A 54,710-nucleotide genomic window follows, 5' to 3' on the forward strand; every position below is an offset into this window, starting at 1 on the left:
ATTCACTGTCCAAGTAATCGTGGAATCAGTGTCCAAGTGGCCGTGGAATGAGTGTCCAAGTCAGCGTGGAATCAGTGTCCACGTGTTCGTGGAATGGGTGTCCAAGTGCGCGCGGAATACGCAATCACCAATGTAAAAATCACCAGCGGACAGTAAGCGGGCGATTTCCCGCCGATGGCCCGTCCGTGCCGATTACGTGATGCCTCAGCGCACCCTCACTACCTTGTTCTTACGACCGATCGATGGCGTTCCCTTGAATGGAGGGCAATGCTGGTGCAGGAGCGCCTCAAAGCGTTGGTAGTCCGAAACCAAAAAGGCGCCGAATACTAGGCGTGCGCCCTTCAATTCAGCGATGTTAGGTAGGCCGATGTTACCGTTCTTGTGGACTTGAACGTGGGCCTTGATTCGGCTCACTGGTGAGATGTCCTTGCCCCAGTAAACGGGGTACCAGTCGGGAAAGCCTGGCACTTGGGCTAGCCCGGTCTTGGGCGCTGCGGGCATGTGGGCCCAGATCCCGTACACGGCAGCAGCGGATTGCTGAATCGGAAACTCGCAGCCAAACTCTATAGCTCCGTACAGGCAGTCGTGAACTTGAAGTCCGTGCTCTGAGGCAAACGATTTCAAAAATTTCGGAACGAGCGCGACTTCCGGCATATGACACCTAATGTTTGGCTAATGGTCGGGCTCTAGCTCGTCTCAGAGAGCGATTTGAACCAGTTTTTATACGTACGGCGCTCATATATTAATCAAGAGGCGGTAGATTTTTATCACACCTTTGAGCGTTCGAATGCGCTAGCACTTTACCCACAGATGTAACAACAAATGCAATAGGTATATTATCCCACCATTCTCTAATAATTTTTAAGTTTGACCGCTTATCCCATTCCTCCAAAAATAAATTTACGTTAGCCTGCCTAATAACTTCATCTTTGGCGTACAGCTCGTACACGAAGTGGATAGCTTGATTCTGTTCTTTAAGAAGGTCTTGCTGAATGGAAATCCAATTTCCGCTCTGAAAAACTTGAATCGTTAACGACAATTCATCAATACCTTCTTTTCCGCGAACGGGAAGTCTAAGATAGCCACTATTAAGGCTATGCTCGACTAATATATTGACTGGTAATTTTTGGGCACTTAGTATATCAATGGCCTTTTTATGATTTTCTGAGTTCTTCTCAATGCCCACATCAACGTAGCCTGGCAATTGCTCGGGATAATACTGCTCTATCTTTTTTAATGTACCGAAGCCATTCAATCGTACTGCATCCAATATATCCAAATGATCAAGCCAGTCCTGCCCGACCGGAAGGCCTCTATATAATAGCTTTCCAAATAAATCATTCAGAACATCCAGCCCTTGATGGATATCCCCGCTTAAGGGAAGGAAGCTGTCCAGCGCATGCCTTAAAGTCAAACCTAGCAGGGCATCATCAGAAATTTTATCTACAATCTCTACTGCAAGGCTAATGCCTGCACGTGCGATTCGATCTTCACCCTTTTGAAATCTATGTATTAATAGTTCAGACAAAAGATCATAGTCTACTGTTCGCTCAGTAGAAGCTGCGGATTTTTGGGCTTCAACTAGAAGTAACTGAAAGCCAGGATCTGCAAATGCCTCCAATGCGCCTTCAACTTGAGCAATTTTAGGGATCAGCTTGTTTTCGAACTCTGCGACTCTATAATTTGCAATTTTGAGAGCTTCTTGGCTATAGTCACTTCTCAATTGCAAATTCATTTCCTGACAAATTTCTCTCGCACGCTTTTCATCAATCCCAACATGCAACACCATTTGCTGAGCTTGAATATTAGTAGAACCGTCTCCGCCTTTTTGGCCTTGGCTATTTATCATCTTTATTGCCGCCCACTTTAAAGCTTCCACCAATTTGAATATTTGTTGAGTTGTCGCCACTTTTTTGGGTCTGCTTGTTTCGCTTGACGGAAACTAACCAGCCAACTAATGCCATTGGTATGGCAATGGCGACTCCGCTAAAGAGCCACTCTTTATTCGTCAATATCCATTCCATATGAATGATCTCTGGCTATGCTGCACATGTATAAATAGACACCAAGAGGTGCGTAATATCTTTTGCTTGCGGCCGTAACGGTTTTAAACAGCACTATCGGTAATGAGACTGGAGTTACGCACCAACCTGAAAAGCACTTTGCCAGCATCTGGCAGGATTGTACATTAGCTTTCAAGTAAGGAGCTAGACAAGGGGACTGCTTTCGTGCCGGATTCACTGGAAGGGTTGCCAGACAAAGGGGGGAGTTTGTTCCAACATTCTTGGAATCCTCTAAATCGCTGCTTCTGGCAGATTGCTGCGCGTAGTCACTGGCAGCTATGGGTCGACACTTTCCGGTCAAGGGCATGCAGCGTGCTGGTCAAACCCAATGCAAACGACTGGTCTGTGTGAGTGCTAACGCGTGGTCAAGTGGAGCTCAACTTCCCAGCCCTACACGCCAACTGACCCAAATGCCCTTTCAGCCTTTGCTCGCTGCAAGCTCAGCGGCCTGGATGCACTCTGTTGCTGCTGCAACGTATTTCTGGTGGTATTCAACAAGCTGTGCAGTGTTGCTGCCAATCAAGCCCTGCCAAGAAAATGCCGCGTTCGACGAGGCATCGCCACAGCTCTTGAACCGCGCAAACATCACCCGATAGCGCTCGCCTTCATCCTCAAGCCTGTTCAGCGCAATTGCCTGATTGCGGATCGCCCTTCCATCCATGGACCCGGATTTTGCCTGGGCATGCCCTTCGTCGACCGTTTTGCTCAAGCGCTGCATAAACTGCATTGCTTCATCTGGAGTGATTTTTGCCGCAGCCTCTTGGGCTTCAGTGTACTTGCGCCCACGCTCAGCGGCCTCGGCGCTTAGAGGTGCATCCGGCGCCAGGTCAATGACTCTGAGTTTGTCTTCGGCATTCGCAGTCAAAGCCAGCCCAAGACAGAAAAACACACCAAAAGTCCGTTTCATCAGTTATCCCTATGCAAATGATGTCCTGATGATATCACGCGACATCCGCTCTCTATGTGAGCTGGCATAGCGGGATTTTTCCCTACAACGGCCTTGCCATTCATCGGATCCATAATTACTGTATATAAATACAGTAATACAGGGAGGACCCCATGGCTATGTCAAAATCACAGACCCAAAACGTACCGAGCTCAGTCGAAATGCTCGGAGCCCGACTTCAGAAAACCATCAATTCACCAGGCGCTCAGAAGAACCGCTCTGCAGTTCTCTATAAGGCCCCCGAAGAGATGCAGGAGGACTGGGATCAAATCATTGAGGCTATCAATGACACGGACGGGGTCCATGTGATTTTTCATGATGATGGCGGTGCAGAGGTCCATTGGGAGGTACCTCAGCAAGATTGAGCAGCTTGAATTAGCAAACGCTATTGCCAATGAATTTAGCTTTTGCTAATTTTGCATCACATCTCTCACCAAGAGTACTTGTGATGCAAACGACACAGCACGATAAACGCTGCCCGGTGTTCATACACCCGGCAGCGACCAACCCCCGCACCATCGAAGCCATCCAGCGCGCTACAGGCTTGGTTGTCATCATCAGCACCAAGCGCCGCGCCGCTCTGACTGCGACCACTACCCCGTGGGGAGGTGACGCAGCATGAAGCAGATCCTGATCGGCCTCACCGGCCACGCACGCACCGGCAAGACCACAGCTGCCAATCACCTGGACAGCCAGCATGGGTTCGAAACCTATGCCTTCGCCACTCCGCTCAAGGAAGGCATCGCCGCAATGTTCGGCCTTAACGCCGAGGACCTTGAAGGGGACGAGAAAGAGCAACTGATCCCTTGGGTGGGACGCTCACCACGGCAGCTGATGCAACTGCTCGGCACCGAGTGGGGTCGCGACATGATCAGCGCAAGCATCTGGGTCGATATCGCCGAACAGAATCTGGATGCGCTGGCCGAGCTGGTGCCCTATGCACCTGGCTTCGTGATCAGCGATGTCCGGTTCGAGAACGAAGCCGACTTCATCCGCAAGCGCGGCGGGCTGGTCGTCCACATGAAGCGCAGCGATGCCCCTGACGTGAATGCGCATGTCAGCGAGCTGGGTGTGGCGGTTCAGCCACAAGACCTGGTGATCGACAACGACGGCGAGCTTGCGGATCTGTTCGGCCAGCTCGATCAACTGGTCATCGCCCAGCAAGCCGCAATCGCCTCCAAAGCCGCCTGAGGTCCGAATGAACAGGAACCTCGACTCAACCGCAGTCGTCCTGGGCCTCGGCCCCAGGGCGCTGCGCCAACAGCTTCGGGCACTGGGGATCTTGACCCAGTCAGGCGATCTGGCGAGCAAACACATCGGCCAGGGATACCTGTACGCCGACCCGCGCAGCCGCTGGAACAACGCGATCCGTACTTACACCCACTACTCCGTCGTGATGGTCACCGAACGCGGTGTGGCCTGGCTGGCAAAGCAGTTGGGTATCTCGATCAGCACGCAGGGCAAGGACGGCACAGCATGAGCGCAGCACCAAACGCAATCACCCAAGCAGTAGGGGCATTGAAGCTGATCCCCATGTACCTCAACCATCCGACCGTCATCAGCCGCGCAACGCTCATCGGAGCCAGCGCCGAGGCTCTGGTCATGCTTGAAGCCCTTCCAGCAGCAGCTACCGAACTGGCAGAGGTCTTTCGCGCAGTCGATGCCGTCGTTCATGAAGGCCAGACCGCGTATGTCACGCCGACCAAGAGCCCAAGCCACCCGTTCGGCGCTGTTATCGCTGACGACCTGGGCCGATTGGTAGCCACGGCAGTGGGCAAATCCAAGGAAGGACTCGCCGAACTGATCCGCATGCAACTGCAAGCCCTGCCCGATTCGGCGGGGACCGGGGAGGCTCGGTCGTGAGCAAAACGCTTGACCTGCTGCGTCAGGAGTTCGCGACTCCTTGCCCAACATTAACCGCAGTTCGCACCCGCTACTTCACGCACATATCCAGCGACCGCTACCTGCTCCGAAAGATTGCTGCAAAGCAGATCGCCCTGAAAGTCACCCGCCTGGGTGGCTCCAGCAAGGGCCAGCCTGTTGTGTACCTGCACGACCTGGCGGACTACCTCGACAGCATCGGCGCAAAAGTCGCGTAACACCGCCACATGGCGGCGACCAACCACTGAGAGACACAGCACATGCAAACAGAACACTTCATCGCCGTGGGCTGCCTGATCTTGGGCTTCTCGCTTCTGACCTTATTTATTCGTCGCGCACTTACCCGTGCATTCTCTGATGGCTACAACCAGGGCAAGGCTGCCGCAGCCGCCGGGCACGACCAAGCCCTTGTCGATCTGGGCGTCGTACTGGGTAGCCACTACTCCGAAAAGACCCAGCAATTTCAGGACGTGATCACTACCAAGAACCAAATCATCTCGCACCTGACCGACCAGCTTCATACGTCCGAGGCCTGTGCCCTTTCCAAAGCAGACCTGAAGGTGCTGACCAATGTAGCCACAACGCTCGACCTGGCGTGCAGAACCTGGGCACCGATTCGCGGCACCGAGCCACATCAGGCCCGAGCCAAGCAGCAGCTCCAGCAGATCAAGGACATCGGCAATCGGGTTCTGGCCGGTCTCAGCAAAGTCCAAGCAGCTCCGACGCAGGAGCTGATCAATGGCTAAGTTTTGCTATATCCCGAAGTCGTTCAATCAGGCCAATGACCTAATGATCCAGCTCATGAACACTCTTATCGGCGAGTATCAGCGCCAAGGCTATGTCCTTACTGCGCGTCAGCTCTATTACCAACTGGTAGCTCGCGACGTCATCGAGAACACGCTGCAGTCCTACAAGCGTATCGCTGGTCTGATCAACGACGCCAAGCTGGCCGGCCTGATTGACTGGGACGCCATCGAAGATCGCACCCGTGAATTCGTAATCGGCAACCACTGGGAACTCGGCAGCGACATCACTGCCGCATGCGCCTCGCAGTTCAAGATGGACATGTGGTCGAACCAAGATTATCGGGTTTTCGTCATCATCGAGAAGGAAGCGCTGGTCGGCGTTCTCTCGCGCCTGTGCCGCACATGGGACGTGCCAATTCTGGCAGCCCGTGGGTACCCCAGCGGCACTGTTCTACGCGAATTCGCAGAGCAGCATGTGATCCCCGCCAGCAATGCCGGGCAGACACCGATTGTGCTGCACCTGGGCGATCATGATCCGTCAGGCATAGACATGACCCGAGATCTAGAGGAGCGCATCGCGCTGTTCTGCAACGAGTCACGGGAACTCACGCCAGTGATGCGTATCGCACTGACCCGCGATCAGATCGACGAGATCAAGCCACCAGAGAACCCAGCGAAGACTACCGACTCGCGCTTCGACTCATACCGCAAGATGCATGGCACGTCGAGCTGGGAACTGGATGCGCTGAACCCGGCCTACCTGAACAACCTAGTCGAGCGCCATCTGCGTGCAGCCATTGATCAGGCCGCATGGGATACACGCCAAGCCGAGGTGGATCGGGTCAAGACCCAGCTTGCCGAACGACACGCCGACCAACTGGAGGTCGAAGCCAATGAGAGCTTCTGAAGAACTTCACGCCGATTACATCCAGTCGACGTATCGCCGCGAGGTCGTTCGCGTCCAGATCGGAGACGTAAGCCACTTCAAAGCAGAACACAAGTACGTGGTCGTGTACCACGACGGCGGCGAGCTGCTATTGAAAACACCGCTGATCGAGGTAGAGCGCATCTATGCAGATCGCGTGGTCAGGGCGCATCGCAACGCCCTTGTAATGCGCGAGCGCTTGCAAAGCTTCCGCAACCCCAACGACCGGCTCGGCATACTGGCAGTTGTGAACCTTTTCGGCCCAGCTCTACTGCCAGTCGACGTTTCACGCAGATACACCGCCAACGTGCGCAAAGCAGTAGAGCAAGTCATTGCCAAACGAACCCAGGCCGGAGAGACAGCATGACCACCACCCCATCAACACTTTGCATCTACCACGGCAACTGCGCGGATGGCTTCGGTGCTGCCTGGGTCATACGCCAACTCTGTCCCGATGCTGAGTTTTACGCCGCTAAGCATGGCGAGCCGGCCCCAGACGCGACTGGAAAGCATGTCGTGATCGTGGACTTTTCCTACCCCCTCGACACCTTGCAGGACATGGCCGCCACCGCCCTATCGGTTTTGGTCCTTGACCACCATAAGACAGCCCAAGACGCTCTGTCTGCCCTGCCACAAGTCACACCGGACAATCTGGAAAAGCACCGACTGGCAGCCGTATTCGATATGGAACGTTCCGGCGCCGGACTGACTTGGGACTACTTCTACCCAGGTCAGCCACGCCCTGCACTCATCAACCACATTGAGGACCGCGACCTCTGGCGATTCAAGCTGGAAGGCACCCGCGAGGTCCTGGCAAACCTGTTCAGCCATCCGCAAGACTTCGGGATCTGGGATGAGCTGATGGCTACGCCGGTCAGCACCCTGCGCTCAGAAGGTGCCGCGATTGAGCGCAGCCGACAGAGAGAACTCACCGATCTGTTGCGCACAACACGGCGCCGCTTGGTGATAGCTGGATTCGATGTACCAGCAGCCAACATACCTTTCACCCAGGCCAGCGACGCCGGCAACATCATGTGCGCAGGCGAACCTTTTGCCGCAATCTATTGGGACACTCCCACAGGCCGGTCATTCTCCCTGCGCAGTACCGACGCAGGCGAAGACGTGTCAGCCATTGCCGAGCAATACGGCGGTGGAGGACATCGCAACGCCGCCGGTTTCAGCGTGCCATACGGGCACGAACTCACACTTCCCTCTGCCTCGACCATTGGAGGGTAGTCATGAGCATCTCCTTTCTGAGCCATGAAGAAGTATGCGAGCTGACCGGCGCACGCACGAAGGCTGGTCAGATTATGAATCTCAAGCAGAACGGCATTCGTCATACGATAAAACTGAGTGGCTGGCCATGCGTCACGGCCTCTGCTGTCGTGGGTAACGAACCAGAAGCCAAGGTTGTTGAAAAGGCAGCCTGGCAACCAAGGAAAGCGGGATAGATGCCACGGCCTACCACCACTCCAAGGCTACGCAAACGCAAGCAACGCAGCGGCGCGACCTATTACTATTACGAAACAGGTCAAGACCGCAAAGAGATATGCCTTGGTAGCGATTATGCTCTTGTAATCATGGAGTATGCACGGCTTGAAAAAAGCCGTGCATCTACCGATCTGGCCAATCAAGTGCTGACATTTGAGTATGTCGCCAATCAGTACATGAAGGAGGTTGTGCCGAATAAGGCGCCGACGACACAGAAAGATAATGCAAGGGAGCTCAAACAACTTTTGCTATTTTTCAATGACCCACCAGCCCCTCTTGAATCAATCGAGCCGCATCACGTAGTGCAGTACATTCGGTATAGATCAAAAACCGCAAAAGTACGCGCCAACCGTGAAAAGGCCTTACTGAGTGCGATCTGGAATTTTGCTCGCGAATGTGGCTATACCGCACTTGCCAACCCATGCTCAGGTATCAAGGGCAACAAGGAGAGTGGGCGGAATAATTATATTGAAGACGAGATGTTCATAGCGGTTTACGAGAAAGCAGACCAACCGCTTAAAGATGCGCTCGATCTTTTCTACCTGACCGCTCAGCGAGTTGCGGACACGCTGAAAATGGATGAACGGGATATCCAGAATGGCCAACTGCTTGTGGAGCAGAATAAGACGAAGGCCAAGAGACGAATCGAAATTGTGGGACAACTGAAGGCTGTCATAGAGCGGATCATGGTAAGGAAGGCAGGCTATAAAATTCGATCAACCCGATTGGTCCTCATGGAAAATGGCCAACCTATGACAGTCAGCATGTTGCGGGGGCGGTTTGATGCAGCAAGGGTAGCTGCCGGGATTGAGAAAGGGGATTTCCAGATGAGGGATCTCCGTGCAAAAGCCGCGACGGACAAGGAAGAATCCACGGGTAGTATTCGGGCAGCACGTGACCAATTGGGGCATACAACAATAGGAATGACGGAGCAGTACATTCGTCGCCGAAAAGGGCTTAAGGTAATGCCTACAAAGTGATATTCCCCCTCGAAAAATGCTTCGCTACGATTTTTGCCCCCTTGAAAATCAAGGGCTGCAAGGGAGGTAAAAAGACCGCCTAGCGAAGCAGAAGAAACCGTAAGCAATTGAATTTAAACAGAAATCTTATGGACTTAAAATCCCTCGTTCTTTGGACGTGCCGGTTCGACCCCGGCTCGGGGCACTACAGAAAAATCAAAGGCTTGCGGTGATTTTCCTCACGTGAGCCAGCCAGCTGAATTGCCGCAATTCTCAAATCTTGCCGCAATTGCTCATCCCTCCCCCGGCGTTCTGCCAAAGCCTTCCACGCTCAGTCAACAACCTTGAATAACCGAAATAGCGACAGAACCTTCACAGGGTTTTCACATGCCAAGGCCTACTCTTACCCCGAATCCAAGTGTGTTACCTTCAGCCCGCTCCCCCATCGCGGGCTTTTCTTTGCCCGAAGATAAACACCGCACCCATGTGTTCAAGCGCTGTCACACGACGACGCCCAGTCTTTGCGGGTAAACACCTGCCCATGCTCGCGCAGCCTTATGACCTCGTCCAAATCCAGCCTCGCAATCAGCCACTGACTGCTCGTCGGACATAGCGACCCGCTCTCGGCGATCACGCCATTGGCCGGCATTCCATAGTCGGGAGGCACATACAACGCGGCACGGCCGAAATTCTCATCCAGCGACGGCGACCATGGCGCCAACCCGACGGTGGGCGATTGCAGCACCGCGATCTGGTTTTCCAGCGCCCGCGCCTGGGCGCCAATGCGCACGCGGTAAAAACCGGCTTCAGTGTCGGTGCAGCTCGGGGCCAGAATCAAATCTGCGCCGCTTTCGGCCAAATGCCGCGCCAGTAATGGAAACTCATTGTCGTAGCAAATCAGAATGCCCAGTTTCCCCAGCTCGGTGTCGAACACCCGCAAGCCACTGCCGGCGGCGATGTTCCATTGCTCACGCTCGAAGCGGGTCATGGTCAGTTTGTCCTGGCTGCCCAGGCAACCCTGCGGGCCGAACAGCCAGGCGCGATTACGGTACTGGCCGTCGTCGTCCAGCACGGCCACGCTGCCGGGTTGCAGGTAAATCTTCAGGCATCTGGCCAGGTCGTCACAGAGTTGCAGCCAACGCGGCAGCAACGGCTGGATGCCTACAATCGAGGCATGCAGGTCGCTGCGTGCGGCGGCCGGCAACTGGCCCGTCAGCACCAGACCTGCGTATTCAGGCAACAGCAGCAATTGTGCGCCCTGCCTGGCCGCTCGCTCGCACAGCTCGGTAAGGTGGGTAGCGTAAGCCTCCCAGGTTTCCAGCAGGTCGATGTGGTACTGACAGGCGGCGACCGTGATCATCAGACAAGCTCCTTCAACCAGAACGACATGGGCTTGGCCGACTCTTCGGTTTCGTCCAGGTCGCGCCAGTGATACTCGGTGTGCAGTTCAGGGTGATGGCGATACCCGCGTCGCGCCCAGAAGGTGTCCAGCGGCTGGTAACCGGCAGGGCGACGCGGGTGATCGAGCGGACGCTGTACGGCACAAAAGGCGCACCAGTCGAACCGACCCAGGCGCCGGGCATGGGCTTCGCGCTCTTCGAAAAAACGCACGCCCAGACCACGGCCGCGCCAGGCCGGCAAGACGATGGACTCGGCGCAATAGAACACCCGTTGCGTATTTCGTCCGGCCTCGACAAAGGGTCGCTGAAACGCTTCGGTCTCATCGGCCAGCGGCAACCCAGTACTGGCACCGATCACCTCTCCTTCTTCATCGCGCACCAGCACGCACAGGCTGTCGGCGCTGCGCAGGTAGGTCGACAGGTAGTGGGCTTCATAGGCCAGAGTGCCATCGTACAGATAGGGAAACTCGCGAAACACCGTGATGCGCAGATGCGCCAGTGGTTCGATAAAGGGCTCGATCTGTGCGCCCTTGAGCAATTGAATGTGCATTAATACGTTCGCCACCAAATAAGTGACGCTGACGGATATGCCAGCTGCCGGCGCAAAACTTATCATGCACGCCACCCACACAGGAATCGCCCATGACCACCACCGAACTGATCCAGGCTTATTACGCTGCCTTCAACGCCGGCGACATGCCGGCTTTTCTCGACCTGCTCGCCGAGGACGTGGTGCACGACATCAATCAGGGCGAACGCCAGACCGGCAAGGCTACCTTCGCCGCGTTCATGAACAAGATGAACCGCTGCTACCGCGAGCGCCTGAGCGATATCGTGGTCATGCAAACCGCCGATGGCCTGCGTGCAGCCGCCGAGTTTGTCGTGCATGGCGAGTACCTGGCCGACGACGAAGGCCTGCCGCCCGCCAATGGGCAAACCTATGTACTGCCGGCCGGCGCATTTTTCTATGTGATCAACGGCAAGATTGCGCGCATCAGCAACTACTACAACCTCAACGACTGGATCGAGCAGGTGGCCTGAACGCAGAAACGCAGCGCTGGCAATCGCGTACACTGCGCTTTTGCCAGCGAGACTTTTCAGCATGGACCTGCTGTTTCTCGGGACCTCTTCCGGAGCCCCGACCAAAACCCGCAACGTCAGCGCCACCGCCGTCATCGAGACGTCCGGCAAGGCCTGGTACCTGATCGATTGTGGCGAAGGCACCCAACATCAGTTGTTGCACAGCCCGCTGTCGATTCGCGACCTGCGCGCCATCTTCATTACGCATGTGCATGGCGATCATTGCTTCGGCTTGCCCGGCCTGCTGGCCAGTGCCGGGATGTCCGGGCGCAGCGAACCGCTGGAGCTGATCCTGCCAGCCGCGCTGCATGCCTGGGTGCTGCAAAGCCTGGCTGTCAGCCAGTCACACCTGCCCTTCGAACTGCATCTGCACACGCTGGAAACCCTCGGCACCTGGAGCAGCGAGGCGATGCAGGTCAGCACGGTCGAGCTGTCTCATCGTGTACCCAGCTACGGTTATGTATTTACCGAGAGCACCCCCGAGCCACGTCTGGATACCGAGCGGCTGCAGACCGATGGCATTCCTCGGGGGCCGTTGTGGGGTGAACTGGTGAAGGGACGCAGTGTTGAGCACAACGGGCAACTGATAGACGCCAGCCACTACCTTCGCCCGGCTCAACCTGGCCGCAGGATTATTGTCTGCGGCGACAATGATCAGCCTGGGTTGTTGGCCGATGTCGCCAGGGGCGCGGATGTGCTGGTGCATGAGGCGACCTTCACGGAACCTGTGATCGCAAAATCCCAGACGACTTACGGGCACAGTACAGCGGCGGCGGTGGCACAGTTCGCCGAGGCAGCGGGGGTGCCCAACCTGGTATTGATGCATTTCAGCGCGCGCTTTCAGGACAACCCGCAGCGCAGCCCGAGTATCGACGATGTGCGCGCAGAAGCCGCAGCGCGGTATAACGGGCGATTGGTTCTGGCGCAGGATCTGCAGCGCTATCACTTGTCGAAGGACGGTGCTTTGGTGTTGGTGGACAAGGAGGCAAATCCATGACCGCTCAACGCTTTCGCTCCTTGATTTGCGGCTGTCTTTTTACGCCGTTATGCATGGCAAGTCCCGTGCAGATCGATCCTCGTGGCGAAAGCCTTTATCAACAGGCTTTGCCGTACTTGCAACAAGCGGACAAAAAGCTTGAAGCGATATCGGTTACCCCATCGGCAAGCGATGAAGAAAAACGCCATGCTCAAGCCTTGGCCGCTGAAGCGGGCGTACAGCTCAAGCCGGCCATCGCTTTGCTTGAACAGGCCGCCTCGCTTGATCATCCGGTCGCCCAGCATCGTCTCGGGCTGATCTATGTAATGTTCGATAGCAACGAGGCGCTGAATGAAAAGGCGTGCCGGCTATTTGAAAAAAGCCTTGTTCAAGGCTTTGCACCACCGGCGCTGTTGATTTCATCCATGTGCCACACGATTACTCGCACACCCCGTTATCAAGCCGCATTGCTGGCCATAGAGAGCAGCATGCCGGCCTATGAAAAATACTTCCCGCAGCCCGTTCTGATGCTTGGGTGCAAGCATGAAGAGCCACCGGGCTTTGGCATGCAGTGGGGTAGCAGCCGTGATTATCAGGCGGAAATCTACCGGCTGCTGGGCGACAGTAATCGCAAGCAGCGCCTGACGTATTACCAAAAGGCACTTGATATCAATGACTGCTACAAAGTCAAAATAAGCATGAGTGCTTATAAGTAATGTCTGCCGGCCCAGTGGCCACGCGCTTTCAACGCCGCACATACAAATACCAGCGCGCGCTGAAAAACCGGGTGGCAATCGGCACAAGGCAATTGATCAAGCGCAGCCCAGAAAAAATTGAAGCAATGGCCATGATCATCCAGCGTCTGATGGGACCAGTGTTCAGGCAACGGTCCCTCTACCTGACACAGGTGAAACGACCAGACTTGTCCGCAATGGCCGGCATCCCACCACCCCAGGTCGTCCTTGATCGTGGCCACGCTGATGCCCGCCTCTTCCATTAACTCGCGCAATGCCGCCTCACCCGGCGTTTCACCCGGTTCAATGGTGCCCTTCACCAACTGCACCCCTGCCAGCGGATGACGGAACAACAGAATCCCGGCAGGCAACGTGGGTGACAGAACGACGGCGCAGGCCTTGTCAGGGTGCATGACGATTTCCTTATCAGCGAACACAGCGGGCCATCATACGCATTCAGGAAAAGTGTCTGTACTTGATCTTCAGTGCCCCCCCCCCTACCCTGCCGATTGCAACCGTAACGCGCTTCGGCGCGACAAGCCTGCTTGCAGGGCAAACGCACAGATCACGGTCGCCGGCGCAGAAAAACTGCTCAGCGTGCCGGCCGCCAACATCAAGGCAAGGCCCAAGGCGGTGGCGCCGAACCAGGCGGTCAGGCCTACCGGATTGAAGGCTGCGGCCTGTTCGAACGCCGCCACGTCATTGCGCCCGTACAGAATTTGCGCCAAAGCCACGCCGACCCACGCCACCACGAATATGCCCTGATAGGCCAGGGCCTTGAGCAGGTAGGCAAACACATCCGCCAGCATCAGGCCGTAAACGATCACGCCCACCGCCAGTGCCCACATCAGGTACGAACCACGCAGGCCAAAACGGCCGAAGAACGCCTGCATGTTCAAGGTTGCCAGGTAGTAGTTGGCGGTGTTGATGCGGGTTTGCGTGGCCCAGACAAACAACAATCCCCATAGCCCCATCAGTTGCAGAATCGCCATGACCACAGAAACTTCGCTCAACGCCCCTTCGTGGGGAATGCTGCTGACCAGATAGATGCCGGCGGCGCCGTTGAGCAGGAACGTGACGGCATAGAACGGCATGCCAAAGTTCCAGCGCCCGTGATACCCGGCGTCCTCAGGCTTGCCAAAACGTGCGTAGTCAAAGGTGAACAGCATCAATATCCAGACGCCCATGTAGGCCACGAAGCAATCCCACCAGCCAAAGGCACTGGGCGCCGCCGGGCCGAAATCCAGCCATTGTGGCTGATAGCCATAACGACTGATCGAGAGCCCCACCGCCGCCAGCAAACCGCCCAGATACACCGGCAGCAGCACGCCATTGAGTTTGTCCAGCCAGTGCTGAACGCTACCCAGTATCATCGGCACGCTGTAGAGCACCACCGCCAGTGCGGCCAGCGGATAGAGCAGTTGCGGGTACAGATGATTAAGCGCCACAGCGATGACCGATCCTTCGAACACCGCGTAGTAGATCGCCGTGGAAAAAAAGATCAAGGTCGCCAGGCTCGCCCCGGTACTGCCGAACAGCAGCCGCGAAAACAGTGCCACCGACAAGCCGCTGCGAATCGCGAAACGGCTGAGCACGCCGTTGACCAGCCCATAGCTGATCACCGACAGGACCATGCCGATCAGTGCGTTGCGCGCGCCATACGACAGCGCCAATGAAGCGCCCACCACGATGTAGAACATCGCACTGCACACCGCCCACCACGCCATCGTCAGCGACAGCCGCCCCATGCGGGCAGACTCGGGTACCGGGTGATGCGCCGGGTCTTGCCCGGTTTGACTCGATTGCGATAAAGCAGCCATATGCGTGAACTCCAGAACCAGTCAAAGGTTGAAGCGCGGGCAGCCGTCACCGCACCGAAGTACAGTGTTGGCTTAGCGTTTGGCATAACCCGCGCGATGCGGCGGGCAGAATCAGGAGGAGAACAGCTTGCTCAGGCAGGTGAGCTTTTTCTTGTAGGAACGCCGTGCTTCAAGCGCCTCTTCAAGCGTAACCGCCACAAAGCGCGCCTTCTGGTTGGGCTGCATCTGGCCGATCAGGTCCAGGTCTGCGCTGATCACCGTGCCGATCATGGCGTAGCCACCGCCAGAGACGGCATCGCGGTGCAAGACGATCGGTTCGAGGCCGGCGGGCACCTGGATCGAGCCGATCGGGTAGCAACTGTCGACGATGTTCGATGGATCGGAGCCGGCGCCGAAGGGCTGTTCACGCGGCTGAAAACTCAATGCGCTGCCGCCCTTGAACCGATAGCCGATGCGGTCCGCTTCTGAACCCACGGTCCATGGCTCGGCAAAGAACAGCTTCGCCGCCGACTCGGTCAGCCGGTGGTCGTACAGGCCCGGCACCACCCGCAGGGTGACTTCACCGCCCAACGATTGCCGTAACGCCATCGGCAGACTGGCCCCTTCACGCCCCTTGCCACTGGCGACACCTACCGGCAGCTCATCACCGGCCATCAGCCTGCGGCCCTGAAAACCACCGAGTGCGCCCAGCGCATACGTGGCGCGGCTGCCAAGCACGATGGGCACATCAATGCCACCGGCCACTGCCACATAGGTGCGCGCACCGGCTCTGGGAAAGTCAAAACGCAGCACTTGCCCGGCCTTTACCGTGAAAGCCGTGTCAGGGTGCATTTCCACGCCATCGACCCGTGGCGTCATGTGCGCACCGCAAACGGCCACCAGCGCGTCCTGCTGAAACTCCAGCTCCGGCCCGAGCAGCGTGCACTCCAGCGCGGCCAGGCCTGCCGGGTTGCCGACCAATTGATTGGCCGCACTCAAGGCGTACTGGTCCAGCGCGCCGGAAGGCGGAATGCCCAAGTGGTAATAGCCTTCGCGTCCCAGGTCCTGAACCGAAGTGGCGAGGCCGGGTTTAAGTACTTTGATCATGCCAGCACCTCCTGCAACGACTTGGGATAGCCAACAGGGTCAGCCAAAAACGCATCCAGCGAGAACTTCACCGGGCGAATACGCAAGTCAAACCGCCCGGCGTCTACCTCCGCCACCGCCTGGTCGTAGGCTTCACGCTCCATCGGTTTGAATTGCACAATGTCGCCGGGGCGGAAAAACACCATGTGTTCTTTCAGGTACTCAAGGCGTTGCTGCGGGTCGTAGATCGGTGCGGGCGTCACGCCGAACATCTGATAACCCCCCGCCCCGCGCACCGAGTAAATACAGCCGAAACAGCCGCCATGACCCAGGGTCAACTTTGGCGTATCGGTGCGTGGGCGCAGGTACTTGGGCACCTGCAACTGACGCTCGCGCTCGACCATCTGGAACATGAACGGCAGCCCGGCGACGAAGCCGACCATCGAGACAAACCAGGGCGCGCCGCTGTGCGCCGCAATAAATGCCTCGACATCGGCCAGGCCGTTGATGCGCGCGGCGTATTCCAGGTCCGTGGCATCGGGGTCTTGATGACGGTCGCGAAAGCGCATAAGGGTTTCGTGGGTCCAGGGGTCGTTGTAGAGCACTGGGATTTCGATGATCCGCGTCTGCAAGGTGCGTTCGGCGACGGCCTCGGCTTCGGCGCCTTTGACCGCGTCCAGCAAGGCTTGAGGGGCGATACGATCCGGGTCGAAGCGGATCTGGAATGACGCATTGGCCAGGCACACATCGAGCACGCCATCCAGGGCCAGCCGCTCGATGGACCGAGTGACCGCCATGCCCTTGAAGAACGCCTCCAGCGACATGGATTCACTGACTTCGGCAAACAGATGCTCATCGGCACCAAAACTGTAACGGATGGGGTTGCTCATGCTTGACCTCCGCTGCGGCGCTCGGCCAGCCAGGTTTCCAGGGTGCCGGTGTGAAAATCGGCGCTGTGCAGCCACGGCTGGCCGAGCAACTGGCCTTGCAGCGCCAGGGTGGTGGCCATGCCGGTGAGCGTGGTGTTCTGCACGGCAATTTGCGCACGGGCCAACGCCTCGGCACGATCGGCGCCGTGAACGATCAGCTTGGCCAGCAGCGAGTCATAGTAGGGCGGCACGCGGTAGCCTTGATACAGATGGGTGTCGACGCGAATGCCCTCGCCTTGCGGCCAGACCAGCTCATTGACCAGCCCTGGGCCGGGAAAGAAATCGCGCGCCGGGTCTTCGGCATTCAGGCGCATTTGCAGGGCGGCGCCGTTAAGTTGAATGTCGCTTTGCTTAAGCCCTAGTGGCTCGCCACCGGCAATGCGCAGCATTGCCTGAACCAGGTCGATGCCGGTGATCAGCTCGCTGATCGGGTGTTCCACCTGAATGCGGGTGTTCATTTCGATAAAGAAGAATTCGCCAGTAGCATCGTCGTACAGGTATTCCAGCGTGCCAGCGCCCTTGTAGCCCAACAACTCGGTCAAACGCACGGCACTGGCGCAAAGGCTGTCCCGTTGCGCCTGGCTGAGTGCTGGCGAGGGCGCTTCTTCAAAGATTTTCTGCCGCCGACGTTGCAGCGAGCATTCACGCTCAAACAAGTGCACCGCGTGCTGACCATCGCCCAGCACCTGCACTTCAATATGCCGCGCCTTGCTGATAAAGCGCTCCAGATACACCGCGCCATTGCCAAACGCCGCCTGGGCTTCGCGCTGTGAACGGGGAAACTCTTCGCTCAATTGCTCGGGGTTTTGCGCCAGGCGGATGCCCCGCCCGCCGCCACCGGCCGACGCCTTGATCAACAAAGGAAAGCCAACGGCCTCGGCGGCCTTGAGCGCCGACTCCACGTCGAACAGCTCACCGGGCGAGCCAGGTACTACCGGCACGCCCGCCGCCTGTGCGGTGCGCCGCGCTTCGGCCTTGTCGCCCATGCGGCGGATGGTCTCCGGGTCCGGCCCCACGAAAACCGCCCCGGCGGCGATCACGGCGGCGGCAAACTCGGCGTTTTCCGAGAGGAAGCCATAACCTGGGTGCACGGCGTCGGCGCCTGTGCTTTTCAGGGCGTTGAGCAGCGCCTCGATGTTGAGGTAGCTTTTGTCGGCGCGGGCCGGGCCAAGAACGTGCACCTCGTCCGCCAGCCGCGCGGCCAGAGACTCGACGTCGGCTTCACTGCACGCCACGACGGTCGGAATCCCCAGCGCTTTGGCAGCATGGATGATCCGCACTGCGATCTCGCCACGGTTGGCGATCAGTAATTTACCAATGCCTTGAGTCATGATCGCGGCCCTCACGCGGCGTCGAGTGTGGCGATGACCTGACCCGGCTCCACCGGATCACCGTCTTGGACCATAAAGGTGCCAAGGCGGCCGGCCGTGCCTGCGGTCAGTTCGGAAAACTGCTTCATGACCTCGATCAGACCGATCACCGTGTCAGCGTCGACCTGCGCGCCGACCTCGACGAAGTTCGCCGACTCCGGCGAGGCCTTACGGTAAAAGATTCCGGGCAATGGGGTGATAACGGTGTGTTCGGCCATGTCTGTTCCTCTTGAAATAGTTGTAGAAAGGCAGGCAAAAAATGAATCGGTGTGCAAACCCTGGCGTCTGTGTGCCAGTGGTTCCGGTGTGTTGTCAGCGCGGTGCGCGGACCTTGATTCCAGCGCCATCCAGTGCGCTGCGTGTGGCGGTCACCAACGCCAGGGCGCCGGGCGTATCGCTGTGCAGACAAATGGAATCGAATTCGATCGCCAGGTCTTGACCTTCCACCGTACGTACCAGGCCTTGCTGACAGGCACGCAGCACCCGCGCCGCGACATCGTGCGGATCGTAGGCGTGCACGTTGCGGGTAAAGACAATGGAGCCACTGAGGTCGTATTCGCGGTCGGCGTAAAACTCACGAATGACCGGCTGGCCCAACGCCTGGGCCACCCGGCAGATCACTGAACCGGACATGCAATACAGCAACAACTCAGGTTCCAGACGCTGGAGGCTTTCCACCAGCAAACGGGCGACCTCCTCGTCTCGGGCGAGGTGCATATAGAGCGCACCGTGAGGTTTGATGTGCTGCAACGCTACACCTTGAACCCGGGCCAGCTCGCGCAAGGCGCCTAACTGGTAAAGCATGTCGTCGACCAGTTCCTGGGCCGGGGCATTGATGTGCCGACGACCAAAACCCACCAGATCGCGAAACCCGGGGTGCGCGCCGACAGCCACGCCCAGGCGCTTGGCCTGCTCGACAGTGCGACGCATGGTGCCGGGGTCGCCAGCATGAAAGCCGGTGGCGATATTGGCCGAACTGATAAAGCCCATCAGCTCATTGTCGACGCCATCGCCGATGGTCCATGGGCCGAAGCCTTCGCCCATGTCCGAGTTGAAATCTACTGCCTGCATGACGCTGCTCCCGACGCTTGTGACTTCATGCAGGCCACGTTAGATTTCCGCAAGCCCCTTGGGAAGATCTATTAACAGAGGGGCTATCTTCTGAAAAACAGATACCCCATTGTCTGGAGTGTTCATGTCTTTGACCCTGCGACAGGTCCGCTATTTCGTCGCCACCGCCGAGATCGGGCAGATCTCTCAGGCGGCGCTGCATTTGAATATTTCCCAGTCGGCGGTGACCACGGCGATCAAGGAACTGGAGGCCCTTATCGGCACCCTGCTGTTTCAGCGCTCGGCGCAGGGCATGAGCCTGACCGATGCCGGGCGGCACTTTCTGAACCGGGCCTATGTGATATTGCGCAGCGTCGATGACGCCTTGAACAGCCCGCTACCGGACATCCGCGCCAGCGGCTTGTTGCGTCTGGCGGCCAGCTACACGGTAATCGGCTACTTTCTGCCGCACCATTTACTGCGGCTTGAACACTGGCACCCGGACGTCGCCATCGAAGTTCATGAACAGGAACGCCAAGCCATCGAACAAGGCCTGCTCGAAGGTCGATTCGACATGGCCGTGGTCCTGACTGCCAACCTGACTCACCCCGATATCGTCTCTGAAACGCTGTTCAACTCCGAGCGCCGGCTATGGCTGCCCAGCCATCATCCCTTGTGCGAACGCTCGGCGGTCAGCCTCGCCGATGTGGCCAAAGAGCCGTATATCTTGCTGACCGTCGACGAAGCCGAACAAAGCGCCATGCGTTATTGGGAACATGCGCACCAGCAACCCAATGTCAGGGTGCGCACCAGTTCGGTTGAGGCGGTGCGCAGCATGGTTGCCAATGGCAGCGGTGTGGCGATCCTCTCGGATCTGGTGCACCGTCCCTGGTCGCTGGAAGGCAAGCGCATCGAAACACTGACCATCACCGACCATGTGACACCCATGAGCGTCGGCCTGGCGTGGCACCGCGAACGTGAATTCAGTTCGGCGATGCAGGCGTTTCGTAATTATTTTCACGATGCCTTTCTGGCGCCTCAACAGCATTTCGCGCGACGTTGAAGACCGGTAAAAGTCCATCCGCTTGCCAAACTCGATACTCACTATTATCGTTCTGCACCTCGGGTACCGCTGCATACACTTTCTGGCCTGGCGTTCGGTATAAACGTCAGCCTGGGGAGTTGTCATGTCTCGTAATACCGGCTGGTCCATTGCCTTGATCGGCGTTACTGCCATATGGGGCTGGAGCTTTGTTGCCAAGCATGAAGCCCTGACCACTGTCAGTGCATCGACATTCAATGCGCTGACCTTCCTGCTTGCCGCTGCGTTGTTATTTCCTTTTGCATTCACGACACTGCCAGCATTGCGGCGCAAGGATTGGCTGGGCGGTCTTGGCGCTGGCCTGGTGCTGTTTATTGCCTTTTCGCTACAAACAACCGGCGTCGCCTATACCACACCGTCCAACGCCGGCTTCATTACCGGACTGTGCACCGTATTTACCCCGCTGATCCTGTACTTCACAGGTCACGGCCGACCGGGTTCCAGGCAAGTTCTGGGTACCGCCATTGCGCTGGTGGGCCTGGGTTTTCTGAGCCTTGAAGACTTCTCCGTGCATTACGGCGACTTGCTTGTGCTGGGCTGCGCGCTTGGCTTTGCGGTGCATATCGTAGTGCTGTCGACACTTGAAAGTTCGGCACCCTCGCAAGTATTCGCGTTTCTGCAACTGGCCACCGTCGGCGTACTGTCGCTGGCCTGGAGTTTGATGACCGGTGAGTTTTCAATTCCAGCTTCAACGACATCGCTCGTCAACATAGTTGCCATCGCACTGTTCGGAACTGCGTTGGCCTATTACGTTCAGACACGCGCACAAGCAACCGTGTCGCCGCATAAAGTGGCCCTGATCCTGATCTGTGAACCGGTGTTCAGCGGCATCTTTGGCTATTTACTGGCCGGCGACCGGTTTACCCAGGCCAAGGCGATGGGCGCTCTACTGATACTGGCAGGCTTGTTGTTGAGTGAGTGGCGTACGCGTTCAGCCGTGACCGAAGCGCCCGACCCAGCCGCGCTTGAAAATGCTGTATCAAGGAAATAATACCGGTCTGTATCTATCGCCCCGCGTGCCGCCTCGGTACGGTTCTGGCTCCTTACTCTGCGAGGCTCCCATGAACCTGAACGACATCCCCTTTGGCACCACCGACTGGTCGAAGATTGAAGCCGTTGCGCATCCGGGCGACACCGGCACGGCGTACTGGCGTACCTGCAACTTCGGCGCAATACGGGTGCGCATGGTCGAATACACGCCCGGTTATCTGGCCGACCATTGGTGCCACAAGGGGCACATTCTGCTGTGCCTGGAAGGCCAGCTCGACACCGAACTTGAGGATGGCCGGTTATTTACACTGACCGCTGGCATGAGTTATCAGGTCGCCGATAACGCCGAGGCACATCGTTCGTCCACTGCCACCGGCGCCAGACTGTTTATCGTGGACTGAATACAGCATGTCTCTGATCTCACAACGTGTGACGCTTGCCCGCATCGGTGCCAACGATAAGGTTATTTGCCGGGTAGCGTCAGGCTGGGTGGTGATGGGCGATGTGCAATTTCTACCGGGTTACTGCCTGTTATTGCCTGACCCTGTCGTGCCCAGCCTCAACGATCTGGACAACGCCGCCAGAGCCACTTACCTGCTCGACATGGCGCGCATCGGCGATGCTGTCTTGCAAGTCACAGGAGCGATCCGGATCAACTATGAGATTCTGGGTAACTCAGAGCCTGAACTGCATTGCCACCTGTTTCCTCGCTATGCCAGCGAACCTGACGAAAAACGCAAGATGCCCGCATGGTTCTACGACTGGAAAACAACGCCACCCTACGTCGAGGCTTTACATGGCGATTTGCGTAAGCGAATTGCCGAAATATTGAGTGCGTCCAGCGCCGGCTAGATCGGATTTTTTATGCGTTGAACCACGAGACGAAACATCTGTTAACTAGCATGCTCGCACGCACCGTGGTAATCAGTAGTTACGGCTTGTGACAGAGCAACGTCCATCGCCATACCCTGTTTTGAGAGCAGATGCCTGGGGCGCCATAAATCGCGACCCGGTATCGGGCGAGGTCGTAAAGAATGCATGCAGCAGAAGAAAGTCTTGAGCAGAACTCCTTTGCTCAGTTACGTCCACTGAAGATTTCAAGTGAAATCATGGCGACGGCCATCTGCTCGCTGGTTCTGGTGCTGGCCAGCGCGAGCCAGGACGTATCCGCCTGGCTTTATGCTTATATTCTGGTCGCCGCCACTGCCTGTGCGCTGACCTGGCGGGCCCGCACCACGCATCATTTATGGCTAAGCGGTTTGCTGTTGTTATGTACATGCACCGCCTGGCTGGGCTCAATTTCTACTGCCATTGGCAACCCGCTGGTGTGGTTCTTGCCCATTGGCCTGGTGTTGAGCCTGCCTGTTTCGGCCATGCACGCTCAACCCTGGCACGCCTTCAGTACCGGGGCTGCTATCTGGCTGACCTTGTTTTACGTGGTTAACCCGGACTTTGAGCGGCAACTGGACTTCGCCCTGACGCTGATCCTGATCGTGGCGAGCCTGCTGGTTGCCACACTGGTGTGCATGACGTTTTGCCGGATACGCAAGAACGTATTCGATCTGCAGCGCCAACTGCACGGCATGGCCTACACCGACACCCTGACAGGGCTGCCCAATCGACGCGCATTCATGGAGCGGCTGACCACCACACTGGCCAACAATACCGGGTCTGCGCCGCTGTTTTTCCTGATGCTCGACATCGACGACTTCAAGAAGATCAACGACAGTTTTGGCCACGATGTCGGCGACCGGGTACTGGTGGAAGTGGCCAGGATCCTCAACGATCATAGCCACGGCCATAACATTGCCCGTCTGGGCGGTGAAGAGTTTGCGGTGGTCGCCCGTGTAGCAGACGTTGCGCTGGCGCAGCAACTGGCGAGCAGTATTGTCGATGCCGTCAACTCCAGTCAGTTGCTCGGTACGCGCCTTTCCATCAGTGTCGGGCTGGCGAAACTTGAACCCGCAGAATCCATGGTCAGCCTGATGCGCCGCGCCGATCTGGCACTGTACGAGGCCAAGAGCGAGGGCAAGAACCGCTATGCCATGGCGGAGCAGGTGGTGCTGAGTGTTTGATGGGGGAAGTTGCTCAACTCAACGGCAACCTCACTTTAACCTCCAGCCCCCCGCTACGCCGATTACGCAACGTGATCGACCCGCCATGCTCAAGCACCGTCGCCCGTGCGGCCGACAAGCCCAGGCCGACGCCACCGGTGTTCTTGTTGCGTGATCCTTCGAGGCGATAGAAGGGAGCGAACACCTGCTCATGGTGCTCAATGGCAATGCCCGGCCCGCAATCGAGCACGTAAATCTCGACGTATTCACCGGCCGTTATCAATCGAACGCCGGGTTGATCCGCATATTTGATCGCGTTGTCGACCAGATTGGTCAGCGCTCTTTTAATCCCGTTAGGACGTCCGCAGTAGACAAAACGCCTGGGGCCATTGAATGAAACCTCTATGCCTGCATCCTTGAAGTCGTCAATCACCGTCAGTAACAGCTCCGCCAGATCGAATGCAGTGGCCGGTTCAAGCCGGGCCTCATCACGAAAGAAGTCCAGGGCGCTGTTGACCATTGCCTGCATCTCATCGACATCCCTGAACAACCGGGCTTGCTGCGCGGCATCTTCGATAAATTCCCCACGCAGGCGCATGCGGGTCAACGGCGCCCGAAGGTCGTGGGAAATGGCGGCCAGCATTTGCGTGCGGTCATTGAGAAAGTGCTGAATCTGAGCCTGCATGGCGTTGAACGCCAGGATGGCCTGACGAATTTCGTGTGGCCCGACCACAGGGATGGGCGGCGCGCGGAAATCCTTGCCAAAGCGCCTGGCGCCTTCGGCAAAACGCTCAAGGGGCAGCGCCAGGTGCCGGGTAGCAATCAGTGCTACGACCACCGTCGATAACAGCGCCAGCACGATAACGATCAGGTTGCGTTGCAGCGGATCCAGCCCCCATTTACGCGTCTGCACCGAATACTGCATCCAGGACCGGTCAGGTAGCTGGATCATCAACACATAGGGGCGATAGGCCTGTTGCGCGGGCCAATCGCCCGGCTCGAAAGCCTCTACCTGCGCGTCGGGCATGTCCAGCAAGTCACGCAGCATTTGCTGCCCCTCATTGAAGCCGGGCTCGTTGGTCTCAGGTAACAAGGCGTCCTCATGGCGCGCTAACCATTGGGCGTTGAAGGTCTTGTCACTGGCGGCTCGCGCAATGTCGGGCCGCTGAGCCAGGGAAGCGGCGCTGATGATCCGCGTGATGGTGGCGGCCTTTTCCATCAAGCCGGTCTGCAGAATAGGCGGACGCGCCCAGACACCGGCCAGCAGGCTGAAAACGCCATACAGCAACAGCGACGTCAGCATCGCCATCATGGTGGTCAAAGCAATCCAGCGCGCCACCGTGTCATGCGGACGCTCATACCTGGCTCGAACACGAGTCCAAAAACTCATCGTTTCACCACCGTGGGGCTGAACAGGTAGCCGACGTTGCGCAGGGTCCGAATCAGCGGTTCACTGGCATTGTCGGTCTGAAGCTTGCGGCGCAGCCGGCTGACTTGCACATCGACACTGCGATCGAACGCTTCGTAAGCCTCTCCCCGCGCCAGATCCAGCAACTGCTGGCGCGTAAGGACACGTTGCGGGTGCTCGGTAAACACCAACAACAGCTCGAACTCTCCGCTGGACAGGGGAATCATGACTTTTTCCGGCGAGCGCAGTTCGCGACGGGCGATGTCCAGTTGCCAATTGGCGAACTCCAGCACGGTACGCGATGAGTCATTCGACACCGCGACAACCTCCCCGGTCCGCCTGAGCACTGCGCGCACCCTGGCCAGCAGTTCTCTGGCGTCGAAGGGCTTGGTCAGGTAATCGTCAGCACCCAGCTCCAGCCCGACGACTCTGTCGCTCAGCTCACCCATGGCCGTCAGCATGATCACCGCGACGCTGTGCCGGGTGCGCAGTTGCTGGCAAAGCACCAGCCCGCTTTCGCCGGGCAGCATGACATCGAGAATGATCAGGTCCGGCAACCGCCGCTCAACGGCCCGCCACATCGACGGGCCATCGGTGGCAACTTCCACACGGTAGCCATGCCGTTGCAGAAACTTCTGCAAGAGGGCGAGAACTTCAAGGTCATCGTCGACCAGTAATAGATGGCTCACAAGGGACTCGCTGCCTGATGGATACGCAAGTGCCTATCTAAAATCATTCCGGACGCTACGTCATATATTTCAATTGAGCAATAAAGTGACCACGGCGCAATAAAGCGGAAATTTCCAGGCAAAAAAGTGCAGGCAAGATCGCCCACACTTCTTGCCGAGATGACCCTGCATGCCACTTATCAAACGCACTTCGCCTGTCGTTCGCCTCACGTTAGCCGGTTTCGTCATTGTCATCGCCAGCGGTTGTGCAAGCGCGCCGCCGGCATCGGTGGGCCCTTGCGACCCCATCAGCTACGACGTTCATGACCCGGCAGAACCGCTCAATCGCGGCATTTTCGCCTTCAATCGGACCGTGGACGACTACGCCCTGGCCCCGGTTGCCCGTGGTTACAAGCACTTGCCGGTCTTTTTCCAGACCGGTGTTCATAACTTTGTCGCCAACTTCGGTGAGCCCAAGGTCTTCATCAACGATCTGCTGCAAGGCAACGGCCAGCGCTCGGTCACTACATTCGGGCGCTTCGTGATAAACACCGCCGTCGGTGTCGTCGGGCTGATCGACGTGTCGGGCAAAATGGGCATCGCACGTCATAGCGCCGACTTCGGCCAGACATTCGGGGTATGGAACATCGCCAGCGGCCCCATCATTGAACTGCCCCTATTCGGCACCGCCAACGTGCGAGACGGGACCGGCAAGTTGCTGAGCTTTGCGCTGAACCCGCTTGGCGGCAACAGCGATACCGTCGAAACCCTGGGCACCATCAATACCGTCGGCGGCATCGTCGATGGCCGCGCCGAGGCGTTGCCCATCACTGACCATCTGCGCCAGTACCCTGATTACTACCTGGCCGTACGCGACACAGTGGCGCACAAGCGCGCCAGCTTCGTACTGGAAGGCAAGTCAGGAGCCATCGCTCAGACCCCATCGACCTGCCCCGACGGTGAGCACAATGACCAATAGCAACGATGCGCTGGTTCTGCACCGTAGAACCCGAACGCCCTGCCCGGCTTCATTGCACTGTCGCGAAATCGAGCTGCGCCTCGCCGATGACGGTCAGCACGTCATGCTGAGCCGCTTTGTCGAGCTATACCGCGACGAGCACACGGCGTGGTGCTCGGTTCAACATCACCGTGTGCCGCTGGCCAGTTTGATCCGCTGGATGGTCAGCACCGGGCAGCAACTGACTTGAGCCGCCTGTGCCTGGCAGGCTGCTATTGCAGAACCTGCTCGACACAGGCATTCATCTGCGCCGCCACCCATTCCAGGAATACCCGGCACTTGGGGCTCTCCTCAAAAGGCCGGGGCGATAACAGGCAATAGGTCGAGCCATCGCGAATAAAGCCAAATGGCGCGCTCAACTGCCCGGTTTCCAGTTCGCTCTGAACCATCAGCAACGAGGCCATGCTCACTCCCAGCCCCGCCGTTGCCGCCTGGATGCACAGGTAAAAGTGTTCATAGTCGGTCCAGAGCGCATCGGCCATCGTGACCCCGCCAAGACGCAGCCAGCTGTCCCAGGCCATTGGGCGTGTCTTGCTGCGCAACAGGCGTGCGCCTTGCAACGGTTGGTTATCGGCAACGGTGGACGGCGTACACACCGGGCCGATCCATTCATCACACAGCTTGACGCTGTGCACGGACTCATCCCAGTGAAAGTCATCACGGCGAATCGCGAGGTCGGCACCGCTGCGGGCGAAATCGATAGGCCCTCCAGCGGTCAATAACTGGACCTGCACAGTGGGATGCGCCTCATTGAAAGCTGGCAAGCGCGGGATCAGCCATTTCATGGCAATCGTCGGCTCACATGACAGCACCAGAACGTCTTCACGTGCTTCGCGTTGCAGTCGATCGACGACGTTTTCGAGCTGATTGAACAAGGGACCGGTGACGCTGTGCAATTGGCGTCCTGCCTCATTGAGAAAGATCGCCCGGTTGCGTCGCTCGAACAATTCGACGCCCATGGCCTCTTCCAACTGTCTTATCTGACGGCTGACAGCGCCGTGAGTGACGTGCAATTGCTGCGCGGCCTTGACGAAGCTTTGGGTCTGGGCAGCAACGTTAAAGAAACGAAAGGCTGCCAGCGGCGGTAGGTTCATGGTCGATGATTTTTCACAGATTTCATGGACTATAAATCGTTTCCCCAGACACCATCAACTCGCCATTATTGGCGCACTTTTTCATCCGGTCGGAGAACATTCATGAACGAACTACTGGCCGTGGTTGCAATTACGGTTCTGGCGGTGATCAGCCCTGGCCCCGACTTTGCCATGGTGACCCGCAACAGCTATGCGTTTGGCCGGCGCAGTGGCCTGATGGCCGCGTTGGGTATCGCCTGTGGCGTTCAGGTTCATGTGCTTTACACCGTATTCGGTATCGCGATGATCATCAGCCAATCGCCGCTGCTGTTAATGAGCATGAAAGTGCTCGGCGCCGGCTACCTTATTTATCTCGGCATCAAGTCGTTCACCAATAAGACCGTCTTGACTGTGGGTGAGGCCAGCGGCCGCGCACCCAGTGCATGGGAGGCCTTAAGAAGCGGCTTTTTCACCAACGCGCTCAATCCCAAGACCATGCTGTTTGTCGTGGCGACTTACAGCCAGGTCGTGCAAGCCAACAGTTCGTTGAGCGCCAGTTTCGCCTATGGCGCCTTCATGTCGGTGTCGCACTGGGCATGGTTCAGCCTAGTCGCGTTGTTCTTTTCGGCCCACGCGCTGCGCCAGCGTTTGCTGGAAAAACAGCTTATCGTCGACAAGGTAATTGGTGTTGCGCTGGTCAGCCTGGGCGCTTGCCTGGTCATGCCGGGCCTGGGACGTTGAACAGCTGTAATAACGCCTGCCCGATCAACACCCACCCTGCCAGCGCCAGCAAGCCCAGCACCACCTTACGAAAACCCTGATCGCTCAAGCCGCGATACAGCCGCACGCCCAGCAAGGTCGGTAGCAACACCGCCACGATCACCACGGGAAACAAGGCAAACGCCTGGACGCTGACGGTGCCGGACACCAGGTACGTGACCATGGTCGTGGCCTGCATCGCCAGGTTGAAGCCTTGAATCACCGAGCGCTGGCTGTCGCGACTCCAGCCCTTGAGCACGGCCCACAACGCAGGGGCCGGTCCGGTCAAACCGCCCAGCCCGCCCATGATGCCACCGATGACACCGACGCCGGCATTGGCCACGCGGCTGTCGCCCGGCAACTGCGGCAAGTGGCTGGCGAACAGCATGAGCGGGCACCACAGCGCCAGCAGAATACCGACCAGCAGACGGAACAGAACCGGGTCGAACTGATGCAGCAGCACGACGCCCAATGGCACGCCGAGCAATCCGCCAGCGACCATTGGCCACAGCCGTGGCAGGTCCAGTTGTTTGCGCAAGGCGCCGGCGGCCAGCAGTTGCCCGGTCAGCGAGCCACACACCACCAGCGGCCCGGTCAATGTCGGGTCCAGCACCCAGGCCCAGACGGCCATGGCCACCAGACCGAAATTGGAACCCGACAAGCCCTGGACGAAGCCTGCCAGGGCTGCGCCAAGGATCACGATCAACAGCAGCGAATCCACGCTCGATAGCCTGCCGTCAGAGTTGCATGAGCATTTCATGCCACGCCATGCCGCCGTGGTCCGAGGTCGACGGCTGGACATAGCCATAGCCCATGCGCTGGTACAGCGGCACATGCCGCTCTTTGCACATCAAGTGAATGCTCTGCTTGCCCATCGCGCGCATGCGCTCGACGAACTGCGCCATCATCCGCGTGGCGTAGCCTTTGCCTTGGTGCACCGGATCGATGACCACCGACATGATCACCACGTTGGGCGCCTCGCTGCTGTGGCCGACCAGCTCCTTGAAGGCTTCGTCGGACATCTGCACCTCATGGGCACAGCCGCCGTTGATAAAGCCGATGACCTGGCTCTCCAGTTCCATGATCAGAAAGCCCTGCGGGTACAGGGCGATGCGCGTGGCGATCTTTTCCTGGGTGGCGGCTTCGTCACCTTCGTAGGCGCCGATTTCGATCTGGTAGCAACGGGAGGCATCAAGCGGGGTGGCAGTGCGAAAGCTGGGCGCGGGCATTTCAGGGTGATCCGGACAGTCTGGAGAAGAGCGCATGGTAGACAAAGACGGGCTGCCAAACACTGGGTTTGTTCGACAGCCCATGCCCTTTGTGCAATCAGCCCTTGTCGATACCCGGTAACGGCACCGCTTGCGGCGCCTTGGCCTTATCACTGTCCAGCGCGGCGATTTCACGCTTGGCCGCATCAAGGTCAAAGGCGTTGTCCCACTTGGCAATCGCGATGGTGCCGATGCCATTGCCGATCAGGTTGGTCACGGCCCGCGCTTCGTTCAAAAAGCGGTCGATGCCCAGCAACAACACCAGACCCACCAGCGGGATGGTATGGATGGTGGTCAAGGTCGCGGCCAGGGTGACAAAACCTGCGCCCGCCACACCGGCCGAACCCTTGGAAGTCAGCAGCAAGACACCCAGCAGCACGCACTGGTCCATGAAGCTCAGCGGCGTGTTGGTGGCCTGGGCGACAAAGATCGCGGCCATGGTCAGATAAATGCAGGTGCCGTCGGCGTTGAAGGTAAAGCCGGTGGGCAGCACCATGCCGACCACCGATTTCTCGCAGCCGAGTTTTTCCAGCTTGGCCATCATGCGCGGCAGCACCGACTCGGTGGAACAGGTGCCCAGCACGATAAGGATTTCATCCTTGAAGTAGCGCAAGAACTGCATCAGCGGCAAGCCGGACCAGCGCGCCACGGTACCCAGAATCACCACGATGAACACCAGCGTGGTGATGTACAGCGCAATCAGCAGTTGCCCCAACGACAGCAAGGTGCCAAGCCCGTATTTGCCGATGGTGAACGCCATGCCCGCGCCGGCCCCGATGGGCGCCAGGCGCATGACCATGGCGACGATCTTGAACAGCCCTTGCAGCAGCAGGTCGATGATATTGATCAGCGGCTTGCTGACCGGCCCCATCTGCACCAGGGCGATGCCCATCAGCACCGACAGCAGAATGACCTGCAGCATCGAGCCCTTGGCGAAGGCATCGATAAAGGTGCTGGGAATGATATTGAGGAAGAAATCCACGGTGCCGCCCTGATCATGGGCGACCTGGGTGTATTTGCTGATCGAGCTGCCATCGAGCTTGGCCGAATCGATGTTCATGCCGACGCCGGGCTTGACGATATTCACCACCACCAGGCCGATGACCAGCGCGATGGTCGAAAGGATCTCGAAATAGATCAGCGCCTTGACGCCGATGCGCCCGACCTCCTTGATACTGCCCATCTTGGCCATGCCGACCACCACGGTGCCGAAGATGATCGGCGCCAGCAGCATTTTGATCAGCTTGATGAAGCCATCGGCCAGCGGTTGCAGCTTGGCCGCAAAGCCGGGCTCGATGTAGCCCAGTATGCCGCCGATGATGATGCCGATCAGCACCTGCACATAGAGCTGGCCATACCAGCGTGATCCTGACTTTTCCATGTTGTCGCACCTCGTTTTGTTTTTGTGTAGAGGGCAAAAAGCGGCCGCCTCTTACAAGGCGGCCGCTGCACAACCGATTAACGCTCGCCCAGCTCGCGCATCACTTCATACAGCGCCGCCTTGGCTTCGAAGCCCACACCCGGAATGTCCGGCAGGCCGACATAGCCGTTCTCGACGCGAATGCCATCGGCAAAGCCGCCGAAGGGCTGGAACACGTCCGGGTAGGATTCGTTGCCGCCCAGGTGCAGGCCGGCGGCGATGTTCAGCGACATCTGGTGACCGCCGTGCGGCACCACGCGGCGCGACGACCAGCCCAGCTCCTGCATGACATCGAGGGTGCGCAGGTACTCGACCAGGCCGTACGACAGCGCGCAGTCGAACTGCACGAAATCGCGGTCCGGGCGCATGCCGCCGTGGCGCAGCAGGTTGCGGGCGTCCTGGTGCGAGAACAGGTTTTCGCCGGTGGCCATCGGCAAGTCGTAGTGGTTGGCCAGTTCCGCTTGCAGGGCATAGTCCAGCGGGTCGCCGGCCTCTTCGTACCAGAACAGGTCGTAAGGCTTGAGCGCTTCGGCGTAGGCGATGGCGGTTTTCAGGTCGAACCGGCCGTTGGCGTCTACGGCCAGGCGCCGGCCGCTGCCGACCACGTCCAGCACCGCTTCGATGCGCGACAGGTCTTCGGCCAGCGGCACGGCGCCAATCTTCATTTTCACCACGTCGTAGCCGCGATCCAGGTAGCTCTGCATTTCGGCCTTGAGCTGGGTGTGGTCCTTGCCGGGGTAGTAGTAGCCACCGGCGGCGTAGACCCACACCTTGTCGTCGGCCACGCCGTTGCGGTAACGGTCGGCCAATACGCGGTAGAGCGGCTTGCCTTCGATCTTGGCCACCGCGTCCCATACCGCCATGTCGATGGTGCCGACCGCGACCGAGCGCTCACCGTGACCGCCGGGCTTTTCGTTGGTCATCAGGGTTTTCCAGATGGCGAACGGGTCGAGGTTGTCATTGGCTTCGTCGATCAGCGACTCAGGCTTTGCCTCGCTGATGCGCGCCAGAAAGCGGTCGCGCATCAACGCGCCCTGGCCGTAACGACCATTGGAGTTGAAGCCGTAGCCGATCACTGGTTTACCGTCACGAATGACATCGGTGACCACCGCCACGACCGAGCAGGTCATTTTGGAAAAGTCGATGTAGGCATTGGCGATGGGCGAGGCAATGGAAACGGTCTTTTCGCGAATATCAACGATGCGCATGGCGCTGTCCTCTTGTTGTGATGGAGGCAACGTTAGGCGCATCCGCGCATGGCCGATAATGCTGTTATCGAAGCAGGCAATGCCTTTTCGGCATGGCCTTGCAGCGCACCCATCGCGGGGTATTTAATTTAGCCATGCTATAAAACGTTCACCCCATGCAAGGTCAGCATCACCTATGGAACTCGTCTGGCTTGAAGACTTCATCGCCCTGGCCGAGCACGGCAGCTTTATCCGTGCAGCCCAAGCGCGGCATGTAACGCAACCGGCGTTCAGCCGGCGCATCCGGGCGCTGGAGCAATGGATGGGTGTCGAGCTGTTTCAACGCACCTTTCAGGGCGCCACCCTGACTCTGGCCGGTGAGCATGTGCTGGGCAGCGTTCAGGACGCGGCCACGCGGCTTTACCGGATTCGCGAAGAAGCCCGCGAAGTGGCCGGCACGGCGGCCAAGAGCCTGAAATTTTCCGCCACCCACTCGCTGTCGTTCACGTTTTTCCCCAAGTGGATTCGCCAGCTTGGGCGGGGTGCTCCGATCGAGGCCGTCAGGCTGCAATCGGACAGCATGGCCGAATGCGAGCGCATGCTGATGCACGGCCAGGTACAGTTCTTGCTCAGCCATCGCCACCCGCAGGTGCCGCCGAAACTGCCGTTCGGGCAGTACTTGAGCAAGGCGGTGGGTGTCGACACGCTGATCCCGCTGATGGGCGCCGACGCCGACTTTGGCGCCGACCTGCAAACCCTGCCCTACCTGGCCTACACCCGGGAATCGGGCCTGGGGCGGATTCTGGAGCAGCAGTTACAGGACAAGGCCGGCTACCTGCATTTGCAGCCTTCGTTCAGCAGCCATCTGGCGGCGGTGTTGACCTCGATGGCGCTGGAAAACAAGGGTGTGGCCTGGCTGCCGAAAAGCCTGACCGAGCAGGAACGCGCCGATGGCAAGCTGGTCCGCGCGCTGGATGAAAGCTGGGACATCGAACTGGAGATTCATCTGGCCCGCCCGGTAGCCCCGCTGCCACCGTTTGCCGAAGCGTTCTGGGAGGGGCTTCTCTAAAAAGGATGACGCAGCGGTGGCGCGCGCTCACTGAGCGCAGGGATTTGCACCAGCGGCCACTGTCCCAGCGCCTGATAACGGCCCTTGTATGACTCGTACAACACGAACTCCCGTGCACTCCAGAGAAACTCAGGCTCAGCCATTGCCTCAGGTACCGGGTCACGGTAATCGCGCATCAGGGTCACGTGCGGGCGAAACTCCTGAGCATCAAGCTCCAGGCCCAGTGGCAGCATCGCCTGTTGCAGGTCGTAGACCCAGCGCAACAGGGTCGGTGGCGCGTATTGCGCGGTCAGTACCAAGGCCTGGCTGCGGCGCCAGACATCCAGATGATCCAGCTCGACGGTCAGCCGGGACGTCAGCGGGCGCTGGCGTGCGGCGGTTTCAAGAATCGCCGGAATCTGTTTGACGCCGACCGCGCCGAGAAACATCAGGGTCAGGTGAAAATTCTCGGCCGGCACCGGGCGGCCGCTGCGCAAGCGCAGGTCGGTACGCCAGCGGGAAATGGCCTTGCGCTGCGCAGACTCGCAGGGCAAGGCGAAAAACAGCCGCTTCAAGGGCTCGGTCGAGACAAAATCGTTGGTGTTCATCGGTAAAGCTCCAGAGCATAGGTGCGCTAGCCAAGCCATGACTGGCCAACAGGCACCCTAACAGGAGGGACGCTTGGGCTACAATGCGCCGCCGTCTTGCCTGGCTTACAGGAAATAGCGTAAATGCGCGAAAGAAAATCAGCACGGCTGTTAATCGCAAGCCCCGCCCGTAACGTTCTGCTGTTCCGCTTTCGACACACCGAAGGTGCACTGGCCGGGGATGATTACTGGGCCACACCCGGTGGCGGACTGGAACAGGATGAGACATTCGAACAGGCCGCAATACGCGAACTGCGCGAAGAAACCGGAATACGCATCGAGACGGTGGGCGAACCGGTGGCGTATCGGCGCTTCGAGATGCAACTGCCCGATGGCGAGTGGGTCATCTCGGTCGAGCAGTATTTTGTGGTACACGCGCAGGCTCAGACGCTGTGCAGTGACGAGTGGACAGCGCATGAGACGCTGGTGATGGCCGATCACCACTGGTGGTCCGCCGAAGAACTGAGAACCACCCGGCAAACCGTGTGGCCTGAGTCACTGATCGCCATGCTGGAAACAGCCGGAGTATTCACAGCCGGCGGATCATCCAGCACTGCAGCGGCGTAACGGTCAGTCCAGGTATTCGCAGAACCGCAGACGATTGCCAAACGGGTCGTAGACCTGCAACTCCTTGCCCCAGCCTTGCTCGACGATGTCCGGTCGTCCGTAGCTGTAACGTTTGCCGAGCAGTTCATCGCGCAGTTGCACGATGTGCTGCGTGGGGATAAATACCGTCGCGCCCGGGCTGGCATCGCCGTGATGCTCGGACAGGTGCAGGTGCAGGCCTGCGCGAACCAGGCCCAGGTACAGCGGCAGACCGGCCTCGAAGCGGTGCTCGAACTCGACGCCGAAACCCAGGAAATCCAGATAAAACTCCCGCGCCTTGGCTTCGTCGAAACTGCGCAGCACCGGAATGGTTTTGCCAAAGGTCACGCCCGTGGGCGCCGGCTCAGGACTGAGCAAAGCCGAAGCCGTGTTCCAGTCCTTGTAACCCAATTGCCGGGCGACCAGTTCCAGGGCGGTGGAGTGCGATACCTCTTGCAGCGGCGTCTGCAGTGAGGCGCGCAGCCGCTTGGCCATCTGTTTGGCCTGTTCGATTGAAATCATTACAGCTCCTTGGGGCCAAGGCCTTTCGGTGCTCGCATTGCCGAGCCTCGACGCTGCAAAGAAGCGGTTGAGTTCGGGGTGTCGTTCAAGATGCTTTCACCTTCCCGGCAAGGGGCGAGCGGCGGGCAGCATGGGCCGGGGGTGATCGTACACCACTGGCGCACAATGCAAAACCGGCCGCCTTGCACAGCACCGGGCGGCTCAAGTCAGCGCCGGTTTCACGCAGCGTGAGCCGAAGCTCTGCACCCAGCCGCACGGCTCACTTCAGGCGCATCGGGTTGATGGATGGCCAGGGTCAGTAGCGCCACTTCTTCACACCTTTGCACGGCGAAGGCCAACCCGCTTTTCAGTTCGCTGTCGGGCTTGCCCTCACATACCAGGTCCAGCGGGCTGTGCAACAACGAGCACGACGGCGCCAGCCACAAACGATCGCCCAGACGCTCATGCGCATGACGCACCACCGCCAACGCCTTGTCGAGGTCGCTACGCCCTGCGCCACAGCGGTCGACCAGGCCCAGCGACAGAATCTTGTAGGCCGGCAGACGGTCAAGAATCACCGGATACTGCTGCGGCGCCCGCACCAGATCGATATGCAAGCCGTCGACCGGCAGGTTGGCGGCCAGGCCGAGGTTATCTTCCAGGCCGCCAAAACAGATGGCGACCAGCTTCTTCAGCGGCTCGCGCTGGAGGATGTTGTAGACGCGTTCATAGGCGTTTTTCCAGGCTTGCGGCAGGTCCAGTGTCAGAATCGGCTCGTCGATCTGCACCCACTCCACGCCCTGCCCGGCCAGGCGGTGGAAGATCTGCCCGTACAACGGCAACAGGCGGTCGACCAGATCCAGCGTGTCGAAATCGGCGCCTTGGGTCTTGCCCAACCACAGGTAAGTCAGCGGGCCGATGACCACCGGCTTGACCGCATGGCCCAGATCCCTGGCCTCTTGCACCTCTTCGAACAACGACTCCCAGCTCAGGCTGAACGCTTGATCAGCGGTAAATTCCGGGACCAGATAGTGGTAATCGGTGTCGAACCACCGGGTCATCTTCTGGGCATGAGCCATGGCGAACAGGGTGTGCAGGGTTGGCTTTTCAGCGCCATGGCGCAATTGCTGCGGGATCACACCGAAGGTCAGCGAATGGGTCAGTACGTGGTCGTACCAGGCAAAGTCGCCGACCGGCAGCAGTTCGATACCGGCATCTTTTTGCATCTGCCAATGAGCTGCACGCAAATCACGGCCTACGGCACGCAAGCCTGCTTCGTCGAGATCGCCCTTACAGAAGGCCTCTTGAGCGTTCTTCAGTTCATGACCACCGCCAATGCACGGGAATCCCAGGTTATGTGCCAAAGCCATGTAGCCATCCTCTACCGAAATCATTCAATGAGCGGATTCTCGATGGCCGGGATGCTTGAGACAAACTCATTATATTTATGATCAACTCAAGATCCATTCATGTTCCATGTCGCATAGGTGTCTTGTTCAGAGCAGTTTCATGCGCTTTCGGACATGGGTACATTGTGCAGATGCCGCACACTGCCCGTTGCGATCCGATCCGGTACTTGATCTATGAATGTGTTGAAACAGGCATTGCACGAGCAGCACTTCATTTGCCTGGTGGAGTTCGTGCCCAAGCCGTCGGCCAAGAGCTTCGAGGCTTTTGAAGCGCTGATGCAGCGACCGACGCTGAGTGGCTGGCCGATGCTGGCTACCATTGCCGACCGGGTCGGCAGCCGTTTCGACCTTGCGCCGCTGGACGCCTTCAGCCGGTTGACCGAGCCCGCACCTGCACTGGTGCATTTTTCCGGCAAGGACCGGGAGCGTCACGACCTGCTTGGCCAGCTCGAACGCATGGACAGCCTGGGCCTTGAGCAATTGTTCATCATCAGCGGCGACCGCTTGCCCGGCCATGAGCCGGGGCAGCAACCGGTGCGCTATCTGGAGTCGGTGCCGGCCTTGCAGATCGTCCGCCAGGCGCGCCCGGACTGGCTGTTGGGCGCAGCGCTCAACCCGTTCAAATACCGTGAGGAAGAAGGCGGCGCGCAATACTTCAAGGCTCAGAAAAAACTGGCGGCGGGCGCAGACTTTCTGACGCTGCAACTGGGCTTCGACGCGCAAAAGCACCTTGAGGCGCTGGCCTGGATGCGCCAGCAACCTTCACCCAAGCCACTGCTGGCCTGCATCATGGGACTTACCGTCGGTCGCGCGAACATGCTTGAGCATGTCGCCGGCACAGTGGTCAGCCCGTCCATGCGCGAGGCGTTCGCCGCAGAGGCCGAGGTGTCCAAGGCCTACGCCCAGCAACGCAGTGTCAGCCGTCTGGGTCTGCAAGTTGTCGGTCTGAAATTGATGGGTTACGCGGGGGTCGAACTGTCAGGCATTCCTGATCTGGCGCAATTGCAGGCGCTGGAGCAGGCCATCAATGAATGGAAAGAGCAGATCACCACGCTGGAGCAATGGTTTACGGCCTGGCAGGACAGTTGGCAGGTACAAGGCATGCCGCCCGTAACGTTTCATCCACCGGGAGAAACCTGGCAACCGGGCGACTCCAGCGTCAGCGCCTCGCGCAAAGAAAAGGCCCGCTATCACCTGCTCGAAAGCCTGCATCATCAGGTGTTCAGCCGTACGACATGGCTGAGCAAGGCATTCGGCTGGGGCGTGCGCCGCCCTCTGTGGTCCGGCCCCACCGGCGCACGCTGGTTGCACCGGCTGGAGCGCAGCGTCAAACGACCCATGGTCGGCTGCGACACCTGCGGCCAATGCCGCCTTGAAGACACCTTGTACATCTGCCCGGAAAGCTGCCCCAAAGGCCTGGCCAACGGACCGTGCGGCGGCACAAAACTCAACCGCTGCGAGTTCGGCGACCGCGAATGCATTCACAGCATCAAATACCGCACGGCCAAGGCGGTGGGGCAAACGGCGGTGCTCACCGAACGCCTGATTCCGTGTGTCGAAGCCGGCAACCGACACCGCAGTTCCTGGCCAGGCTGGTTCGATGCAACCGCATCGGTGGCCGAAGATGCACCGCTTGCGCCCACAGACAGCTATGATCCACAGCCCACCCGCTCTGAATCCCTCTGACATGCTGATCGTCTTTAGCGGCCTGCCTGGCACCGGCAAAACCACCATCGCCCGCCAGCTCGCGCTCGCCACCGGCGCGGTGTATCTGCGCATCGACGCCATAGAACAAGCCATCCGCAACGCCGCCGTACTGGCCCACGATGTCGGCCCCAGCGGTTATGGCGTCGCCAATGCGCTGGCCTTGAGCAATCTGCAACTGGGCCAGCGGGTCATCGTCGACTGCGTCAACCCGGTGGCCGAAAGCCGACAGGCCTGGCGGGACATTGCGCTTGCGGCGGGGGTGGCGCTGGTGGATATCCAGATTATTTGCTCGGATGCCGGTGAGCATCAGCGTCGGGTTGAAAGTCGCAAAGCCGATATTCAGGGACTGACCCCGCCAGACTGGGCATCGGTGCTGCGCCATGAATATGAGCCATGGGATAAGGTGCCGTTTACGCTAGATACGGCGTTGGTGACGGCGGATGAGGCGGTTGTGGTGATTGTTGAGCGGTTTTTTGCCGATAAACTTTAGCGCCCGAATATCCAGGCTCAAGGATGACTCAAACAATGGCACTCACCAGCCAGATTTCCCTTTACGACAGTCAATGGCCAATGCTTTTTCAGGTCACCCGACAGCAGGTCACCAAAGCCTTTGGCTCTGAGCTTATGGCTATCCATCACGCCGGCAGTACCGCCGTCGAAGGGCTGGCCGCCAAGCCTGAGATCGATGTATTGGTAGTGGTCGAGCAGCATTGCGATGAGGCTCGACGCAACGGTTTTCTGCAGGGGCTGGGCTATGTACGCGGCAGCGATTTATCACCGGGGCATCACTTCTATCGTCGCGATGTTAATGGCGTGCGCACTCACAAGATTCATGTCTGCATCAACGGCCACATCCAGATCGAGTGGATGTTGAGATTTCGCGATCTACTGCGCCGTGATGCAAGCATCCGTCAGCAATACCAGGATCTGAAGCTTGAGCTGGAGGCCAGTAATACCGGAGGCATCGGCGAGTATCTGGCCAGGAAGGCGCCGTTTATCGACACTGTTATGCAAGCCTGGCCCCACGCTGCTAAAGCTCGGCAAGAATGATGGCACCTGATGCACAAAATACTTATCCTGCGCCGCGTGCCCAATCAAGGGATGAAGTCAAGGATAAACAATGGGCTCCAGTGATCTGAACTTGCGCCAATTTGGCGAACTCCTCAGCGAATTCAGTTTTGAAATCCCTGATTATCAGCGTGGCTACTCGTGGTCCGAGCCTCAATGGCAGGCACTCTGGCGAGATATCGAACATGTTGGGCAGAACGAGGCGCGTCAACACTTTACCGGCATGATGCTGGTTCGCAGGCTCGACACGCAGTCGGGTGAGCAGCGCATCGAAGTCATCGACGGCCAGCAACGTCTGGTTACCGCCATGATTTTCGCCAATGCGTTGCGCGTTCGCCTGGGCGAATCGGTAATGGGTTATCCCATCACCTTCAGTGGCGACCCAGAGTTTCAAGACTATTTCAGTTTCTACGTGTCAGGGGTGAAATCGATTGAAGCCAGACTCACCCGCGACGCCTCCAGTTATGCGCTGAACCTCAAGGCCGCTGCAGCGTGGTTTGCGCATAGGGTTCAGGAGTTGCCGCCAGCGCAAGCCCTTGAGACGCTGAACACACTGCTGGAAAAATGCTGTCTGTTCGTTCTTGAAGTTTCTGCAACTTTCGACATTCATGTGGCTTTCGAGACGCTGAATAATCGAGGTCGGTCGTTGTCGAAAATGGAGTTGCTGAAAAATCGCCTGATCTATCTGACGACCATTCTCCAAGCCCCAAGCGATGCTTCGCAGCAACTACGCGATCAGATCCATAGCGCCTGGAAAGGTATCTATCGCGCTCTGGGGCGAAGCACAAAGACACAAGATCACGACGACGAATTCCTCCGCGCACATGCCACGGCATACTTTAAGCGTACTCGTGAAGCCGACTGGCTGGACAAGGTCCTGCTGGACACCGAGTTTTCGCCGGGCAACCAGGACCTCAGTTTTTCCAGCATCGGCGAATACGTTCAGAGCCTGGAAGTCGGTGCGGTGTGGTGGTCACATATCCATGCACCGGAACAATTGCCCAAAGCCCTTCAAAAGCACCTTGAAAGGTTGTCCCATGCAGGGTTCGCCTACTTCAAATCGCTGATTCTTTCGGCGTGCCTGCGCGTGGCAAGCACCACGTCCGGGGCCACGACCCGACCCGGCGAATTTGCCTCGACACTGGCATGCCTTGCTCCGCTGCTGGAGCAGATCGAACGTTTTGTCGTGGTGGTGTTTCGCCTGTTGGGTAACCGCAGTACGTATTCCCGGGCGCAGATGGATGGGTTGGCGTATGAACTGTTCAAACCCGAACGTACTGGTGTTCTGTTCGATGAAGAAAGCATGCGCAATACGGATAGCGAAACAGCGATCCACTTGGCCACTGCATGGATTAAAGCCTCCATTTGCAACGCTCACCCTGGCTCGGATGTTTCTTTTGACGAGCGTTTTGAGCAGGACGGCATTTTTTCACTGACCAGCTTGCATAACAGCATCGAGAAACGCTTTCAGAAAGATGAGGGCTACTACAAGTGGGACTTCACCCGTCTGGCCTTGTTTGAGTACGAAGCCCGCTTCCAGCTCGATGGCAATCACCCACCCAAGCTGGCCTGGGCCGACTTCCACTTTGACGAGACGGTCGAACATATTTACCCGCAAACGCCTTCTGGCACGGGCAAAGAATACTGGGACCATCACATTCCCTTCGACCGTCGCTCGGATCGGGGCGGCAAACTGAGCAAGGCCTTGCAAAACTCGCTCGGCAACCTGTTATTGCTCTCGCGCAGCAGCAATTCGGCCGCCTCCAACGAGGCGTACAGAATCAAGAAACAACGTGAAGAGAGCGGCAAGCGCGTGCGTTTTCGTAATGCCAGCTATTCGGCCACCGAAGTCTCACAGCAATTTCAGGACTGGAACGTACAAAGCATCGCTGTGCGCGGCATTACCCTGTTGAAATTCATCGAGCAACGCTGGGATATCCGCTTGAGCGAAACCCCTGACGATCTCAAGAGCTATCTGCCCCTGTGCTTCGGCTTGAAAAGCGACGCGATCATAGAAGGCAAAATGGGCAAGTTTTCACTGCGCAGCTTGAAAGCCAAAGGTTGAACACTGGCGAGTGGCCGAGACGGCCACTCGCCTCACTGTTACACCGCCGCCTGCACTCCCCCCAACTCAGCCAGCACGCCTTTAACCCGCTCCAGCGTCTGTGCCGAGCACCGCTGCATCGGCTCACGCAGTTCATCCCGAATAATTCCTTGCTGTGCCAGAGCCGCCTTGATCACCGCAGGATTAGCCTCGGCAAAGGCCACCCCGATCCACGGCAGCAGCCGGTAGAACGTCTCGCGTGCCGCAACCAGTTGCCCGTTGTCGATCTGGTGTTGCATGGCCACATAGAGGTCGGCGCGGATGTGCGCCGAGGCCGATATCGCCCCCGCGCCGCCCAGGCACAGGTTATTGAAGATCTGCAGGTCTTCGCCGGTGAGAATTTCGGCGTGGCCGTCGGCGATCAGGGCGGTGGTGGTTTCAAGGTCGCCCCCGCAGTCTTTCACCGCTGCGATACGCGGATGGCGGACGATGCGGCGCAGGGTCTCGCGCTCGATGCGCACACCGGTGCGATACGGAATGTCATACAGCACCAGAGGCACCGTGGCGGCATCGGCCACGGTCTTGAAGAATGACTCAATACCCTGTTGCGACGGGCGAATGTAGTAAGGCGCCGGCACCAGCAGGCCGGCCAGTGGGCGTTGCTGGACCTGTTGCTGGAACGCCAGCAGCTCACGCAGGTTATTGCCGGCCAGGCCCATGATCACTTGCTGTGCCGGCACCCGTTGCAGTACGGCATCGAGCACCGCCAGTTGTTCGTCGTGACTGAGCGCGGCCGCCTCACCGGTGGTGCCACAGACCACCAGGCCTCGAACACCGTCGTCCAGCAGCTTGCCTGCCAAGGCGTGCAGCGCGTCGAAATCGACTTCTCCATCACAAAACGGTGTGGCCAGCGCCACCCAGATACCTCGAAAAGCGGACATGCAAAATCTCCTGTGGCTAACCGTTCAGGTCACCGTCAGAAGGAATGCGGGAGGGGGTGCGAGGGGAAGCTTTGCCTGGCGCCTTGTGTCCTGTCAGCCCATCTGACGGGACAGCGCGCCCCGGTCAAATGAGCGACTGTTTCTTCGATTTATTGGCAACGGCCACGCGCGCGCTAGCCTGGGCAGGAAAGCCCGGCTGAATCGGCGAGTGGTCAAGGCTGGAAAGCATTGGGGATCCGTTGCATAGCAAAGTGCCGGCAGATCATGCGCAATCCTTCACAATGTTGTCAACGGGTTAGTGAGCACCCTGCCCCGGTATCCATTCACCTGCCACCTCGACCACCCATTCGATAAACACCCGCAACTTCGCGCTCACATGCCGGTTCGGCGGCCAGGCGATGTACATCGGCATGACATCGAGCTGCCAGTCGCTGAACAGTTGCACCAGATCGCCGCTGCGTACGTGCCCTCTAGCCATGTAGTCCGGCAGCCAGAGAATCCCCAAACCGGCCAAGCCCGCCGCGAGATAGGCGTTGCCGTCGTCGACCATCAAGGCATTGTGGCCGGTGATGTTGAGGGTTTCGCCGTGGCGTTGCAGCGCGTAGGGAAACGCCTTGCCAGTGCGCGCCCAACGATAGCCGACGATGCGCAACCGAGGGTCTTCAAGCTCACGAGGGTGGCCGGGCGTGCCGACACGTTGTAGATACCCGGGCGCCGCATAGACACCCAGGTGCAGGTCGCCCAGTCGACGGGCCATAAGCGACTGATCGGTCAATTCACCGCCACGCACCACGCAGTCGACGTTTTCATCGATCAGGTCGACCTTGCGATCACTGACGCCCATGTCGAGCTGGATGTCCGGATAACGCGCGTAGAAGTCCGGCAACGCAGGAATCAGTACCATGCGCGCCAGCGGGCTGGGCACATCGACACGCAGCCGCCCACGCGGCGCGGCCGAAGCGCTGGACAGGCTGGTTTCGGCATCGTCGATCTCGGCCAGCAGGCGCACCACCCGCTCGTAATAGGCAGCGCCATCGGCGGTGACATTGACCTTGCGCGTGGTGCGATTGAGCAGTCGCACCCGCAGACGCGCCTCAAGCTGCTGCACCAGTTGCGTGACGCTGGTCTTGCTCAGGTGCAGGGTGTCGGCAGCCTTGGTGAAGCTGCCGGTTTCCACGACACGGGCGAAGGCCTGCATGGCATCGAAACGGTCCAAGGCGGCTCCTGATTGTTTGCGATTTGCAAACAGTGATGGGTGGAATTGCGAGTTTATCCACTTGGCAGCCCACTCTAAAGTCTTCTCCATCACTTACCGATGGAGACACTCCCCATGAGCCAACGTGACGTTGTTTTCCCCGCAGGCCGCCAGGCGCTTTACGAGAAAAATCGCTATTCGCCAGCGATCCGTTCCAATGGTTTCCTGTTCGTGTCAGGCCAGGTCGGCAGCCGCGAAGACGGCTCGAAAGAGCCACAGCTGCAAGCTCAGGTGCGCTGCGCTTTCGACAACCTCAATGCGATCCTTGAAGCCGCCGGCGGCAGCTTCGCCGATGCGGTGGATGTGACGGTGTTCATGGTCGACCCGCAATCGACCTTCGAAACCATCTGGCAGGTGGTGGCCGAATACTGGGGCGAGGCCCCCTACCCGACCGTGACGGCAGTCGGGGTGACGTGGCTTTACGGGTTTGATTTCGAGATCAAGGTTATTGCCCAGGCACCGGCTCCAGTCGCTCGCTGATCTCGATCAGGTTCAGGTCGGGGTCACGTACATAGACCGAACGAATAGGCCCGGTGGCGCCGGTGCGCTGCACCGGGCCTTCAATGATCGGCCAGCCTTGGGTATGCAACTGGGCGATGACCTCATCCAGGCTGACGCTGGCGATAAAGCACAGGTCCAGCGCGCCGGGCACCGGCAGGTGCGCCTTGGGTTCGAACTCATGCCCGCGCACATGCACATTGATTTTCTGCTCGCCGAAGCGAAAGGCCAGGCGCCCGCTGCCAAAGGTCTCCAATTGCATGCCCAGCACGCGCACGTAGAAATCCTTGCAGGCCTGCAGGTTGATGGTGGTCAGCACCAGATGGTCAAGATGGTCGATCATGTCTGCACTCCTGTTTTCAGATAAGGGCCGCGCTGCCGCCACGACTCGCGGGTCGTGGCATCGATACCCAGCCCGTCCAGCACGATGTCGGTGTGCTGGCCCAGCGTCGGCGCTCGGGACCGAACGCGGCCCGGTGTCAGCGTCAGTTTGGGCACGATGCCCGGTAAAGTCACCGGGGTGCCGTCATCCAGGGTGCTGGCCAGCAGCATGTCCCGGGCCTGGTAATGCGGGTCGGCGGCGATGTCGGCAGCATCATAAATCTTGCCCACCGGAATATCCGCCTCTTGCAAAGCGGCCACCACCTGATCGAGCGAGCGCTCGGCGGTCCAGGTCGAAATCGCCGCATCGATGCGCGCCACATGGCGCACACGGCCATCGTTGTGCGCCAGTTCAGGGTCGTTGGCCAGGTCCGGACGCTCGATCCCTTCCATCAAACGGCGATAAATACTGTCGCCATTGCCGGCGATCAGCGCGTATTTGCCATCCTGGCAACGATAGGCATTGCTCGGCGCAATACCGGGCAAACTGCTGCCGGCCGGCTCCCGGACGGTTCCAAACACCGATTGCTCGGGAATCAGACTTTCCATCATGTTGAACACTGACTCGTACAGTGCGACATCGACCTGCTGCCCGGCACCGCCTTGCTGTTCGCGGTGACGCAAGGCCAGCAGCACACCGATGACCCCATGCAGCGCCGATAACGAATCGCCAATCGACACCCCGACCCGCACCGGCGTACGCCCCGGCTCGCCGGAAAGATGCCGCAGCCCGCCCATCGCCTCGCCGATCACGCCGAACCCCGGCAAGTCACGATACGGCCCGGTCTGCCCGTAACCGGACACGCGCAGCATGATCAGACCAGGATTGATCGCCGACAACTGCTCCCAGCCCAGCCCCCATTTTTCCAGGGTGCCGGGGCGAAAATTCTCGATCAGGATATCGGCGTCCTTGACCAGCTTTTTCACCACCTCATGCGCCTCGGCCTGGCGCAGATCAAGGGTCAGCGACTGCTTGTTGCGCGACTGCACCGCCCACCACACCGAGGTGCCGTTGTGCAGCAAGCGCCATTTGCGCAGCGGATCACCGGTAAGCGGCGGCTCGATCTTGATCACGTGGGCGCCGAAATCGGCGAGCATCTTTGCGGCGAAGGGACCGGCAATCAACTGGCCCATTTCGATCACCTTGATGCCTTGGAGGGGGAGGCTCATGACGTTTACCGTTCTTGTTGGAGATGTCCGGATCATCTCTCCAAAATGAGCAGGTCACCACCCCCAAGGCGATTATTCCAAGGCTCATTCATGATCTTGAAGATAATCACCGAACCAGAAATTCACCGCGTCTTCGTTGACGCCATCCTTGCCGGTCCAGAAATCCACGGGATAGCTCCAGTCCGTCGAACTGCTTTTTCTAGGTGCAAGGCCCATGTAGGTGTATTGATGCACGAAGCCTTTATGCCTGGCGGTTTCCAGAATGCCGATCTGACCCAGTAAATCCAGAAGCCCTCGGGATTGCTCCTGGTCCATATCAATACCCGCAATCGCTCTGATCTTTTTCTCCATCGTCACGGGTTTATCGTTGGGTTCAGACGTTCTTAACACCGTTAACACCTTTTCCAGCATTGAGACCGACTGGACCTGCGGGAGAGTCGCCTTATTATGTTCCCTGAGAAAAACATACAAATCCTCGGGCGAGCCACTGCCGCTGACACCGGCTGAATAGCGTGCCAGGTTACACAGCGTCATGTTTCTCTTTTTATTCTCGAAGGCTCCACACAGGTCACATTGAATACCGTGCGCCGACGTAAAGCCATGATCCGGAAAGTTGAGCGTGATCGCGTACGCAGACAGTGCGGCTCTTTTTTCAGCCTGACCATTTTCCAGACCGATCAGAAAAGACGCCACGACCGAGTTTTTATCAGTCCGGCTTTTTTCCTGAACCAGCTTTGCGATCAGCTCGTCATGGGTCATCTCTTCGTCAGGAAGTATCATGTTATTGGCGTGTAAAAGGCTGAGAGACTCAGGATCTTGAGGAACCTTTGTCCACAGGCTTCGATAGTAGTCCTTGATTGATTTCTTTAACTTACGGTCCATGATTCGCCCTACACCACCATCAACTTATCCGCTGAGTAACCGACCGGCCAATGCCCTGAGTAATACACCTCGATTATCTTTTCCCAGCGATTTCCCAGGCGATAATAGCGTTCGGTTACGTACTGCCTGAATGCAAAGCCTATGGCGTTCCTCGCGGCCACGCTGAAGTCATGCTGGTCGACGATAAAAATTGTCTTGTCGTAACCTTTCAGGGCGCCCATGACTGCCTTGGTGATGCTGATGCGAAGTTCAAGCAGGTCTTTACCGGGCTTTTCCAGCGCGTAGAACGGATCGTTCTGAGTCGGCGATGTCGGCAGCCATTCCATGCCGTTGAAACAGGGATTGAAGCAAGGCTCACCCGGCGTTGCGAACACCTCACGCAGGCTATTGGCGTATATCAGATCCGCCGTGTCTGAAGGTCGCGTCCCCATGTTCGAGAAAAAATCACTGTCCTTTATCCTGACCAGCGCTGCGTCGACAGGCATGAGCCACCTCCTCTATCAGCCTCAATGAGTGCCAGGACCCGCAACGGGATAGTGCTTGATACGGCACGCATGACTCTGGCCATCGCCTTTGCACACGCCATCCAGATACCGGTAATCAACCTGCATCGTCTGCCCTTTATGAGGCCACTGTCGGCGTGGGAGCGTACGTTGGTAGTCTGTAGTTTCGGGTGTAAACAGCAGGGTCGCCCCTTCAGGCGGACATTCGACAGTGGGCGATGCCGGCCTGACCTTCAGGACCTGGGCCTGCAGTTGCGGATAGGGATGTGTCACTGAATCGGTGATGCGAAGTTGCAGGCTGCATATTTGCCACGTGGCGGCATGCACGGGCTCGCACAACACTAAGAGCAGCAAAGCAAACGTCACATAACGTGCGGCATAACAGTCCATTACTTACCTGCCTGGAGCCCTCGGATGCCGGACATTATCAGACCTCGCCTTATGGATTCATAGGGAGTAGCAAAACGCCCCACCATCTCTGGCAGGGCGCTTGTTTTTCCAAACCTTCACTCAATCGCCATAGCGCAACCGCGCCGCCCGGCGGGCTTCGCTCTTGCCGCGTGTCGCCAGGCAGTAATACAGCGGCGCGGTCACCGCCAGCCCGACCAGCCAGGACAAATCGGCGCCTTCTATGTAGTTGGCGTAGGGCCCGACATACAGCGAGGTGTTGGCGAACGGCAGTTGCACCAGCGTGCCGATGGCGTAGGCGATGATCGCGTGCGGGTTGAAGCGGCCGTAGATACCGCCGTCGTTGCGAAAGATCGACTCGATGTCATAGACGCCGCGCTTGATCAGGTAGAAGTCAATGATGTTGATCGCCGCCCACGGCACCAGCACGATCAGCAGCGCCAGGATCAGGCCGATGAATTTGCCGATGAAGTCCCCCGAAGCGCTGACCGCCACCAGGCAGCAGCCGGTCAGGACGATAGCCGACAGCACCACGCGCAGTTTGATGGTCGGTGTCCACTGGCCGGCGAAGGTCTGGATCGAGGTGACAATCGACAGGACCGCGCCATACAGGTTCAGGGCGTTGTGGCTGATGATATTGAGCAAGAACAGCACCATCAGAATAGGCCCCAGCCAGCCGGTGGCTTGCTTGACCGCCGTCATCGCTTCAGTGCCTTCAGGGGTAGCAAGTGCGGCGACCATACCGAAGCTGAACGAAGCAATGGTGCCCAGGCTGGCGCCGAAATAGGTGGCCCAGAAAGGTTTGCCGATGCCGATTTCCTTGGGCAGGTAGCGCGAATAGTCCGAGGTATACGGCGAGAAGCTGATCTGCCAGATGATCCCCAGCGACAGGGTCGCGATCCAGCCGGCGGCGTTGAAACCGCCGCGAATAAAGAAGTCGTCGGGCAAGTCCTGCAGGAAGATCATGCTGAAGCCGGCCAGCAAGGCCGCGCCCATGACCCAGGTGCCGATGCGATTGAGGGTATGAATGAAGCGGTAGCCGATCACACCAATGGCCGTGGCGCTCAGGGCGCCGATGATGATGCCGGTGGGCAGCGACACCGACGGCGCCAGGCCCTGGATCGATTTGCCCGACAGCACGATGTTGGAAATAAAGAAGCCGACGTAGATCAACGCCGTGATGAACACGATCAGCAAGGCGCCATAGCGGCCGAACTGGCCACGGCTCTGGACCATCTGCGGGATGCCCAGTTGCGGGCCCTGGGCCGAGGCCAGACCGATCACCAGGCCGCCGATCAGGTTGCCGAGCACGATAGCGATCAGGCCCCAGAGGAAGTCGAGCTGGAAGACCTGCACGGCCATCGCCCCGGTGACGATGGGCAAAGGGGCAATGTTGGTGCTGAACCACAGGGTAAACAGGTCGCGGGCCTTGCCGTGGCGTTCGGCCGGCGGCACATAGTCGACGGTGTGGTTTTCAATGAGCGGAGCTGCTGCGCTGTTCTGGGACATGAGGACGATCTCGAAGCCGGTGGCCCGGCGCCCGTTCAGGCGCCAGATAACGAATCCATCGGGTCCTGCGGCTTGGCGAAGGCGAACGGACCCGCGATCTGCACAAACAGACCGGCGTCAGGGTGATCATCTTCAGAAAAGCGGCAGGCCCGATGCCTTACGCACGGACGGAGCGAGGGCTCCTGGCAGTAGAGAAGCCGAATCGGATAACGCTTAGCAGCGGGGTGTTGGACACCCTTGGGTTGGAATGAAAAAACATCGTCTCGCCTGAATTTGTTGTTGTGCAGAGCCAAACCATGCAGCGCCCTGTTCAAGGGCCCGTAATGAGTGTGTCGCAGTGGGCGGTGTCGATCGTGCCATTCACTACGCTGATAACACCATATTATGGTATGCCAAATTTTTGCAACCCCCATTGAGAATCTTTCACAGTCGTTTCAGCAGGTACGCGGGCATTTTTGGTGCAAGCTGAAACGTTTCATATAGCAGAAAAATCAGGGCTTTGCGCGTCTGTCACCGGTAAAAGCGATGCTGATAGCCCCGCAAAAAACGCTTGCCAACAAAGTATTACGGTATACCATCAGACAAACAAGAAACTGCTTCGGCACGGCCCGCCAGTGCGCAATGAGGGGTATGTAATGATCGATCCGAATGTCTACAAGAACGTCATGGGTTCCTTCCCTTCCGGCGTCACTGTCATCACCACCCTGGACGATAACGGCGAAGTCGTCGGCCTGACCGCCAGTGCTTTCAGCGCCTTGTCGCTGGAACCGGCGCTGGTGCTGTTCTGCCCTCAATACAACTCCGATTCCTATCCGGTCCTGATCAAGAACAAACGCTTTGCCATCCACCTGCTGTCGGCCGAACAGCAAGCGTGCGCCTATGCCTTTGCGCGCAAGGGCAAAGACAAGGCACAAGGTCTTGCCTGGACTCTCAGCGAACTGGGCAATCCGCTGCTGGAAGGCGCGACGGCGATCATCGAATGCGAGTTGTGGCGTGAATACGAAGGCGGCGACCACGCGATCATGGTCGGCGCGGTGAAAAACCTGATCCTGCCCGAGCAGCCCGCCGCGCCCATGGTGTATTGCCGTGGAAAAATGGGTGCCCTGAGCATCGCGGCTTGATCTGCGTCACACGCTAATATTACGGTATACCAAAAAATACAGGCCCCGCCCCACTCAATGCCGGGCGCCACGACAGACCGAGGTAACGTCATGAAATTTTCGTTGTTCGTGCACATGGAACGCTGGGATGAGCAAGTCAGCCACCGTCAGTTGTTCGAAGACCTGACCGAGCTGACGCTACTCGCCGAAGCAGGCGGTTTCAGCACGGTCTGGGTCGGCGAGCACCACGCCATGGAATACACCATTTCGCCAAGCCCGATGCCGATCCTGGCGTACCTGGCTGCGCGCACCACCACCATTCACCTGGGCGCCGGCACCATCATCGCGCCGTTCTGGCACCCGCTGCGCGTCGCAGGCGAATGCGCCCTGCTCGATGTGATCAGCAACGGCCGGATGGAAGTGGGCCTGGCGCGTGGCGCCTATCAGGTCGAGTTTGATCGCATGGCCGGCGGCATGCCTGCCTCCGAAGGCGGCAAGGCTCTGCGTGAGATGGTCCCGGTGGTCAAGGCACTGTGGGCCGGCGACTATGCGCACGACGGCGAGATCTGGAAATTCCCGACCTCCACCAGCGTGCCGAAACCTGTCAGCACCCCGCCGATGTGGATCGCCGCCCGCGACCCGGACTCGCACAATTTTGCCGTGGCCAACGGCTGCAACGTAATGGTCACGCCGCTGATGAAGGGCGACGAAGAAGTCCTGGACCTGAAAAACAAATTCCAGGCCGCACTGGACAACAACCCCGACGTGCCACGGCCGCAACTGATGGTGCTGCGCCACACCCACGTACACGCCGTGGACGATCCCGAAGGCTGGAAAGTCGGCGCCGCGGCCATCAACCGCTTCTACCGCACCTTCGACGCCTGGTTCGGCAACAAGACCGTACCGGCCAATGGTTTCCTGGAGCCAAGCCCGGAATCGAAATTCGCCGAGCGTCCCGAGTTCGAGCTGGAGAACATCCGCAAGAACACCATGATCGGCACCCCGGAAGAAATCATCGCGCGGATTCGCTACTACCAGGAACTGGGCGTGGACGAGTTCAGCTTCTGGTGCGACAACAGCCTGCCGCATGCCGAGAAGAAGAAATCGCTGGAGCTGTTTGTGAAGCACGTAGTGCCGGCGTTTCGTTAAGGTTTGACAGACGACAAAAAGCCGGGCTTGCCCGGCTTTTTGTCGTTCATACAGCGGCTCAGACAATCAGATCGCTCAGTTGCAGGCTGCTCACCCCCAGCAACTGGATTTCAAACTCGGCGTTGGCATCAGCATTGACACTGCCGTAGAGAATGCCATCGGCGAATCGCAACTGCGCAGTGGCATTGCTGCTGAATGCATTGGAACCGATGAAGGTGAAGGCATCATTGCCCGATGTCGAGAGGTCGGCATCCAGGGTCGACAGGTCGATCTTGTCACCTTCGCTGTGCTTGAAGTCACCAATGACATCACGCAAGGTGGCGCCCACGCCCATTTCATTCAGGGCATTGAAGTCAAACCGGTCGGCACCGCTGCCGCCATAGAGCTTGTCTGCGCCCACACCGCCCACCAGCACGTCGTTACCGGCCCCACCGTTGAGCGTGTCATTGCCAGCACCGCCGGTCAGGCTATTGGCTGTGCTGTTGCCCGTTAGTGTGTCGGCATACGCAGAGCCTATGAGATTCTCGATGCTGATCAGCGTGTCGCTACCCGAGCCACCGGTGGCTTGCGCCGCCGTGGCGGCCAGGCTGACCGAGACCCCGGTCGTACCTGTAGTCCCGAAGGCATAACTCACGGTGTCGATACCGGCGCCACCATTGAGGACATTATTGCCCTGCCCGGCAAAAAGCACGTTATTGAGCTCATTACCGGTCAGGTTCACCGCGGTGGTGGACATGATGCGGCCATTCTCGACATTGGCGGTCAAGGTATAGGCTGACAGGTAGCTGTACACAAGGTCCGAGCCGCCAATACTCTGGGTGGCATTGGTTTCGATGACGGTGTCTTTGATGTCGCGCACGTAGTAGCTGTCGCTGCCGTCGCCACCGACCATGGTATCCCAGCCGGCACCGCCATCGAGCGTATCGTTACCGGCGCCACCGGTGAGGTTATTGTTCTCGCTGTTGCCCGTCAGTTTGTCAGCAAACGACGAACCGATCAGGTTCTCGATGCTGATCAGGGTGTCACTGCCCGAACCACCAGTGGCTTGCGCCGTCGTGACGGCCAGGCTGACCGAGACCCCGGTCGTACCCGTTGTCCCGAAGAAATAGCTCACCGTGTCCGTACCGGCGCCGCCATTGAGGACGTTGTTGCCCTGCCCGGCGTAGAACACATTTTTCAGCTCATTGCCGGTCAGGTTTGCCGCTGCGGCGGACATGATGCGGCCATTCTCGACATTGGCGCCCAAGGTATAGTTCGACAGGTAGCTGTACACGGTATCGAGCCCACCACTGCTCGGTGTCTTATCGGTTTCGATGACCGTGTCGTTGCTGTCACGCACGTGGTAGATGTCGTTGCCGCCACCACCGATCATGGTATCGGCCCCCGCACCGCCATCGAGCGTATCGTTACCGGCGCCCCCCTCGAGCCTGTTGTTCGCGCTGTTGCCCGTCAACTGGTCGGCGAATGCCGAGCCGATCAGGTGCTCAATGCTGATCAGGGTGTCACTGCCCGAGCCACCGGTGGCTTGCGCCGTTGTAACCGCCAGGCTGACCGAAACCCCGGCAGACCCCGTTGTTGCTCCATAGCCATAAGTCACCGTGTCGATACCGGCACCGCCATTGAGAACATTGTCGCCTTCCCCGGCGTACAGCAGGTTGTCCAGGCTATTGCCGGTCAGGTTCGCCGCTTCGAGGGATGCGATGCGGCCATTCTCGATATTGGCACCCAGGGTGTAATTCGCCAGGTAGCTATGCACGATGTCCGTACCGCCAGTGCTTTGCGTGGCACTGGTTTCGATGACCACGTCGCCACTTTCGCGCACATAGTAGCTGTCATCGCCATCGCCCCCCATCATGGTATCGGCACCCGTACCACCATCGAGCGTATCGTTACCCGCGCCGCCATTGAGGCTATTGTTCGCCTTGTTACCGATCAGGTAATCGGCGTACGCCGAACCTATGAGGTGCTCGATGCTGATCAGGGTGTCGCGGCCCGAACCACCGGTGGCTTGCATCGACTCTGTTGCCAGGCTGACCGAGACCCCGGTCGGACCCGTGACCCCGAAGGCATAGCTGACCGTGTCGATGCCGGCGCCACCATTGAGGACATTGTTGCCCTGCCCGGCGAACAGCACGTTGTTCAGGTCGTTGCCGGTCAGGTTCGCCGCTGTGGTGGACATGATGCGGCCATTCTCGACATTGGCGGTCAGGGTATAGTCCGCCAAGTAGCTGTACACAAGATCCGAACCGCCAATGCTCTGCGTGGCATTGGTTTCGATGACTACGTCGCCGTCCTCGCGCACGTAGTAGCTGTCGCTGCCATCGCCACCGATCATGGTATCGGCACCTGCCCCGCCATCTAGCGTATCGTTACCGGCACCGCCTTCCAGCATGTCGTTACCGGCCCCCCCCACAATGAGTTCATTACCGCCCAACACCTGCAGCAATACAAGGTTCTGCTCCGCCGTTCTCGCATAGGAAACGGCGTCACCAAGAGCATAACGCTGGAACAGGATCGAAGGGTCGATGACAGGCGTCAATGATTTGCTCACAGAGGTGAAATAATCGTAAAAAGTCGTTGAATCATCAGGATTGAACGCGTTAGCCATCTGCTATCTCCATGAGCCCATGCTCGTCAGTCTTATTATTCGAGACCGGCCTGCAATAACAGCATCATGCCGTTTAGCCATATCTATACCCTGTTAATAAAAACCGAGCAAGCCGCTACCGACGATCAGGCTCTCACTCAGTGACTGGCCAGAAAACCAATGCGCGCCATAAACATTAACATCTCGACCTGAAAAGGCTTTTTGACACGGCTTTTTGGTGGCTGAGCTTACGATAGAGAGGAATACCCAAGAGGGGGCTCATGCCACCAACTATGTTCAAACGGCTGAAGCGCTTGTAAACTTGTTGATTTCGCGAGAGAAAGGATGCCATGCGAAACACCGCAATTCCCCTTGACTTCCCTGATTCAGACACAATCATCTATAGCTCGGACAACCTCGTCGCGATCCACTGCCCGGCATCAAGTGTTCGGTCAAAACAACTGGTAGTTACATTCCACCCTCTGCAACTCACGCACACCCTGCACGTGCCGCGCAAAGGGCAAAGCCGAGAGACGCTCAGAGCTGCCGGGCTTGATTCGGTGCAGATAATCCCGAGAGGTAATCACTGGTATCAGTATGATGACATTGGGGAAATGATTACTGAGGTACGCCGAATAGCTGACCTTTATTCAGAAATCGTAGCCTATGGGCAGTCCATGGGGGCCTATGGCGCCATTCACACATCGGCGCTGCTTCGCCCTTCGAAGGTTTTGGCAATCTGCCCACAGTTCTCCATTGACCCCGCTCGAATAAGCTTCGACTCCGGGTTCCAGGTTCTGGCGAAAGACATCTCTTTTATACGAGACGAAATCACCCATAACGTCAGTCAGGATGCAGAGTTCGTTATTGCTTACGACCCGCTTTTCCCCATTGACGGACATCACTACCGCTATTATGAAAAGCATGTGAAGAATC

Annotated in this window: 63 protein-coding genes and 1 pseudogene (1 of these 64 running past the window's edge); 33 read left to right on the forward strand and 31 right to left on the reverse strand. The window is 58.5% G+C overall.

Features of this window, described 5'->3' with window-relative positions; genetic code table 11:
• Nucleotides 1-204 precede the first annotated feature (204 nt).
• From ACYP2A_RS06685 to ACYP2A_RS06700, 4 genes are all read right to left on the reverse strand, one after another.
• A complete protein-coding gene (locus ACYP2A_RS06685; RefSeq protein WP_459743852.1) occupies nt 205-654 on the reverse strand; it encodes a hypothetical protein in 450 nt (149 codons plus the stop codon).
• A gap of 88 nt (nt 655-742) precedes the next feature.
• Complete coding sequence (locus tag ACYP2A_RS06690) at nt 743-1,849, reverse strand: LPO_1073/Vpar_1526 family protein (RefSeq protein ID WP_459743854.1); 1,107 nt, start codon at nt 1,847-1,849, stop codon at nt 743-745.
• On the reverse strand, nt 1,839-2,012 hold the full coding sequence (locus tag ACYP2A_RS06695) for a hypothetical protein (RefSeq protein WP_459743856.1): 174 nt from the start codon (nt 2,010-2,012) through the stop codon (nt 1,839-1,841). Before ACYP2A_RS06695 ends, ACYP2A_RS06690 begins: the two co-directional genes overlap by 11 nt.
• A gap of 469 nt (nt 2,013-2,481) precedes the next feature.
• Nucleotides 2,482-2,970, reverse strand: a complete 489-nt coding sequence (locus ACYP2A_RS06700) for a hypothetical protein (protein WP_459743858.1) — start codon at nt 2,968-2,970, stop codon at nt 2,482-2,484.
• Nucleotides 2,971-3,122: 152 nt separating this feature from the next.
• Between ACYP2A_RS06700 and ACYP2A_RS06705 the strand changes: the two genes are divergently transcribed.
• The 12 genes from ACYP2A_RS06705 to ACYP2A_RS06760 all read left to right on the forward strand — a co-directional run bounded on the left by ACYP2A_RS06705 (nt 3,123) and on the right by ACYP2A_RS06760 (nt 9,032).
• Nucleotides 3,123-3,374, forward strand: a complete 252-nt coding sequence (locus ACYP2A_RS06705) for a DUF1654 domain-containing protein (protein ID WP_459743859.1) — start codon at nt 3,123-3,125, stop codon at nt 3,372-3,374.
• A gap of 83 nt (nt 3,375-3,457) precedes the next feature.
• Entirely contained in the window at nt 3,458-3,631 is a 174-nt protein-coding gene (locus ACYP2A_RS06710) for a hypothetical protein (protein ID WP_459743860.1), read from the forward strand.
• Complete coding sequence (locus ACYP2A_RS06715) at nt 3,628-4,200, forward strand: deoxynucleotide monophosphate kinase family protein (RefSeq protein WP_459743862.1); 573 nt, start codon at nt 3,628-3,630, stop codon at nt 4,198-4,200. The genes ACYP2A_RS06710 and ACYP2A_RS06715 overlap by 4 nt, the downstream gene beginning before the upstream one ends.
• Before the next feature lie 7 nt (nt 4,201-4,207).
• The gene (locus ACYP2A_RS06720) at nt 4,208-4,489 is read left to right on the forward strand and encodes a hypothetical protein (RefSeq protein WP_459743863.1); all 282 of its coding nucleotides are present in this window, start codon (nt 4,208-4,210) and stop codon (nt 4,487-4,489) included.
• On the forward strand, nt 4,486-4,872 hold the full coding sequence (locus ACYP2A_RS06725) for a hypothetical protein (RefSeq protein ID WP_459743864.1): 387 nt from the start codon (nt 4,486-4,488) through the stop codon (nt 4,870-4,872). The genes ACYP2A_RS06720 and ACYP2A_RS06725 overlap by 4 nt, the downstream gene beginning before the upstream one ends.
• Nucleotides 4,869-5,108: a pyocin activator PrtN family protein gene (locus ACYP2A_RS06730; protein ID WP_459743866.1), complete on the forward strand. Its 240-nt coding sequence runs from the start codon at nt 4,869-4,871 to the stop codon at nt 5,106-5,108. The genes ACYP2A_RS06725 and ACYP2A_RS06730 overlap by 4 nt, the downstream gene beginning before the upstream one ends.
• 42 nt (nt 5,109-5,150) lie before the next feature.
• Nucleotides 5,151-5,636 carry a hypothetical protein gene (locus tag ACYP2A_RS06735; protein ID WP_459743867.1) on the forward strand — a complete coding sequence of 162 codons (486 nt, stop codon included), beginning with the start codon at nt 5,151-5,153 and terminating at the stop codon, nt 5,634-5,636.
• The gene (locus tag ACYP2A_RS06740; RefSeq protein WP_459743869.1) at nt 5,629-6,543 is read left to right on the forward strand and encodes a hypothetical protein; all 915 of its coding nucleotides are present in this window, start codon (nt 5,629-5,631) and stop codon (nt 6,541-6,543) included. The genes ACYP2A_RS06735 and ACYP2A_RS06740 overlap by 8 nt, the downstream gene beginning before the upstream one ends.
• Entirely contained in the window at nt 6,530-6,928 is a 399-nt protein-coding gene (locus ACYP2A_RS06745) for a LytTR family transcriptional regulator DNA-binding domain-containing protein (RefSeq protein ID WP_459743871.1), read from the forward strand. Before ACYP2A_RS06740 ends, ACYP2A_RS06745 begins: the two co-directional genes overlap by 14 nt.
• Nucleotides 6,925-7,797: a DHH family phosphoesterase gene (locus ACYP2A_RS06750; protein WP_459743872.1), complete on the forward strand. Its 873-nt coding sequence runs from the start codon at nt 6,925-6,927 to the stop codon at nt 7,795-7,797. Before ACYP2A_RS06745 ends, ACYP2A_RS06750 begins: the two co-directional genes overlap by 4 nt.
• A gap of 2 nt (nt 7,798-7,799) precedes the next feature.
• On the forward strand, nt 7,800-8,012 hold the full coding sequence (locus tag ACYP2A_RS06755) for a DUF4224 domain-containing protein (RefSeq protein ID WP_459743873.1): 213 nt from the start codon (nt 7,800-7,802) through the stop codon (nt 8,010-8,012).
• Nucleotides 8,013-9,032, forward strand: coding sequence for a site-specific integrase (locus ACYP2A_RS06760; RefSeq protein ID WP_459743875.1), 1,020 nt, complete (start codon nt 8,013-8,015; stop codon nt 9,030-9,032). It abuts the gene before it with no gap.
• Between the two features lie 469 nt (nt 9,033-9,501).
• Here ACYP2A_RS06760 and ACYP2A_RS06765 read toward each other — a convergent pair whose 3' ends face one another.
• A complete protein-coding gene (locus tag ACYP2A_RS06765; protein ID WP_459743876.1) occupies nt 9,502-10,371 on the reverse strand; it encodes a carbon-nitrogen hydrolase family protein in 870 nt (289 codons plus the stop codon).
• Complete coding sequence (locus tag ACYP2A_RS06770) at nt 10,371-10,961, reverse strand: GNAT family N-acetyltransferase (protein WP_459743878.1); 591 nt, start codon at nt 10,959-10,961, stop codon at nt 10,371-10,373. Before ACYP2A_RS06770 ends, ACYP2A_RS06765 begins: the two co-directional genes overlap by 1 nt.
• A 92-nt stretch (nt 10,962-11,053) precedes the next feature.
• Between ACYP2A_RS06770 and ACYP2A_RS06775 the strand changes: the two genes are divergently transcribed.
• The 3 genes from ACYP2A_RS06775 (at nt 11,054) to ACYP2A_RS06785 (ending at nt 13,183) form a co-directional block, all read left to right on the forward strand.
• Entirely contained in the window at nt 11,054-11,452 is a 399-nt protein-coding gene (locus ACYP2A_RS06775) for a nuclear transport factor 2 family protein (RefSeq protein WP_459743879.1), read from the forward strand.
• A gap of 61 nt (nt 11,453-11,513) precedes the next feature.
• Nucleotides 11,514-12,488: a ribonuclease Z gene (locus tag ACYP2A_RS06780; protein ID WP_459743880.1), complete on the forward strand. Its 975-nt coding sequence runs from the start codon at nt 11,514-11,516 to the stop codon at nt 12,486-12,488.
• A complete protein-coding gene (locus tag ACYP2A_RS06785) occupies nt 12,485-13,183 on the forward strand; it encodes a hypothetical protein (RefSeq protein WP_459743881.1) in 699 nt (232 codons plus the stop codon). Before ACYP2A_RS06780 ends, ACYP2A_RS06785 begins: the two co-directional genes overlap by 4 nt.
• Here the strand turns inward: ACYP2A_RS06785 and ACYP2A_RS06790 are convergent.
• From ACYP2A_RS06790 to ACYP2A_RS06820, 7 genes are all read right to left on the reverse strand, one after another.
• Entirely contained in the window at nt 13,174-13,614 is a 441-nt protein-coding gene (locus ACYP2A_RS06790) for an NUDIX hydrolase (RefSeq protein WP_459743883.1), read from the reverse strand. The genes ACYP2A_RS06785 and ACYP2A_RS06790 overlap by 10 nt on opposite strands.
• Before the next feature lie 84 nt (nt 13,615-13,698).
• On the reverse strand, nt 13,699-15,021 hold the full coding sequence (locus tag ACYP2A_RS06795) for a purine-cytosine permease family protein (protein ID WP_459743884.1): 1,323 nt from the start codon (nt 15,019-15,021) through the stop codon (nt 13,699-13,701).
• Nucleotides 15,022-15,132: 111 nt separating this feature from the next.
• Entirely contained in the window at nt 15,133-16,107 is a 975-nt protein-coding gene (locus ACYP2A_RS06800) for a 5-oxoprolinase subunit C family protein (protein ID WP_459743886.1), read from the reverse strand.
• A complete protein-coding gene (locus ACYP2A_RS06805) occupies nt 16,104-16,976 on the reverse strand; it encodes a 5-oxoprolinase subunit B family protein (protein WP_459743887.1) in 873 nt (290 codons plus the stop codon). The genes ACYP2A_RS06800 and ACYP2A_RS06805 overlap by 4 nt, the downstream gene beginning before the upstream one ends.
• The gene (locus tag ACYP2A_RS06810) at nt 16,973-18,346 is read right to left on the reverse strand and encodes an acetyl-CoA carboxylase biotin carboxylase subunit (protein ID WP_459743889.1); all 1,374 of its coding nucleotides are present in this window, start codon (nt 18,344-18,346) and stop codon (nt 16,973-16,975) included. The genes ACYP2A_RS06805 and ACYP2A_RS06810 overlap by 4 nt, the downstream gene beginning before the upstream one ends.
• Before the next feature lie 11 nt (nt 18,347-18,357).
• The gene (locus ACYP2A_RS06815; protein WP_459743891.1) at nt 18,358-18,603 is read right to left on the reverse strand and encodes an acetyl-CoA carboxylase; all 246 of its coding nucleotides are present in this window, start codon (nt 18,601-18,603) and stop codon (nt 18,358-18,360) included.
• A 94-nt stretch (nt 18,604-18,697) separates the two neighbouring features.
• Complete coding sequence (locus tag ACYP2A_RS06820) at nt 18,698-19,456, reverse strand: 5-oxoprolinase subunit PxpA (protein WP_459743892.1); 759 nt, start codon at nt 19,454-19,456, stop codon at nt 18,698-18,700.
• Nucleotides 19,457-19,580: 124 nt separating this feature from the next.
• Between ACYP2A_RS06820 and ACYP2A_RS06825 the strand changes: the two genes are divergently transcribed.
• The 5 genes from ACYP2A_RS06825 (at nt 19,581) to ACYP2A_RS06845 (ending at nt 23,602) form a co-directional block, all read left to right on the forward strand.
• Complete coding sequence (locus tag ACYP2A_RS06825; RefSeq protein ID WP_459743894.1) at nt 19,581-20,498, forward strand: LysR family transcriptional regulator; 918 nt, start codon at nt 19,581-19,583, stop codon at nt 20,496-20,498.
• 154 nt (nt 20,499-20,652) lie between these two features.
• The gene (locus ACYP2A_RS06830; RefSeq protein WP_459743896.1) at nt 20,653-21,528 is read left to right on the forward strand and encodes a DMT family transporter; all 876 of its coding nucleotides are present in this window, start codon (nt 20,653-20,655) and stop codon (nt 21,526-21,528) included.
• A 70-nt stretch (nt 21,529-21,598) separates the two neighbouring features.
• Nucleotides 21,599-21,928, forward strand: coding sequence for a DHCW motif cupin fold protein (locus ACYP2A_RS06835; RefSeq protein WP_459743897.1), 330 nt, complete (start codon nt 21,599-21,601; stop codon nt 21,926-21,928).
• A gap of 7 nt (nt 21,929-21,935) precedes the next feature.
• Nucleotides 21,936-22,379 carry an HIT family protein gene (locus ACYP2A_RS06840; protein ID WP_459743898.1) on the forward strand — a complete coding sequence of 148 codons (444 nt, stop codon included), beginning with the start codon at nt 21,936-21,938 and terminating at the stop codon, nt 22,377-22,379.
• 182 nt (nt 22,380-22,561) lie between these two features.
• Complete coding sequence (locus tag ACYP2A_RS06845; protein WP_459743900.1) at nt 22,562-23,602, forward strand: GGDEF domain-containing protein; 1,041 nt, start codon at nt 22,562-22,564, stop codon at nt 23,600-23,602.
• 13 nt (nt 23,603-23,615) lie between these two features.
• Here ACYP2A_RS06845 and ACYP2A_RS06850 read toward each other — a convergent pair whose 3' ends face one another.
• Nucleotides 23,616-24,971 (reverse strand): ATP-binding protein, encoded by a 1,356-nt coding sequence (locus ACYP2A_RS06850; RefSeq protein WP_459743902.1) that lies wholly within the window; start codon nt 24,969-24,971, stop codon nt 23,616-23,618.
• Nucleotides 24,968-25,678 (reverse strand): response regulator, encoded by a 711-nt coding sequence (locus ACYP2A_RS06855; protein WP_459743903.1) that lies wholly within the window; start codon nt 25,676-25,678, stop codon nt 24,968-24,970. The genes ACYP2A_RS06850 and ACYP2A_RS06855 overlap by 4 nt, the downstream gene beginning before the upstream one ends.
• Before the next feature lie 169 nt (nt 25,679-25,847).
• Here ACYP2A_RS06855 and ACYP2A_RS06860 point away from each other — a divergent pair, with 169 nt between their 5' ends.
• Nucleotides 25,848-26,636, forward strand: coding sequence for an MlaA family lipoprotein (locus ACYP2A_RS06860; protein ID WP_459743904.1), 789 nt, complete (start codon nt 25,848-25,850; stop codon nt 26,634-26,636).
• A complete protein-coding gene (locus ACYP2A_RS06865; protein WP_459743905.1) occupies nt 26,626-26,865 on the forward strand; it encodes a hypothetical protein in 240 nt (79 codons plus the stop codon). Before ACYP2A_RS06860 ends, ACYP2A_RS06865 begins: the two co-directional genes overlap by 11 nt.
• A gap of 22 nt (nt 26,866-26,887) precedes the next feature.
• Here the strand turns inward: ACYP2A_RS06865 and ACYP2A_RS06870 are convergent, their stop codons facing one another.
• Nucleotides 26,888-27,769 carry a LysR substrate-binding domain-containing protein gene (locus ACYP2A_RS06870; protein ID WP_459743907.1) on the reverse strand — a complete coding sequence of 294 codons (882 nt, stop codon included), beginning with the start codon at nt 27,767-27,769 and terminating at the stop codon, nt 26,888-26,890.
• A 102-nt stretch (nt 27,770-27,871) separates the two neighbouring features.
• Here ACYP2A_RS06870 and ACYP2A_RS06875 point away from each other — a divergent pair, with 102 nt between their 5' ends.
• A complete protein-coding gene (locus ACYP2A_RS06875; RefSeq protein WP_459743908.1) occupies nt 27,872-28,489 on the forward strand; it encodes a LysE family translocator in 618 nt (205 codons plus the stop codon).
• Here the strand turns inward: ACYP2A_RS06875 and ACYP2A_RS06880 are convergent.
• The 4 genes from ACYP2A_RS06880 to ACYP2A_RS06895 all read right to left on the reverse strand — a co-directional run bounded on the left by ACYP2A_RS06880 (nt 28,467) and on the right by ACYP2A_RS06895 (nt 32,403).
• Nucleotides 28,467-29,228, reverse strand: coding sequence for a sulfite exporter TauE/SafE family protein (locus tag ACYP2A_RS06880; protein ID WP_459743910.1), 762 nt, complete (start codon nt 29,226-29,228; stop codon nt 28,467-28,469). The genes ACYP2A_RS06875 and ACYP2A_RS06880 overlap by 23 nt on opposite strands.
• Nucleotides 29,229-29,244: 16 nt before the next feature.
• Nucleotides 29,245-29,736, reverse strand: coding sequence for a GNAT family N-acetyltransferase (locus ACYP2A_RS06885; RefSeq protein WP_459743911.1), 492 nt, complete (start codon nt 29,734-29,736; stop codon nt 29,245-29,247).
• A gap of 97 nt (nt 29,737-29,833) precedes the next feature.
• Entirely contained in the window at nt 29,834-31,156 is a 1,323-nt protein-coding gene (dctA, locus tag ACYP2A_RS06890) for a C4-dicarboxylate transporter DctA (RefSeq protein WP_459743912.1), read from the reverse strand.
• A 77-nt stretch (nt 31,157-31,233) separates the two neighbouring features.
• Nucleotides 31,234-32,403, reverse strand: coding sequence for a mandelate racemase/muconate lactonizing enzyme family protein (locus tag ACYP2A_RS06895; protein WP_459743914.1), 1,170 nt, complete (start codon nt 32,401-32,403; stop codon nt 31,234-31,236).
• A gap of 175 nt (nt 32,404-32,578) precedes the next feature.
• Here ACYP2A_RS06895 and ACYP2A_RS06900 point away from each other — a divergent pair, with 175 nt between their 5' ends.
• Complete coding sequence (locus ACYP2A_RS06900; protein ID WP_459743915.1) at nt 32,579-33,451, forward strand: LysR family transcriptional regulator; 873 nt, start codon at nt 32,579-32,581, stop codon at nt 33,449-33,451.
• On the opposite strand, the gene thpR is transcribed toward ACYP2A_RS06900, so the two are convergent.
• Nucleotides 33,448-34,038 (reverse strand): RNA 2',3'-cyclic phosphodiesterase, encoded by a 591-nt coding sequence (thpR, locus tag ACYP2A_RS06905; protein ID WP_459743916.1) that lies wholly within the window; start codon nt 34,036-34,038, stop codon nt 33,448-33,450. The two genes, ACYP2A_RS06900 and thpR, sit on opposite strands and share 4 nt — an antisense overlap.
• A 123-nt stretch (nt 34,039-34,161) precedes the next feature.
• On the opposite strand from thpR, the gene ACYP2A_RS06910 reads away from it, so the two are divergent.
• Entirely contained in the window at nt 34,162-34,644 is a 483-nt protein-coding gene (locus ACYP2A_RS06910; protein ID WP_459743918.1) for an NUDIX hydrolase, read from the forward strand.
• A gap of 3 nt (nt 34,645-34,647) precedes the next feature.
• Here ACYP2A_RS06910 and ACYP2A_RS06915 read toward each other — a convergent pair whose 3' ends face one another.
• Both ACYP2A_RS06915 and ACYP2A_RS06920 read right to left on the reverse strand, forming a co-directional pair.
• Nucleotides 34,648-35,184: a glyoxalase superfamily protein gene (locus ACYP2A_RS06915; RefSeq protein WP_459743920.1), complete on the reverse strand. Its 537-nt coding sequence runs from the start codon at nt 35,182-35,184 to the stop codon at nt 34,648-34,650.
• A gap of 251 nt (nt 35,185-35,435) precedes the next feature.
• Nucleotides 35,436-36,533 (reverse strand): annotated as a pseudogene (locus ACYP2A_RS06920) (5-methyltetrahydropteroyltriglutamate--homocysteine S-methyltransferase); the annotation flags it as partial.
• Nucleotides 36,534-36,746: 213 nt separating this feature from the next.
• On the opposite strand from ACYP2A_RS06920, the gene ACYP2A_RS06925 reads away from it, so the two are divergent.
• From ACYP2A_RS06925 to ACYP2A_RS06940, 4 genes are all read left to right on the forward strand, one after another.
• Nucleotides 36,747-38,258 (forward strand): methylenetetrahydrofolate reductase C-terminal domain-containing protein, encoded by a 1,512-nt coding sequence (locus ACYP2A_RS06925; RefSeq protein ID WP_459743921.1) that lies wholly within the window; start codon nt 36,747-36,749, stop codon nt 38,256-38,258.
• Between the two features lies 1 nt (nt 38,259).
• Nucleotides 38,260-38,769, forward strand: coding sequence for an AAA family ATPase (locus ACYP2A_RS06930; RefSeq protein ID WP_459743923.1), 510 nt, complete (start codon nt 38,260-38,262; stop codon nt 38,767-38,769).
• Nucleotides 38,770-38,804: 35 nt separating this feature from the next.
• Nucleotides 38,805-39,329 (forward strand): GrpB family protein, encoded by a 525-nt coding sequence (locus tag ACYP2A_RS06935; protein WP_459743924.1) that lies wholly within the window; start codon nt 38,805-38,807, stop codon nt 39,327-39,329.
• 70 nt (nt 39,330-39,399) lie between these two features.
• Nucleotides 39,400-41,412, forward strand: coding sequence for a DUF262 domain-containing protein (locus ACYP2A_RS06940; RefSeq protein ID WP_459743926.1), 2,013 nt, complete (start codon nt 39,400-39,402; stop codon nt 41,410-41,412).
• 38 nt (nt 41,413-41,450) lie between these two features.
• Here ACYP2A_RS06940 and dapA read toward each other — a convergent pair whose 3' ends face one another.
• The gene (gene dapA / locus ACYP2A_RS06945; protein ID WP_459743927.1) at nt 41,451-42,332 is read right to left on the reverse strand and encodes a 4-hydroxy-tetrahydrodipicolinate synthase; all 882 of its coding nucleotides are present in this window, start codon (nt 42,330-42,332) and stop codon (nt 41,451-41,453) included.
• Between the two features lie 295 nt (nt 42,333-42,627).
• Nucleotides 42,628-43,548 carry a LysR family transcriptional regulator gene (locus ACYP2A_RS06950; protein ID WP_459743928.1) on the reverse strand — a complete coding sequence of 307 codons (921 nt, stop codon included), beginning with the start codon at nt 43,546-43,548 and terminating at the stop codon, nt 42,628-42,630.
• A gap of 114 nt (nt 43,549-43,662) precedes the next feature.
• Between ACYP2A_RS06950 and ACYP2A_RS06955 the strand changes: the two genes are divergently transcribed.
• Nucleotides 43,663-44,067, forward strand: coding sequence for a RidA family protein (locus ACYP2A_RS06955; protein ID WP_459743929.1), 405 nt, complete (start codon nt 43,663-43,665; stop codon nt 44,065-44,067).
• Here ACYP2A_RS06955 and ACYP2A_RS06960 read toward each other — a convergent pair.
• From ACYP2A_RS06960 to ACYP2A_RS06980, 5 genes are all read right to left on the reverse strand, one after another.
• Nucleotides 44,033-44,428: a VOC family protein gene (locus tag ACYP2A_RS06960; protein WP_459743931.1), complete on the reverse strand. Its 396-nt coding sequence runs from the start codon at nt 44,426-44,428 to the stop codon at nt 44,033-44,035. The genes ACYP2A_RS06955 and ACYP2A_RS06960 overlap by 35 nt on opposite strands.
• Nucleotides 44,425-45,636 carry a CaiB/BaiF CoA transferase family protein gene (locus ACYP2A_RS06965; RefSeq protein ID WP_459743933.1) on the reverse strand — a complete coding sequence of 404 codons (1,212 nt, stop codon included), beginning with the start codon at nt 45,634-45,636 and terminating at the stop codon, nt 44,425-44,427. Before ACYP2A_RS06965 ends, ACYP2A_RS06960 begins: the two co-directional genes overlap by 4 nt.
• 84 nt (nt 45,637-45,720) lie before the next feature.
• On the reverse strand, nt 45,721-46,518 hold the full coding sequence (locus tag ACYP2A_RS06970) for a hypothetical protein (RefSeq protein ID WP_459743934.1): 798 nt from the start codon (nt 46,516-46,518) through the stop codon (nt 45,721-45,723).
• 8 nt (nt 46,519-46,526) lie between these two features.
• On the reverse strand, nt 46,527-47,003 hold the full coding sequence (locus tag ACYP2A_RS06975) for a hypothetical protein (RefSeq protein WP_459743936.1): 477 nt from the start codon (nt 47,001-47,003) through the stop codon (nt 46,527-46,529).
• A gap of 528 nt (nt 47,004-47,531) precedes the next feature.
• Nucleotides 47,532-48,938: a purine-cytosine permease family protein gene (locus ACYP2A_RS06980; RefSeq protein ID WP_459743938.1), complete on the reverse strand. Its 1,407-nt coding sequence runs from the start codon at nt 48,936-48,938 to the stop codon at nt 47,532-47,534.
• 635 nt (nt 48,939-49,573) lie between these two features.
• Here ACYP2A_RS06980 and ACYP2A_RS06985 point away from each other — a divergent pair.
• Together ACYP2A_RS06985 and ACYP2A_RS06990 are read left to right on the forward strand one after the other, a co-directional pair.
• Nucleotides 49,574-50,059 carry a flavin reductase family protein gene (locus ACYP2A_RS06985; RefSeq protein ID WP_459743939.1) on the forward strand — a complete coding sequence of 162 codons (486 nt, stop codon included), beginning with the start codon at nt 49,574-49,576 and terminating at the stop codon, nt 50,057-50,059.
• Nucleotides 50,060-50,149: 90 nt separating this feature from the next.
• Nucleotides 50,150-51,187, forward strand: coding sequence for an LLM class flavin-dependent oxidoreductase (locus ACYP2A_RS06990; protein ID WP_459743941.1), 1,038 nt, complete (start codon nt 50,150-50,152; stop codon nt 51,185-51,187).
• 58 nt (nt 51,188-51,245) lie between these two features.
• Here ACYP2A_RS06990 and ACYP2A_RS06995 read toward each other — a convergent pair whose 3' ends face one another.
• Nucleotides 51,246-53,795, reverse strand: coding sequence for a beta strand repeat-containing protein (locus ACYP2A_RS06995; RefSeq protein ID WP_459743944.1), 2,550 nt, complete (start codon nt 53,793-53,795; stop codon nt 51,246-51,248).
• Nucleotides 53,796-54,124: 329 nt separating this feature from the next.
• On the opposite strand from ACYP2A_RS06995, the gene ACYP2A_RS07000 reads away from it, so the two are divergent.
• On the forward strand, nt 54,125-54,710 hold the start of the coding sequence (locus ACYP2A_RS07000) for an alpha/beta hydrolase (RefSeq protein ID WP_459743945.1). 629 nt of this gene lie beyond the right edge of the window; only the first 586 of its 1,215 coding nucleotides appear in the window; its start codon is at nt 54,125-54,127; its stop codon lies off the right edge, out of view.

The sequence above is a fragment of the Pseudomonas sp. 3A(2025) genome, assembly GCF_054589175.1.

Coding starts and splice junctions, on each gene's coding strand:
- ACYP2A_RS06795 (WP_459743884.1), bottom strand. CDS start 15,021: ATGGCTGCTTTATCGCAATCGAGTCAAACCGGGCAAGACCCGGCGCAT.
- ACYP2A_RS06810 (WP_459743889.1), bottom strand. CDS start 18,346: ATGACTCAAGGCATTGGTAAATTACTGATCGCCAACCGTGGCGAGATC.
- ACYP2A_RS06755 (WP_459743873.1), top strand. CDS start 7,800: ATGAGCATCTCCTTTCTGAGCCATGAAGAAGTATGCGAGCTGACCGGC.
- ACYP2A_RS06740 (WP_459743869.1), top strand. CDS start 5,629: ATGGCTAAGTTTTGCTATATCCCGAAGTCGTTCAATCAGGCCAATGAC.
- thpR (WP_459743916.1), bottom strand. CDS start 34,038: ATGAACACCAACGATTTTGTCTCGACCGAGCCCTTGAAGCGGCTGTTT.
- ACYP2A_RS06710 (WP_459743860.1), top strand. CDS start 3,458: ATGCAAACGACACAGCACGATAAACGCTGCCCGGTGTTCATACACCCG.
- ACYP2A_RS06705 (WP_459743859.1), top strand. CDS start 3,123: ATGGCTATGTCAAAATCACAGACCCAAAACGTACCGAGCTCAGTCGAA.
- ACYP2A_RS06745 (WP_459743871.1), top strand. CDS start 6,530: ATGAGAGCTTCTGAAGAACTTCACGCCGATTACATCCAGTCGACGTAT.
- ACYP2A_RS06910 (WP_459743918.1), top strand. CDS start 34,162: ATGCGCGAAAGAAAATCAGCACGGCTGTTAATCGCAAGCCCCGCCCGT.
- ACYP2A_RS06930 (WP_459743923.1), top strand. CDS start 38,260: ATGCTGATCGTCTTTAGCGGCCTGCCTGGCACCGGCAAAACCACCATC.
- ACYP2A_RS06845 (WP_459743900.1), top strand. CDS start 22,562: ATGCATGCAGCAGAAGAAAGTCTTGAGCAGAACTCCTTTGCTCAGTTA.
- ACYP2A_RS06895 (WP_459743914.1), bottom strand. CDS start 32,403: ATGCGCATCGTTGATATTCGCGAAAAGACCGTTTCCATTGCCTCGCCC.
- ACYP2A_RS06865 (WP_459743905.1), top strand. CDS start 26,626: ATGACCAATAGCAACGATGCGCTGGTTCTGCACCGTAGAACCCGAACG.
- ACYP2A_RS06915 (WP_459743920.1), bottom strand. CDS start 35,184: ATGATTTCAATCGAACAGGCCAAACAGATGGCCAAGCGGCTGCGCGCC.
- ACYP2A_RS06800 (WP_459743886.1), bottom strand. CDS start 16,107: ATGATCAAAGTACTTAAACCCGGCCTCGCCACTTCGGTTCAGGACCTG.
- ACYP2A_RS06960 (WP_459743931.1), bottom strand. CDS start 44,428: ATGATCGACCATCTTGACCATCTGGTGCTGACCACCATCAACCTGCAG.
- ACYP2A_RS06990 (WP_459743941.1), top strand. CDS start 50,150: ATGAAATTTTCGTTGTTCGTGCACATGGAACGCTGGGATGAGCAAGTC.
- ACYP2A_RS06750 (WP_459743872.1), top strand. CDS start 6,925: ATGACCACCACCCCATCAACACTTTGCATCTACCACGGCAACTGCGCG.
- ACYP2A_RS06935 (WP_459743924.1), top strand. CDS start 38,805: ATGGCACTCACCAGCCAGATTTCCCTTTACGACAGTCAATGGCCAATG.
- ACYP2A_RS06875 (WP_459743908.1), top strand. CDS start 27,872: ATGAACGAACTACTGGCCGTGGTTGCAATTACGGTTCTGGCGGTGATC.
- ACYP2A_RS06790 (WP_459743883.1), bottom strand. CDS start 13,614: ATGCACCCTGACAAGGCCTGCGCCGTCGTTCTGTCACCCACGTTGCCT.
- ACYP2A_RS06735 (WP_459743867.1), top strand. CDS start 5,151: ATGCAAACAGAACACTTCATCGCCGTGGGCTGCCTGATCTTGGGCTTC.
- ACYP2A_RS06780 (WP_459743880.1), top strand. CDS start 11,514: ATGGACCTGCTGTTTCTCGGGACCTCTTCCGGAGCCCCGACCAAAACC.
- ACYP2A_RS06955 (WP_459743929.1), top strand. CDS start 43,663: ATGAGCCAACGTGACGTTGTTTTCCCCGCAGGCCGCCAGGCGCTTTAC.
- dapA (WP_459743927.1), bottom strand. CDS start 42,332: ATGTCCGCTTTTCGAGGTATCTGGGTGGCGCTGGCCACACCGTTTTGT.
- ACYP2A_RS06835 (WP_459743897.1), top strand. CDS start 21,599: ATGAACCTGAACGACATCCCCTTTGGCACCACCGACTGGTCGAAGATT.
- ACYP2A_RS06980 (WP_459743938.1), bottom strand. CDS start 48,938: ATGTCCCAGAACAGCGCAGCAGCTCCGCTCATTGAAAACCACACCGTC.
- ACYP2A_RS06760 (WP_459743875.1), top strand. CDS start 8,013: ATGCCACGGCCTACCACCACTCCAAGGCTACGCAAACGCAAGCAACGC.
- ACYP2A_RS06885 (WP_459743911.1), bottom strand. CDS start 29,736: ATGCCCGCGCCCAGCTTTCGCACTGCCACCCCGCTTGATGCCTCCCGT.
- ACYP2A_RS06820 (WP_459743892.1), bottom strand. CDS start 19,456: ATGCAGGCAGTAGATTTCAACTCGGACATGGGCGAAGGCTTCGGCCCA.
- ACYP2A_RS06970 (WP_459743934.1), bottom strand. CDS start 46,518: ATGGACCGTAAGTTAAAGAAATCAATCAAGGACTACTATCGAAGCCTG.
- ACYP2A_RS06785 (WP_459743881.1), top strand. CDS start 12,485: ATGACCGCTCAACGCTTTCGCTCCTTGATTTGCGGCTGTCTTTTTACG.
- ACYP2A_RS06815 (WP_459743891.1), bottom strand. CDS start 18,603: ATGGCCGAACACACCGTTATCACCCCATTGCCCGGAATCTTTTACCGT.
- ACYP2A_RS06900 (WP_459743915.1), top strand. CDS start 32,579: ATGGAACTCGTCTGGCTTGAAGACTTCATCGCCCTGGCCGAGCACGGC.
- ACYP2A_RS06765 (WP_459743876.1), bottom strand. CDS start 10,371: ATGATCACGGTCGCCGCCTGTCAGTACCACATCGACCTGCTGGAAACC.
- ACYP2A_RS06690 (WP_459743854.1), bottom strand. CDS start 1,849: ATGATAAATAGCCAAGGCCAAAAAGGCGGAGACGGTTCTACTAATATT.
- ACYP2A_RS06975 (WP_459743936.1), bottom strand. CDS start 47,003: ATGCCTGTCGACGCAGCGCTGGTCAGGATAAAGGACAGTGATTTTTTC.
- ACYP2A_RS06685 (WP_459743852.1), bottom strand. CDS start 654: ATGCCGGAAGTCGCGCTCGTTCCGAAATTTTTGAAATCGTTTGCCTCA.
- ACYP2A_RS06995 (WP_459743944.1), bottom strand. CDS start 53,795: ATGGCTAACGCGTTCAATCCTGATGATTCAACGACTTTTTACGATTAT.
- ACYP2A_RS06925 (WP_459743921.1), top strand. CDS start 36,747: ATGAATGTGTTGAAACAGGCATTGCACGAGCAGCACTTCATTTGCCTG.
- ACYP2A_RS06940 (WP_459743926.1), top strand. CDS start 39,400: ATGGGCTCCAGTGATCTGAACTTGCGCCAATTTGGCGAACTCCTCAGC.
- ACYP2A_RS06965 (WP_459743933.1), bottom strand. CDS start 45,636: ATGAGCCTCCCCCTCCAAGGCATCAAGGTGATCGAAATGGGCCAGTTG.
- ACYP2A_RS06985 (WP_459743939.1), top strand. CDS start 49,574: ATGATCGATCCGAATGTCTACAAGAACGTCATGGGTTCCTTCCCTTCC.
- ACYP2A_RS06725 (WP_459743864.1), top strand. CDS start 4,486: ATGAGCGCAGCACCAAACGCAATCACCCAAGCAGTAGGGGCATTGAAG.
- ACYP2A_RS06715 (WP_459743862.1), top strand. CDS start 3,628: ATGAAGCAGATCCTGATCGGCCTCACCGGCCACGCACGCACCGGCAAG.
- ACYP2A_RS06850 (WP_459743902.1), bottom strand. CDS start 24,971: ATGAGTTTTTGGACTCGTGTTCGAGCCAGGTATGAGCGTCCGCATGAC.
- ACYP2A_RS06840 (WP_459743898.1), top strand. CDS start 21,936: ATGTCTCTGATCTCACAACGTGTGACGCTTGCCCGCATCGGTGCCAAC.
- ACYP2A_RS06870 (WP_459743907.1), bottom strand. CDS start 27,769: ATGAACCTACCGCCGCTGGCAGCCTTTCGTTTCTTTAACGTTGCTGCC.
- ACYP2A_RS06825 (WP_459743894.1), top strand. CDS start 19,581: ATGTCTTTGACCCTGCGACAGGTCCGCTATTTCGTCGCCACCGCCGAG.
- ACYP2A_RS06700 (WP_459743858.1), bottom strand. CDS start 2,970: ATGAAACGGACTTTTGGTGTGTTTTTCTGTCTTGGGCTGGCTTTGACT.
- ACYP2A_RS06775 (WP_459743879.1), top strand. CDS start 11,054: ATGACCACCACCGAACTGATCCAGGCTTATTACGCTGCCTTCAACGCC.
- dctA (WP_459743912.1), bottom strand. CDS start 31,156: ATGGAAAAGTCAGGATCACGCTGGTATGGCCAGCTCTATGTGCAGGTG.
- ACYP2A_RS06720 (WP_459743863.1), top strand. CDS start 4,208: ATGAACAGGAACCTCGACTCAACCGCAGTCGTCCTGGGCCTCGGCCCC.
- ACYP2A_RS06770 (WP_459743878.1), bottom strand. CDS start 10,961: ATGCACATTCAATTGCTCAAGGGCGCACAGATCGAGCCCTTTATCGAA.
- ACYP2A_RS06805 (WP_459743887.1), bottom strand. CDS start 16,976: ATGAGCAACCCCATCCGTTACAGTTTTGGTGCCGATGAGCATCTGTTT.
- ACYP2A_RS06860 (WP_459743904.1), top strand. CDS start 25,848: ATGCCACTTATCAAACGCACTTCGCCTGTCGTTCGCCTCACGTTAGCC.